General features: G+C 69.4%; 55 protein-coding genes (1 of these 55 cut by a window edge). 41 read left to right on the plus strand and 14 right to left on the minus strand.

Annotated features, from left to right (window positions below; genetic code table 11):
* A partial coding sequence (locus MKL20_RS06460; protein ID WP_244035985.1) for a hypothetical protein occupies nt 1-343 on the plus strand: 343 nt, incomplete at its 5' end.
* Between the two features lie 51 nt (nt 344-394).
* On the opposite strand, the gene MKL20_RS06465 is transcribed toward MKL20_RS06460, so the two are convergent.
* Nucleotides 395-565 (minus strand): hypothetical protein, encoded by a 171-nt coding sequence (locus MKL20_RS06465; RefSeq protein ID WP_244035986.1) that lies wholly within the window; start codon nt 563-565, stop codon nt 395-397.
* A gap of 195 nt (nt 566-760) precedes the next feature.
* Here MKL20_RS06465 and MKL20_RS06470 point away from each other — a divergent pair, with 195 nt between their 5' ends.
* The 6 genes from MKL20_RS06470 to MKL20_RS06495 are packed head-to-tail and all read left to right on the plus strand — an operon-like array spanning nt 761 to nt 5,887.
* Entirely contained in the window at nt 761-1,210 is a 450-nt protein-coding gene (locus MKL20_RS06470; RefSeq protein ID WP_244035987.1) for a hypothetical protein, read from the plus strand.
* Nucleotides 1,207-2,898 (plus strand): hypothetical protein, encoded by a 1,692-nt coding sequence (locus MKL20_RS06475; protein ID WP_244035988.1) that lies wholly within the window; start codon nt 1,207-1,209, stop codon nt 2,896-2,898. The genes MKL20_RS06470 and MKL20_RS06475 overlap by 4 nt, the downstream gene beginning before the upstream one ends.
* Nucleotides 2,899-2,900: 2 nt before the next feature.
* Nucleotides 2,901-4,571 carry a hypothetical protein gene (locus tag MKL20_RS06480; RefSeq protein WP_244035989.1) on the plus strand — a complete coding sequence of 557 codons (1,671 nt, stop codon included), beginning with the start codon at nt 2,901-2,903 and terminating at the stop codon, nt 4,569-4,571.
* Nucleotides 4,572-4,582: 11 nt separating this feature from the next.
* The gene (locus tag MKL20_RS06485; RefSeq protein WP_244035990.1) at nt 4,583-5,146 is read left to right on the plus strand and encodes a hypothetical protein; all 564 of its coding nucleotides are present in this window, start codon (nt 4,583-4,585) and stop codon (nt 5,144-5,146) included.
* A 55-nt stretch (nt 5,147-5,201) separates the two neighbouring features.
* Entirely contained in the window at nt 5,202-5,456 is a 255-nt protein-coding gene (locus MKL20_RS06490) for a hypothetical protein (RefSeq protein ID WP_244035991.1), read from the plus strand.
* Nucleotides 5,457-5,458: 2 nt separating this feature from the next.
* Nucleotides 5,459-5,887: a hypothetical protein gene (locus MKL20_RS06495; protein WP_244035992.1), complete on the plus strand. Its 429-nt coding sequence runs from the start codon at nt 5,459-5,461 to the stop codon at nt 5,885-5,887.
* Between the two features lie 11 nt (nt 5,888-5,898).
* Here MKL20_RS06495 and MKL20_RS06500 read toward each other — a convergent pair whose 3' ends face one another.
* Nucleotides 5,899-6,066 carry a hypothetical protein gene (locus tag MKL20_RS06500; protein WP_244035993.1) on the minus strand — a complete coding sequence of 56 codons (168 nt, stop codon included), beginning with the start codon at nt 6,064-6,066 and terminating at the stop codon, nt 5,899-5,901.
* Between the two features lie 107 nt (nt 6,067-6,173).
* Here MKL20_RS06500 and MKL20_RS06505 point away from each other — a divergent pair, with 107 nt between their 5' ends.
* The 9 genes from MKL20_RS06505 (at nt 6,174) to MKL20_RS06545 (ending at nt 12,913) form a co-directional block, all read left to right on the plus strand.
* Nucleotides 6,174-6,584: a septal ring lytic transglycosylase RlpA family protein gene (locus MKL20_RS06505; RefSeq protein WP_244035994.1), complete on the plus strand. Its 411-nt coding sequence runs from the start codon at nt 6,174-6,176 to the stop codon at nt 6,582-6,584.
* Entirely contained in the window at nt 6,584-6,805 is a 222-nt protein-coding gene (locus MKL20_RS06510) for a hypothetical protein (RefSeq protein WP_244035995.1), read from the plus strand. The genes MKL20_RS06505 and MKL20_RS06510 overlap by 1 nt, the downstream gene beginning before the upstream one ends.
* Nucleotides 6,806-6,815: 10 nt before the next feature.
* On the plus strand, nt 6,816-7,871 hold the full coding sequence (locus MKL20_RS06515; protein WP_244035996.1) for a peptidoglycan-binding protein: 1,056 nt from the start codon (nt 6,816-6,818) through the stop codon (nt 7,869-7,871).
* The gene (locus MKL20_RS06520) at nt 7,871-8,320 is read left to right on the plus strand and encodes a hypothetical protein (protein WP_244035997.1); all 450 of its coding nucleotides are present in this window, start codon (nt 7,871-7,873) and stop codon (nt 8,318-8,320) included. The genes MKL20_RS06515 and MKL20_RS06520 overlap by 1 nt, the downstream gene beginning before the upstream one ends.
* A 46-nt stretch (nt 8,321-8,366) precedes the next feature.
* Nucleotides 8,367-8,567, plus strand: a complete 201-nt coding sequence (locus tag MKL20_RS06525) for a hypothetical protein (RefSeq protein WP_244035998.1) — start codon at nt 8,367-8,369, stop codon at nt 8,565-8,567.
* A gap of 170 nt (nt 8,568-8,737) precedes the next feature.
* Nucleotides 8,738-9,373, plus strand: coding sequence for a hypothetical protein (locus MKL20_RS06530; RefSeq protein WP_244035999.1), 636 nt, complete (start codon nt 8,738-8,740; stop codon nt 9,371-9,373).
* Between the two features lie 735 nt (nt 9,374-10,108).
* On the plus strand, nt 10,109-11,011 hold the full coding sequence (locus tag MKL20_RS06535) for a hypothetical protein (RefSeq protein WP_244036000.1): 903 nt from the start codon (nt 10,109-10,111) through the stop codon (nt 11,009-11,011).
* A 34-nt stretch (nt 11,012-11,045) separates the two neighbouring features.
* Complete coding sequence (locus MKL20_RS06540; RefSeq protein ID WP_244036001.1) at nt 11,046-11,435, plus strand: EamA family transporter; 390 nt, start codon at nt 11,046-11,048, stop codon at nt 11,433-11,435.
* Nucleotides 11,432-12,913, plus strand: coding sequence for a UbiA family prenyltransferase (locus MKL20_RS06545; protein ID WP_244036002.1), 1,482 nt, complete (start codon nt 11,432-11,434; stop codon nt 12,911-12,913). The genes MKL20_RS06540 and MKL20_RS06545 overlap by 4 nt, the downstream gene beginning before the upstream one ends.
* 294 nt (nt 12,914-13,207) lie before the next feature.
* Here the strand turns inward: MKL20_RS06545 and MKL20_RS06550 are convergent, their stop codons facing one another.
* Nucleotides 13,208-13,687 (minus strand): atp-dependent helicase, encoded by a 480-nt coding sequence (locus MKL20_RS06550; protein ID WP_244036003.1) that lies wholly within the window; start codon nt 13,685-13,687, stop codon nt 13,208-13,210.
* Nucleotides 13,688-13,844: 157 nt separating this feature from the next.
* On the opposite strand from MKL20_RS06550, the gene MKL20_RS06555 reads away from it, so the two are divergent.
* The 13 genes from MKL20_RS06555 to MKL20_RS06615 all read left to right on the plus strand — a co-directional run bounded on the left by MKL20_RS06555 (nt 13,845) and on the right by MKL20_RS06615 (nt 29,075).
* Nucleotides 13,845-14,411: a NifU family protein gene (locus MKL20_RS06555; RefSeq protein WP_244036004.1), complete on the plus strand. Its 567-nt coding sequence runs from the start codon at nt 13,845-13,847 to the stop codon at nt 14,409-14,411.
* A 465-nt stretch (nt 14,412-14,876) separates the two neighbouring features.
* Nucleotides 14,877-16,568, plus strand: a complete 1,692-nt coding sequence (locus MKL20_RS06560; protein ID WP_244036005.1) for a methyl-accepting chemotaxis protein — start codon at nt 14,877-14,879, stop codon at nt 16,566-16,568.
* Between the two features lie 172 nt (nt 16,569-16,740).
* Nucleotides 16,741-17,415 (plus strand): tRNA (adenosine(37)-N6)-threonylcarbamoyltransferase complex dimerization subunit type 1 TsaB, encoded by a 675-nt coding sequence (gene tsaB / locus MKL20_RS06565; protein ID WP_244036006.1) that lies wholly within the window; start codon nt 16,741-16,743, stop codon nt 17,413-17,415.
* On the plus strand, nt 17,412-17,927 hold the full coding sequence (locus MKL20_RS06570) for a GNAT family N-acetyltransferase (protein WP_244036007.1): 516 nt from the start codon (nt 17,412-17,414) through the stop codon (nt 17,925-17,927). The genes tsaB and MKL20_RS06570 overlap by 4 nt, the downstream gene beginning before the upstream one ends.
* 4 nt (nt 17,928-17,931) lie before the next feature.
* Complete coding sequence (locus tag MKL20_RS06575) at nt 17,932-18,801, plus strand: lysophospholipid acyltransferase family protein (protein WP_244036008.1); 870 nt, start codon at nt 17,932-17,934, stop codon at nt 18,799-18,801.
* Between the two features lie 268 nt (nt 18,802-19,069).
* On the plus strand, nt 19,070-20,803 hold the full coding sequence (locus tag MKL20_RS06580; protein ID WP_244036009.1) for an L-lactate permease: 1,734 nt from the start codon (nt 19,070-19,072) through the stop codon (nt 20,801-20,803).
* A gap of 207 nt (nt 20,804-21,010) precedes the next feature.
* A complete protein-coding gene (gene miaB, locus MKL20_RS06585; RefSeq protein WP_244036010.1) occupies nt 21,011-22,348 on the plus strand; it encodes a tRNA (N6-isopentenyl adenosine(37)-C2)-methylthiotransferase MiaB in 1,338 nt (445 codons plus the stop codon).
* A 36-nt stretch (nt 22,349-22,384) separates the two neighbouring features.
* Complete coding sequence (locus MKL20_RS06590; protein WP_409568119.1) at nt 22,385-23,491, plus strand: PhoH family protein; 1,107 nt, start codon at nt 22,385-22,387, stop codon at nt 23,489-23,491.
* 301 nt (nt 23,492-23,792) lie between these two features.
* A complete protein-coding gene (gene ybeY, locus MKL20_RS06595) occupies nt 23,793-24,275 on the plus strand; it encodes an rRNA maturation RNase YbeY (protein WP_244036011.1) in 483 nt (160 codons plus the stop codon).
* Nucleotides 24,276-24,311: 36 nt separating this feature from the next.
* The gene (locus tag MKL20_RS06600) at nt 24,312-25,442 is read left to right on the plus strand and encodes a hemolysin family protein (protein ID WP_244036012.1); all 1,131 of its coding nucleotides are present in this window, start codon (nt 24,312-24,314) and stop codon (nt 25,440-25,442) included.
* A 78-nt stretch (nt 25,443-25,520) separates the two neighbouring features.
* The gene (gene lnt, locus MKL20_RS06605; RefSeq protein ID WP_244036013.1) at nt 25,521-27,137 is read left to right on the plus strand and encodes an apolipoprotein N-acyltransferase; all 1,617 of its coding nucleotides are present in this window, start codon (nt 25,521-25,523) and stop codon (nt 27,135-27,137) included.
* A complete protein-coding gene (locus MKL20_RS06610) occupies nt 27,134-28,360 on the plus strand; it encodes an MFS transporter (protein ID WP_244036014.1) in 1,227 nt (408 codons plus the stop codon). The genes lnt and MKL20_RS06610 overlap by 4 nt, the downstream gene beginning before the upstream one ends.
* A 187-nt stretch (nt 28,361-28,547) precedes the next feature.
* A complete protein-coding gene (locus MKL20_RS06615) occupies nt 28,548-29,075 on the plus strand; it encodes a BA14K family protein (RefSeq protein ID WP_244036015.1) in 528 nt (175 codons plus the stop codon).
* Between the two features lie 102 nt (nt 29,076-29,177).
* Here the strand turns inward: MKL20_RS06615 and MKL20_RS06620 are convergent, their stop codons facing one another.
* On the minus strand, nt 29,178-30,767 hold the full coding sequence (locus tag MKL20_RS06620) for a catalase (protein WP_243971502.1): 1,590 nt from the start codon (nt 30,765-30,767) through the stop codon (nt 29,178-29,180).
* 137 nt (nt 30,768-30,904) lie between these two features.
* On the opposite strand from MKL20_RS06620, the gene MKL20_RS06625 reads away from it, so the two are divergent.
* The 5 genes from MKL20_RS06625 to ilvA all read left to right on the plus strand — a co-directional run bounded on the left by MKL20_RS06625 (nt 30,905) and on the right by ilvA (nt 36,960).
* On the plus strand, nt 30,905-31,834 hold the full coding sequence (locus MKL20_RS06625) for a LysR substrate-binding domain-containing protein (RefSeq protein WP_244036016.1): 930 nt from the start codon (nt 30,905-30,907) through the stop codon (nt 31,832-31,834).
* A 333-nt stretch (nt 31,835-32,167) separates the two neighbouring features.
* Nucleotides 32,168-33,658: an argininosuccinate lyase gene (locus MKL20_RS06630; protein ID WP_244036017.1), complete on the plus strand. Its 1,491-nt coding sequence runs from the start codon at nt 32,168-32,170 to the stop codon at nt 33,656-33,658.
* Nucleotides 33,659-33,947: 289 nt separating this feature from the next.
* A complete protein-coding gene (locus MKL20_RS06635; protein WP_244036056.1) occupies nt 33,948-35,006 on the plus strand; it encodes an AbrB family transcriptional regulator in 1,059 nt (352 codons plus the stop codon).
* Nucleotides 35,003-35,350 (plus strand): diacylglycerol kinase, encoded by a 348-nt coding sequence (locus MKL20_RS06640; RefSeq protein WP_244036018.1) that lies wholly within the window; start codon nt 35,003-35,005, stop codon nt 35,348-35,350. Before MKL20_RS06635 ends, MKL20_RS06640 begins: the two co-directional genes overlap by 4 nt.
* Nucleotides 35,351-35,376: 26 nt before the next feature.
* Nucleotides 35,377-36,960 (plus strand): threonine ammonia-lyase, biosynthetic, encoded by a 1,584-nt coding sequence (gene ilvA, locus MKL20_RS06645; RefSeq protein ID WP_409568122.1) that lies wholly within the window; start codon nt 35,377-35,379, stop codon nt 36,958-36,960.
* A 3-nt stretch (nt 36,961-36,963) separates the two neighbouring features.
* Here ilvA and MKL20_RS06650 read toward each other — a convergent pair whose 3' ends face one another.
* The 3 genes from MKL20_RS06650 to MKL20_RS06660 all read right to left on the minus strand — a co-directional run bounded on the left by MKL20_RS06650 (nt 36,964) and on the right by MKL20_RS06660 (nt 40,196).
* A complete protein-coding gene (locus tag MKL20_RS06650) occupies nt 36,964-37,623 on the minus strand; it encodes an MgtC/SapB family protein (RefSeq protein WP_243971515.1) in 660 nt (219 codons plus the stop codon).
* Nucleotides 37,624-37,849: 226 nt separating this feature from the next.
* Entirely contained in the window at nt 37,850-38,788 is a 939-nt protein-coding gene (locus tag MKL20_RS06655) for an EcsC family protein (protein WP_243971517.1), read from the minus strand.
* Nucleotides 38,789-38,813: 25 nt separating this feature from the next.
* Nucleotides 38,814-40,196, minus strand: a complete 1,383-nt coding sequence (locus MKL20_RS06660) for an AmpG family muropeptide MFS transporter (RefSeq protein ID WP_244036019.1) — start codon at nt 40,194-40,196, stop codon at nt 38,814-38,816.
* A 240-nt stretch (nt 40,197-40,436) separates the two neighbouring features.
* Between MKL20_RS06660 and MKL20_RS06665 the strand changes: the two genes are divergently transcribed.
* Nucleotides 40,437-41,477, plus strand: coding sequence for a PAS domain-containing protein (locus MKL20_RS06665; RefSeq protein WP_244036057.1), 1,041 nt, complete (start codon nt 40,437-40,439; stop codon nt 41,475-41,477).
* A 66-nt stretch (nt 41,478-41,543) separates the two neighbouring features.
* Entirely contained in the window at nt 41,544-41,987 is a 444-nt protein-coding gene (locus MKL20_RS06670) for a response regulator (protein WP_244036020.1), read from the plus strand.
* Nucleotides 41,988-42,160: 173 nt separating this feature from the next.
* Here MKL20_RS06670 and mutS read toward each other — a convergent pair whose 3' ends face one another.
* The 5 genes from mutS to MKL20_RS06695 all read right to left on the minus strand — a co-directional run bounded on the left by mutS (nt 42,161) and on the right by MKL20_RS06695 (nt 48,530).
* On the minus strand, nt 42,161-44,878 hold the full coding sequence (mutS, locus tag MKL20_RS06675) for a DNA mismatch repair protein MutS (RefSeq protein ID WP_244036021.1): 2,718 nt from the start codon (nt 44,876-44,878) through the stop codon (nt 42,161-42,163).
* A 150-nt stretch (nt 44,879-45,028) separates the two neighbouring features.
* Nucleotides 45,029-45,355, minus strand: coding sequence for a hypothetical protein (locus MKL20_RS06680; RefSeq protein ID WP_244036022.1), 327 nt, complete (start codon nt 45,353-45,355; stop codon nt 45,029-45,031).
* Between the two features lie 221 nt (nt 45,356-45,576).
* Entirely contained in the window at nt 45,577-46,434 is an 858-nt protein-coding gene (locus MKL20_RS06685; RefSeq protein ID WP_244036058.1) for an alpha/beta fold hydrolase, read from the minus strand.
* A 24-nt stretch (nt 46,435-46,458) separates the two neighbouring features.
* Nucleotides 46,459-46,674 (minus strand): hypothetical protein, encoded by a 216-nt coding sequence (locus MKL20_RS06690; RefSeq protein ID WP_244036023.1) that lies wholly within the window; start codon nt 46,672-46,674, stop codon nt 46,459-46,461.
* 122 nt (nt 46,675-46,796) lie between these two features.
* A complete protein-coding gene (locus tag MKL20_RS06695) occupies nt 46,797-48,530 on the minus strand; it encodes a patatin-like phospholipase family protein (RefSeq protein ID WP_244036024.1) in 1,734 nt (577 codons plus the stop codon).
* Between the two features lie 196 nt (nt 48,531-48,726).
* Here MKL20_RS06695 and MKL20_RS06700 point away from each other — a divergent pair, with 196 nt between their 5' ends.
* From MKL20_RS06700 to mmsB, 4 genes are all read left to right on the plus strand, one after another.
* Nucleotides 48,727-49,479, plus strand: coding sequence for an SDR family oxidoreductase (locus tag MKL20_RS06700; protein ID WP_243971530.1), 753 nt, complete (start codon nt 48,727-48,729; stop codon nt 49,477-49,479).
* Between the two features lie 439 nt (nt 49,480-49,918).
* Nucleotides 49,919-50,992 (plus strand): multiple monosaccharide ABC transporter substrate-binding protein, encoded by a 1,074-nt coding sequence (gene chvE, locus MKL20_RS06705; protein WP_409568120.1) that lies wholly within the window; start codon nt 49,919-49,921, stop codon nt 50,990-50,992.
* 101 nt (nt 50,993-51,093) lie between these two features.
* Nucleotides 51,094-52,629 (plus strand): multiple monosaccharide ABC transporter ATP-binding protein, encoded by a 1,536-nt coding sequence (mmsA, locus tag MKL20_RS06710; RefSeq protein ID WP_244036025.1) that lies wholly within the window; start codon nt 51,094-51,096, stop codon nt 52,627-52,629.
* Entirely contained in the window at nt 52,626-53,855 is a 1,230-nt protein-coding gene (gene mmsB / locus MKL20_RS06715) for a multiple monosaccharide ABC transporter permease (protein ID WP_244036026.1), read from the plus strand. Before mmsA ends, mmsB begins: the two co-directional genes overlap by 4 nt.
* 27 nt (nt 53,856-53,882) lie before the next feature.
* Here the strand turns inward: mmsB and MKL20_RS06720 are convergent, their stop codons facing one another.
* A complete protein-coding gene (locus MKL20_RS06720) occupies nt 53,883-54,233 on the minus strand; it encodes a hypothetical protein (protein ID WP_244036027.1) in 351 nt (116 codons plus the stop codon).
* Nucleotides 54,234-54,337: 104 nt separating this feature from the next.
* Nucleotides 54,338-55,309, minus strand: a complete 972-nt coding sequence (locus MKL20_RS06725; RefSeq protein ID WP_244036028.1) for a polyprenyl synthetase family protein — start codon at nt 55,307-55,309, stop codon at nt 54,338-54,340.
* A 123-nt stretch (nt 55,310-55,432) separates the two neighbouring features.
* Here MKL20_RS06725 and mtgA point away from each other — a divergent pair, with 123 nt between their 5' ends.
* On the plus strand, nt 55,433-56,104 hold the 5' portion of the coding sequence (gene mtgA, locus MKL20_RS06730) for a monofunctional biosynthetic peptidoglycan transglycosylase (protein WP_409568121.1). 24 nt of this gene lie beyond the right edge of the window; only the first 672 of its 696 coding nucleotides appear in the window; its start codon is at nt 55,433-55,435; the stop codon falls past the right edge of the window.

Below are 56,104 nucleotides of genomic sequence, written 5' to 3' on the forward strand. Positions count from 1 at the left end.
GCCGACGGCGGCCGGTACACCATCGGGCTCGCCGACCGAGGTCAGCAGCGCGAACCGCGCCTACTTCCTCGCCTGGAACGATGCGACCGCCAAGGCGAACCTCGTCGGCCTGCACAACAGCAACGCGGCCGGCTCGACCAACACGACATCGCTGAGCTTGGACGGAGTGGGGATCGGAAATTCGATCTCGCACTACATGCCGGCCGCCAACGTCTCGCAGGCGGTGTCGGTGGCAGCGCAGGTTACGCCGTCCGAGGGCCTTCACTATTTTGGCTTCCTCGGCTCCGTGAACGGCAACACGGGCGTGTGGTCGGCCTCGGTCGGGGGTTCGATCTGGCAGTGAGCCTCGTCCCCCAGGTCGATCGCTTTCTCCGCCATTGCGCCGAGACGGCCTTCAGACCCCGGCATCTCTGATCGTCTCGACGTAGGCCTCCTCGGCGGCCGCCTCCTCTGCGCTGCCGACCGGGGCGTTCGGATCCGGCTTCACCAGTTCTTGAGCCTCCGGCGTCTCCGGCAGCGGCACATCTCGGCCGTCCAGTTCCTCGACCCGTTCCGTCCCGCCCACCGCCGCCTCCCGTGCACCGCCCCGCGTCGCTCGAGCGGTCAATGGCGGGGCGACCTGTCGCGTTCCACTCGCGGCTCCCAACCCTTCCGACCTCCACCCCGGAGAGCGCCAGCGCTCCCCGTCCGCATGCCCGTGCCGCGCCGATCAGACTTCACCTGACTGGCCTGGGCTTCTGTCCTGACCGCGGAGAGCGCCGTGGCGATGACGCCGGCTCAGTTCATGGCCCTGCTGACGCAGCAGGAGCAAGCCGCGATCAGCACGGCGTCGCTGCAAAACCCGCAGGTCCTCGCGTTCCTGATGATGCTGGGGTCTGGGCCGAGCGTCTCGATCAACGACGCGCGGACGGTCCAGGCCTTCACCGTCATGGTCAGCCTGAAGATCATGGTGCAGGTCCGGGCCGACGCTCTGATGGCCGCGATCAAGGCGGCCACCCCGACGGCCCCGGCGATCGTCGCGGCCGCGAAAGCCGTCGCTTCGCCCCCGCAGATCGACGGCAGCTTCTGGGTCACCGAGACCTACACCGTCTCCGACGGGACCGTCTGGACCTATCAGAGCCTGTATCCGCAGGGCGCTGACTACCAAGCCGTCGTCGCCAAGCGCGCCGCCTCCATGAACGCGAGCCTCATCGGAGCGGCGGTGCCATGAGTAACCTGTACTGCTCCAGCGTGGCCTACGCGGCCGTCGCGGCCTGGGCGCAGGGAACCTACACCGTCGGGCAGATCGTGCGCCCGAGCAACCCCGCGGTCGGCAACGAGCGCTGCTATCGCTGCACTGGCCCGGGCACGACCGGGGCGAGTGAGCCCACCTGGGCCACCGGCAAGGGCAGCGCCACCACTGACAGCGGCGTGACCTGGACGGAGGTGACGGGGCAAGAAGCCTATCAGGCGCCCGGTGCCTGGGCCGCGCCGCACGCGCGCATCGCCAACATGACCGCTTGGATGGCCGCCGGCGACGTCGGCTATTGCTCGAACGATCACGCCGAGACGCAGGCCTCGGCGATCTCGATCAACACACCGGGCGGTCTCTCGGCGCCGAACTACATCGAGAGCGTGCGACGGGACGGCTCCAGCCACATCCCGCCGCAGGGTTCGGACTATCAGGCGGGCGCCACGGTCTCGACCACCGGCGGCAACAACATCAGCATCGCGACCGGCGGCAGCGGTCTCATCAGCACGCGCGGCATCGCGTTCACCGCCGGCAGCGGCACGGGTTCAGCGTCGATCAACATCGGATCCGGCGGCGGCTCCCAGCAGACGCTGCGCAACTTCACGCTCACGCTCGGCGGTTCGGGCGGGGGGAGCATCACGACCCAGAACGCCAACTTAGCCCGCTTCCTGGACGGGGCGGTCGTATTCACCAGCGCTTCGCATTCGATCGGGTGTCTCGGGCGCACAAAGTGGAAGAACGTCGCCTTCGCGCTCACCGGCACGGTTCCGACCTGGCTGTTCGGTTCGTTCGGCTACAACACCGCCATCATGGATTTCGAGGCGTGTGACTTCTCGGCGTTCGTGTCCGGCAAGACCCTGTTCTTCCCGCAGGTGTCCGCCGCGGTCGCGACCTTCAAGGACTGCATCGTCGACGCCGGTGTGACGAAAGCCACCACCGGCACGTATCCGGTGGAGGCGATCTTCGTCCGCACGGCCGCGACCGGGGTCACCTACACCGAGGAGCGCTACGACCCGTTCGGCTCGCAGGTCGACGAGACCGTGATCGTCCACACCGGCGGCGCCAGCGACGGGACGACGGCCAAGAGCCGCAACATCACCGCTGGCGTCAACGCGACCTGGAACGCGCCGTTCGAGGCGCTCCCCGTCGCCACCTGGAACGCGGCCACCGGCGCGGCGAAGACGGCCACCCTGGAGGGCATCTACAATGGCGCCGCCCTGCCGACGAACGATCAGATCTGGATCGATGTCGAGTATCTGGGGTCGTCCGCGAGCCCGAGGGGCAGCTACGCGAGCGGCACGAAGGCGACCCGCATCGATGCCGGCGCGGCTCTCCCCGCCTCGACCGAGGCCTGGGACAGCCTGGCCGCGGCCCGGGCGAACTCGACCACGTACGCCCTCGGCGCGGTGATCAAGCTCGCCTCGAACCCCGGGCGGATCTTCTTCTGCACGGGGCAGGGCCAGTCGGCGGCGAGTGAGCCGGCCGGCTACGCCTCCGCGGTCGACGGCGGATCGGTCACGGACGGCGGCGCGACCTTCCGCGCCGGGGTGAGGTTCAAGCTCCAGGCGAGCTTCACCGCGGCGCTCGCGGGCCCGGTCACGATCTATCCGAAGGTCGGCAAGGCGTCCGCGACCTTCTACGTTGACCCGAAACCCACGGTGGCCTGACCATGGCGCGCCAATACGCGATCCTCGGACCGTTCGGCGCCCTCTACCTCGACGAGGAGGCCGCTCGGGAGGCGACCTACGGCGGCGTCCTGGTCAGCGAGACGTCCGGAGGCTCGACCGCCCCCGGCACTGGAGCGACCTACGCGGCCGGCATCGGCATCGCGGCCGCCCCGGGCCAGCTCGGGGCGGCCCTGCTCGCCGGCGTCAGCACCGCCGCCCTGGCGGTCGCGTCGGGCGCGACGGCCGCCGGCGCCACGCTCTACGGCGCGAACCTGGCGCTCTCCGTCCTTGCGCCGCTGGCCGCCACCGTGGCCGCGCAAGTGTCGGCCTCGGCCGCCCTCGCCGCCGCGCCCGGCCTGTCCGGGGCGGCGCAGGGGGCGATCGCCGCCGCGCTGTCGGTCGCCGCGCTGGCGGGGCAGGCGGGCGCGTCGGGCCTCTCGGCCGCCTCGGTCCTCGCGCTGGCGCAGGGCGCCGGGCTTGGCACCTCCAACGCGATCACCGCCGCACAGGCGGCCGCGCTGGCACTGGCGGTGGCGCAGGCGTCGAACGCCGGCGGCGCGACCTACGCGTCGGCCATGGCGCTCGCGGCGTCCGCGCTCCTCGCCGGCGCGGGACAGGGATCCGCGGCGGCGGCCGCCGCGCTCGCCGTCGCCCCCGGCACGGCCGGTGCCGGCGCGCTCGGTGCGGCCAGCGCGGTCGGGTTGGTCCAGGCCTCGGCCGGCGCCGCTGTCTCAGGCGCCGTCCTCTCCGCGGCGGGGACGCTCGCGCAGGCGCCGGGGGCCGCGACCGCCTCGGCCGTCGCCGGGTCCGGGGCCGCGAGCCTCGCTCAAGCGCTCGCCGCCTCGATGTCGACCGGCGGGGCGCAGAGCTACAGCGCGGCGATGGCCCTGGCCGCATCCGCGATCCAGGCCTCGGCAGGTCAAGCGGTCGGTGCCGCCGCCGCGCCGCTTGCGGCGAGCCTCGGGCTCTCCGGGTCGGCCGCCGCCCTGTACGCCGGGGCGGTGGCGCTGACCCAGGCCCGTGGCCAGGGCGGGCAGGCCGCGGCCATCGCGGTCGCGGCGGCCGCGCTCGTCCAGGCGATGGGCGTCGCCGCAGGCACGGGCGGCGGGCAGAGCTACGCCGCGGCGGTTACGCTCGCCGCGCGCGCCCTGCAGGCGGCCGACGCCGCCACCGGCCAGGCGGCGCTCGCGGGCCTCGCCGCGGCCGCAGGCGCCAGCGCCGGCGGCACGATCGCCACCGCGGACTCCGCCGCCCTGGCGAGCCGTGCAGCCGCGATTGCCACCGGGGCGGTCACGGTCGCTCTCGGCACGAGCTTCCGCGCCGCGACGCAGGTCGCGGCCGGCGGCGGCCTGTTCGTCTCCGGCAGCCTCACCCTGCCGGCGGCGGAAGGTCTCGCCGGACAGGCCGGCGTCGCCTCCGCCTCGACGATCGCGTTCACGGCCCGGCTCGACCAGGCCGCAGCCGCATCGATCGGGGCCGCGGCGGCGGCGCAGTTCGCCGCGCAAGCCGCGCTCGGCGCGCTGCTCTCCACCGGCGACCCGTACGCGGGCGCGCCGCAGATCCAGGGGACGCGCGTCGTCACCCTCACCCTCGACGGCCGCCGGCTGGGGACGCGCACCCTCGCCGGCACGATGCAGGTCAGCCTGACCCTGCAGGGCACCACGCGCCACTAGGATCGACCGACATGATGGGACGTTTGGGCGCCGGCCTCGCGGCCGCGGGCGGAGCTGTGGCGCGCGCGCTCTCGGGCGGTGCGGTGAAGCCGCGCACCTTCCACGCCGTGCAGTGCTTCGGCGCCGACGGCGCGCTGAAGTGGGAGGAGACGATCGAGAACCTGACCGTCAATGTCGGGCTCGCCTACATGCTCTCCACCTTCTGGAAGGGGGCGAACTACACGGCCGCGTTCTACGTCGGCCTCAAGGGCTCCGGCACGATCGCGGCCGCCGACACGATGGCCTCGCACGCGGGCTGGTCCGAGATCACGCAGGTCAGCCAGGCCGCACGCCAGACGCTCACGTTCGGCGCGGTGTCGGGCACGACCACGGCCTCGCTCGACAACTCGGCCGCGCAGGCGGTCTACAACCCGACCGCGAGCGTCTCCGTCGCAGGCGCCTTCGTCACCACGGACAGCACGCTCGGCGGCACCGCCGGCACGCTGATCGGCGCCTCCGACTTCGCGACGCCGCGCTCGCTGATCGCCGGGGACACCCTCAAGGTCACCACCACGATGACCACCGCGAGCGGCTAAGCGCATCCTCGCCGCCGCCGCCTCGTCTCGAAAATCCCGACCGGAGATCCACGTCATGAAAGACGTCCGCTTCGCCATGACCGTCGAACATCGCTTCGTCCACGACAAGGACGAGGGGATCGTCGCGCACAACGACGTCGCCGCCATCGGGGCCCGCGAGGTCGCCCGGGCCGAGATCCATGAGACCGACCTGGTCGGCGCCGTGTGGAAGGTGCCCGAAGGCGCCGAGATGCGCGTGCCGGACAAGTGCGCAGCCAAGCTGATCGCCCTGGGCTACGCCGAGCTCATTGACACCGCCGCGGCGGCCTGACCATGGCCGGCGAGCGCAACGGACCCGCGCTCGATCAGGGCGTGCTGGTCTTCCAGGCGGCGGGTGCGACCTACACCGTCCCGATCAAGGATCCGGATCCCACGGCGCCGCGTCCAGACATGACGGGCGCCACCGCTGCGTGGTGGGCGGGCCCGGCTCCGGTCGGTCGCCCGCAGGGGCCGCAGTTCGCTTCGGTCGCGAACCTGCCGGGCGCGTTCACCAAGGCGCTCACCATCGTGACCGACCCCACGGGCGGGTTCATGGTGGTCCTCGACATCGCGCCGGACGACGTCGCGGGCTTCGCGCCCACGGGCCTCTACCAGCACGAGATCTGGATCACGGAGGTCGGGCGCCGGCCCTACCCGATCACGATCGGAACCCTCGTGATCCGCGGCACCGTCAAGGGTGCCGCTGGGTCGGCCGGCGCGTAGCCGTCCGGCTCTCAGCGGAGACGATCGGCGACGAAGACGAGCATGTGGCCGAGCTCGACCGCGGCCATCCGACCGACGAGCACGATCAGCGCGACGTTGGCGATCAGGCCGGCGGCGATGATGGCCAACGCCAGTTCTTGGCGCAGGACCACCCATTGCCGCGCGCGCCAGATCGTCATCGTCACCCTCCCGCTGACCGGCCCTACGCGATCGCGTTCTGACCGTTCGATGTAGCGGCACAGCGGCCCCGCGCACCCTACCCCTTTCGACACGTCGGAGATCCACCATGCTCCTGCAGCGCCTCGCGCTGCGGGCCGCAGTCGTTTGCGCGCTGCTGTCCGCATCCCCGCCGGCCCATGCGTGGGAGGGCGTCGCCTCGACTTACGGGCACGAGATTTTCCGGATCAACCCGAAGGGCCTCACCGCCAATGGCGAGCGATTCCAGCCCCACGGGATGACGGCCGCGCACTGGACGCTGCCGTTCAACACCCGCGTGCGCGTGACCGATCTCGCCACGGGTCGCAGCGTCGTGGTCCGGATCAACGACCGCGGGCCGCATCCGCGCCTGCACCGGACGATCGACCTCGCCACCGGCGCGGCCCAGGCCCTCGGCATGACGCATCGCGGGCTCGCCCGGGTGCGCCTGGCGATCCTGCGTGCACCGGGCACGGGCCGGCTGCGCCTGGCGGCTCGGTGATGCGCGCCCGCCTCTTGGCGACGTTCGCCCTGGCTCTGATCGCCTCCCCGGCGGCGGCTAGAGGACGCCCGCACCTGCCGCCGCGTCCGAGCGCCGCGAGCCTCCTGGCCGCCGCGCCGATCGCGCCGGGCGGCACCCTCATCCGCGAGGGCGAACGCATGCGCACCCTCGAGCTCGACGAACTGGCGCCGCTGCGCCTGCGCCTCTCCATTCCGTTCTGAGGACCGACCCATGACCGACTGGAAGCGGATCCTCCGCGCCGTCGCGCCGTCGGCGCGCGCCGACGTCATCGCGGCGTTCATCACCGCCGACGATCGGATCGCGGCGGCTGAGATCTCAACGCCCCTGCGGCTCGCCCACTTCGTCGCCCAGATGGCCACCGAGTCCGGCGGCTTCACCCGCCTCGAGGAGGACCTGTTCTACTCGGCCGAGCGGCTGGTCGCGGTCTGGCCGAAGCGGTTCCCGACGCTCGCCGCCGCCAAGCCCTACGCCCGCAACCCGAAGGCGCTCGCCGAGAAGGTCTACGGCGGCCGGATGGGTAACGTGCAGCCCGGCGACGGCTGGCGCTACCGCGGCGGCGGCCTGATGCAGAACACCGGCCGGGCGAACTACCGCGCCGCCGGGTTCGAGGCGGACCCCGACCGGCTGCGCACGCCGGTGGGCGCGGTCGCCGCCGCGCTGACCTTCTGGGCCGACAACGGCTGCAACGCGCTCGCCGACGCCGACGACGTCGAGGCCCTGCGCCGCCGGATCAACGGCGGCGACAACGGACTGCCTGAGTGCCGCGCCTACCTCGCCAAGGCGAAGTCCGCGCTCCGGACGATCCCGGCGCAGGCGAAGCTGAAGGCGCTGCGCTACCCCGTGGGTGCCGTCGACGGCGAGCACGGCGACCGCACCACCGGCGCCGTGCAGCTGCTGCAGAAGAAGGCCGGCCTCCCCGTCACGGGCGAGCTCGACGACGACACGGTGGCGGCGCTCGACGGCGCCGAGCCGCTGGCCGTGCCGGCCAAGGATGCCAACCTCGCCCGCAGCCGCACGGCGACCGGATCGGTCGTCGCCGCCACCGGGGGCGCCGGCGTCACCGTCGCCGACATCGTCGGGCTGAAGGACCAGATCGACGAGGCCAACGGCCACATCCAGGCCGGGACCGTCGTCGGGATGATCGTGGGCGGCCTGATCATCGCCGGCGCCCTCTACGCCCTCTACGCGCGCTGGGACGATGCCGGCCGGCCCGTGCCGGGCATCCTCGCGCGCCGCTTCCCTCGCCTCACCGGAGCGCGCGCCTGATGTTCGACTTCTCTACGACCGGCATCCTGCTCGCGGTCGCACCCCTCCTGTGGGCCGCGATCTCCCCGGTGACGCTGAAGATCCTCAGCGCCGCTTTCTTCATCCTGGTCATCGGGCGGATCGTCCTGCCCGCGCGCCTGCGCATCCTCACCGTGACAACGGCCGCCGGCGTCGCCGCCTTCGCCTTCTGCTGGCAGGTCGCGGTGACCGACGGAGCGCGGTGCATGCAGGCCCACGACCACGCCCTCGCGATCCGGGCGGAGCGCGAGCGGGCCGACCTCGCCGAGGCCCTCACCCGCGATCTCGCCGAGCAGGCCACCCGCGACCTCGCCGCCGAACAGGCCGACCGCGCCAAGCTGAAGGATCTCAACGATGTGCTCGCCAAGAACTCGCGCCGCGATGATGTCTGTGTGCCTCAGCCTCTCAGCCGGCGGTTGCGCCAGCTCTAGGATCGAGCCGCCCGCGATCGATCCGGCCGCGCCCGCCGATATCCGGGTGACGCTGCCGGCCCCGCCGGCGGGCATCGAGGCCTGCCTGCGCGGAAGCTTCCCGGATATCCCGGATCGATCCCTGACGCAGGGCGATGTCGTCCGGATCATCGCCCGGGCCAAGCTGCTGGACCGCGAGAAGGCCCGGTGCAGCGACCGGGCGCTGTCCTGGATCGCGGCCGTCCGGCGCGACTTCGCCAGGCCCTGACCGACACTAAGGCCCGCGAAAGTTTCGCGGGCCTTAGTGTCGATCGCGCGAACCTTTGCCTCTCATTCACCCGCCACAACACGTCTTGCCTCTCACCGGGGCGGGCTCGTGCAAATCAACGCGTGACCGGAACACCGGCGCGCGGCTCTCCGGCCTTGGGGGCCAGGACGATGACCCAGAATCTTCAGCAGACCCAGCAGATGCAGTCGCCACCGATAATCGGCAACCTGGAGGCTCGGCTGGAACGGCAGGAGACCCGGCTCGACGGGTTCGGTTCGATCCTCGACAACGTCGTGAAGAGCCTCGGCGCCCTGAGCGACAAGCTCGACCGCCGCAGCGCCACGCCGTGGGCGGTGATCTGGGGCGCCATGGGTACGTGCGTGACCGTCGCCGCGTTGATCGGTGGCCTCGCGTTCTATCCTCTGAAAGATGGACAGGCCGACCTCAAGAGCTCGCTGCTGCTCATCCAGGACAAGGCCGACAAGCGCATTGAGGGGTTGGCGGCGAACCAAGTCACCCGCGCCGAGCACGAGGTGCACTGGCGCTCCCAGGACCGGGATTACGACTTCATGCGGGACCGCATCGGCCGGGTCGAGGCCCGGGCGGTGAAGGGCCTCGACGAGATGAAGGCCGCGATTGAGCGTCTAGAAGACCGTGTTGTGGCACGGAGCGAGCTACAGGGCCGCTTCGACGCGCAGGACCGGGTGGTCGGCATGCTGCGCGGCGAGGTCGACGAGCATGTCCGGGCGTTCAACGAGCGGCAGCAGCGCCGGATCGATGCGCTGGAAGCGGCGCCGCGCAAGTAGGCCCGACCCTGTGTGAAATTCACATAGAGTCCGAGCGTATCGCTTCACACCCCACTTCACACCCCACTTCACACCCAAGGCGCCCGAGCTTCGGCTCGGGCGCCTTTTGTCGTTTCGGCAACCATTGGCCCGTACCGCGGTCGGCAAGTCAGACTTCCCGCCCGACGTAGCCACCTGGCGCGACCAGATCGAACGCTTGTCCAAGCGCGCCTCGCCCTGCCGCCCTCGATCGTAAGGCCGAGCGGCTTGTCGCTAACGAGATCGGTGACTTCCGAGTGCCGGGGTTCAGCTTAGGCGTGACCGGCTGGACGCTCGCCTCCGCACTTGCACTGCACAAACCGCCTGTGCACTAATGAGTTGTCTATGCTGATTTATAGATGGCGTCTCAATATGGTAATCCGAAAATCGATCGCAGCATTAAAGGAACGGCTTAGAAGCTGGCGTGAAATATAGGCTGCCCAAGGACAAGCAATGAATAGAACTGATCTAAGGCATGAGTTGGAACATGCGCGATCTTCGGACGTCGAAGGAGCGCCGATCGCTCAAATTCGCGAGAGGCGGCTGCTGAACATTGCTCCACGCATATTGCTAATTGGGCTCGCAATACTGTTCGCTGCTGCATCTTTTTCCGGATACTACACAAAGTGGCAGTTCCGCGACGTCGCCCCGGAGTCAGGGCTCAATAAGATGCTTGATGGGACTGCAATGCGACCCTACGCCTATCGGAGGCTGGTCGTGGATACGGTCAATGCGATCGATCAGGTTGCGCCCCATGCCGTCAAGCTTTTCGCCTCGCGTGTTTTGCATCGGCAGGACGGCGGGCCCCGGCTTGCCTTTCCCTCCTTTGTCGAGGGCGATAGTAGCAAGATACTGCGCTACGAATTGGTGTATTTCATCACTTATTCCAGCGCAATCGCACTTATCTTGCTCGGATACAAGCTTGCTCGAAGTGAAGGTTTTGAGCCGATTGCTGCTGGTGCGGGCGCCGCATCGTTCATGTTAATATTTCCGGTAATGCAATCCTTCGGAGGTTATTTTTATGATTACATCGAGTTGGCATTTTTCTGCTTGTTCCTGCTATTGGCTCGCAGGGCGTGGTGGCCCGCCATGCTCGTAGTCACGGTGCTCGCCACGTGGTCAAAGGAAAGCTTTTTTTTCTTCGCGGTAACTGCCTATCCCTTGCTGCGCGAGCGCAAATCGCCGCCCATGTCTGCGGCAATCACCGCAGGCTGCGTAATCCTCGCCGGGCTTACCTATGAGGTTGCACGCATCCGCTTCGGAGCCAATGCAGGCGACACTGCCGAATACCACCTCGTCGATCAACTCTACTATTTTCTATCCGGCATTTTCCTGGTGAAGTGGGAAATAACATACGGGGTCCCGTTGCCGCACCCGTTCAGTATACCCTGGATCATCGCGATCACCGCGTTGGTGGCTCTCGGTTGGCGATGGGTAACTCCGGCGATGCGTCAGCAGATAGCGATTGCGGCCGCACTCAACGTGCCTCTTTTCCTGCTGTTCTGCGCTCCGGGCGAGGCGCGAAACCTGAGTATGCTGTTTCCGGGTCTGCTTGTCCTCATGGCGGCTGCATTCCAAGCTGCCGCACTCCGCAGCAGCGCCTATCAGCCGCAGAGGTGACGCCATGTTAGTTTGGATACTCCTCGGGATCACGGTGGTGCTCACCGGGTGCGCGCAAATCTGCTTGAAGCTCGGCGTGCAATCGCTGCTCCTCCATGCCGATCCCGCACGTGGCGCACTGGGGCTGGTGATCGCTTTCTGGCTGGAATGGCGGCTCCTCGGCGGACTCGCGCTCTACGCTGTCGCGACGCTCACGTGGCTCTTCGTGCTGTCACGCCTGCCCTTGTCGCTGGCTTACCCGTTTGTGGGGCTGAGCTTCGTAACGGTTGCCGCACTTTCGGTCGTGCTCCTGGGTGAGCGCATCGTGCCTTTGCAAGCGGCAGGGACGGTGCTGATCGCGCTCGGCGTGATGCTGGTCGCGATGTCGGGCGACGCGAATCCGAAATCACCGCCGATGGTTCTAGACCGCGGAGGGGAACAATGAGCGTCGAGCATTTGACCACAGCACAAGCGAGGTCAGACAAGACACCGCTTTGCGTCGACCTTGATGGGACTCTTATCCACGGCGATCTGCTGTACGAGGCGGTGTTCGCCGCGCTTAAGAGGTCGCCGGGCGCCACCTTCGAGCTGCTCGGCGCCATGCTACAGGGACGATTGGCGGTCAAACACGTCCTTGCGCGCGTGGCGCCGTTCGATCCGGCACTACTTCCCTATCGCATTGATCTAGTTGAATACCTGCGCCAGGAGCGAGCGATGGGTCGCCCGATCCATCTTGTCACAGCTTCGCCGACAGCCTGGGCGGAGCAGGTGGCCGCGCACCTTGGTATCTTCGATGCCGTGTATGGATCGGAAAGCGTCAACCTGAAGGGTGCGGCCAAGGCGCGCTTCCTCGCCGAGTCGCATCCGGACGGCTACGACTATATCGGCGACGCGAAGGCTGACTTGCACGTCTGGAACGGTTCGCGCCGCGTGTTGCGCGCCGGTCGCGGGACGCGCTTGCAACTTGCGGACGCAAAAACTTCGCACCGCGACTTCCCGACAAACGTTTTCCCGCCCTTACCGCTGCTGCGAGCGATGCGACCGCACCAGTGGCTCAAGAACCTGTTGATCTTCCTGCCGCTGTGTGCGGCGCACCAGATCGACAACCTCGGGCTGGTCATTGACTCAGCATTCGCATTCATCGCCTTCTCGTTGGCGGCATCGGCCACCTACCTGTTCAACGACCTGCTCGATATCCCGTCGGATCGCGCCCATCCGCGTAAACGCACGCGGCCCTTCGCGTCGGGGGCACTGTCGATCCCGAAGGGTGTAGCGGGGGGCGCCATACTGTTCGGCGCGGCGCTGGTGATTGCGGCGCTGATCGGGGTCGGCTTCTTTGTCGTACTGATCTGTTATATTTTACTAACTGTTGCGTATTCAGTTCGTCTGAAGGCATCAATGTTGATCGACGTGTTCACGCTGGCGACACTCTACTCAGTGCGCGTCATCGCTGGCGGGGCCGCAACCGGCGTGCCGCTGTCGGTTTGGCTGCTCGCCTTCTCAATGTTCCTGTTCTTGGCGCTGGCGATTGTGAAGCGATGCGCCGAGCTAGTTGACCGTACGAAGGCTGTTAACGAGCGGATTTCGGGACGCGGATATTTTGGTGGCGATCTGTCGGTCCTGCAATCACTGGGCAGCGGGAGCAGTTTCTCTGCCGTCCTCGTCCTGTCACTCTACGCTGCCCAGCCGGAGGTCACTCGCCTCTACGCCAATCCGGCACTCCTGTGGTTTATCGGTCCCATACTACTTTACTGGTTAAGTCGCATGATGCTGCTCGCGCAGCGGGGTCACATGCATGATGATCCGATTGTCTTCGCTCTCCGGGAGCGGAAGAGCCAGATCCTGATCTTGGTCTGTGGCCTGGTGGCGCTCGCGGCGGTTAAGCTCGACATGCCTATGGGACTGATCCTCCCGGGCCAGTGATGGGACGCGAGAGCTGGCCTTTACACCCATCGGCAGTGAGGGAGAGCCACAGGGATTTTCCCGGCACGACCGCTGCGATTCGACGAGGCTGACCTGAACGGTATTAGCACCGCATCGGTCGCTGCAGTGATCTCGTCACCCGTGACGTCGGACGTTTTCCGGAGCTCGGAAACGGTGGGGTAGGAGGCCATTATCGTTCGAGCGCTCTAGGAACGAGCAACAACGCGATCAATACGTTACGCTTGAAGGCTGGTTAACCCTGACGGCCTGCGCGGTCTTGGTCGGTCGATCGCCCTATCCGGGGATGCCGAGAACTCGCCGCGCCTCGGTCAGCAGAACCGCGTGCCGGGCCGCTCCGGGGCCGTCGGTCGGCGCCTCGCGCCCGGCCCGGGCGATGATCTCCTGGAACCGGCGCCGGTCGAGGGCACGGCCACCAATGCTGTCGAGCACGGCACCGAGCACGGCCCGGACGGCTTCGGTGCGCTCGTCGGCCTCGGCGACGGCGTCCGCGGAAGCCGCGCTGGTCCGCGCCTCGGCCAGATCCGCCTCCAGGGCGCTCGTTCTGGCCCGGGTTGCCGCCAGCTCGGCCGTCAAACGCTGCACGTCCTGCCAGGCCAGGTCGTGCTGGTGCGTGCGCAGGGCGAGCAGCACCTTGAGCGACGCCGCATCCTCGCGCGCGGCCTCCAGCTTGGCCTGCGCGGCCCGCAGGTCGTTCAGCAACTCCTGCGCGAGCATCCCATCCCCGGTTACATCCACCGCCGGCTCCGTCAGCATGTCGTTTGGCCCGTCCTGACGGCGCATGGCGCGAATGTCCACTCCGCAGGTGCTTGGGCCCGGTTGAGAAAATCCACCCGCCGGTCCACATGGAAGGCGGTGCCCTATGGTGCCTGTCCCGGCCGGCCTTGAACCGGCGCAGCGGAGTTCGCCGACCATGTTCATCCAGACCGAAGCCACGCCGAACCCGGCGACCCTCAAGTTCCTCCCCGGCCGCGTCGTCCTGCCCGAATCCACCTTCGAGGCGCGGGATGCCGAGACGGCCGTACGCTCCCCCCTTGCCTCCGCGCTGTTTTCCGTCCCGGGCGTCGCCGGCGTGTATTTCGGCCACGACTTCGTCTCCGTCACCAAGGCGGAGGACGGCTCGGAATGGGCGCAGGTGAAGCCCGCCATCCTCGGCGCGATCATGGAGCATTTCCAGTCCGGCGCCCCGGTGATGGCCGAAGGCGGCCTCGATGATCAGGGCGGCGAGGACGAGTTCTACGACGCGGCCGACCACGATACGGTCGTGACCATCAAGGACCTGCTCGAGACCCGGGTGCGCCCGGCGGTGGCCGGTGACGGCGGCGACATCACCTTCCGCGGCTATAAGGAAGGCGTGGTCTACCTGGAGATGAAGGGCGCCTGTTCGGGCTGTCCCTCCTCCACCGCCACCCTGCGGCACGGCGTGCAGAACCTGTTCCGGCACTTCCTGCCGGAGATCCGCGAGGTCCAGGCGATCTGAGGCCCGACGCAGTCGTCGAGACGCGCCTATGACCGACGCCGGCGGCCAAGAACCGCCGGCGTTTTTGCGTTGAGATTGCCTGCCTGAAGGACTGGACGAAGGTGCCGTCGCCGGCCGTAGCACTCAGATTTCCGGCTGAGACCCGCTCCCGGTCGCAGCGAAGGCCGCCTGCGGCGCTCAAACCGCTTGGCCTGGATCCGCTCCGCGTCGCGTACGGCGATCGTCAGAATGTAACTGGCTGGTTGTCATTACGGTAAATCGCCCAATATCAATATTATATGCGCAAGTACTTTATATTTTACCATTTTTAATACTAATATTGTTTCCTTAATGGTGTTCAAAAGTATTGCAAATATGGAGTGCGAAGTATTATTACAACGTCAAGTCCATGCAAACTGTCGCAGTCCTGCCTTGACGTAAGGTTTCGTCATGCGGTTCGTATCTCATGGTCTTCCGGGGATTCGCATGAACCTGCTCATCCGCACGAACATTGTCACGAAGCTGCTGGCGATCAACCTGATCATCGCGGTGATCGTGGGCGGTTGCATCTGGTTCGCGCAGTCCCGGATGACGGTGATCGACCAGATCTACACGAGCCTGATCGCCCGGGAGGCCAAGGCGGTGTCGAACGTGCGGCGGACCAACCGGCTGCACAACACGTTGAACTACCTGATGTATCGGACGATCGCGGAGACCGACCCGGAGCAGATCCGCCAGGCGGGCGCGCAATTCGACGTCATCACCGGGCAGACCGACAAGACCCTGTCCGATCTCGCACAACAGGTCCCGGCTTTCTCCGATCTCATCCAGGCCCAGCGCGAGCGCACCGCGCGCTTCGTGGCGGAGGCGTCGGAGGTGCGGCGTTTGGCGGTCGCCGGTGAGGAGAGCGCCGCCCTCAAACAGGCGCGCGAGAAGAGCGAGCCGATCTTCGCCACCCTCGGCGTTGAGGGGACGAAGCTCGGGGACGCGATCGAAGATTACATGCGCAAGCGCTCGCGGGATCTCACGGACGAGACCGACGCGACCCGCTACAGCCTGATCGGCTTCGGAGCCCTCGGCCTGTTCATCGGCATCCTCTGCTCCCTGCTGGTTTCCACCGTCGGCATCACCCGGCCGCTCGACCGCTTGGTCGCGGTGCTCCAGCGCATGGCCAAGGGCGAGATCGAGGCCGAGATCGCGGAGGCACGCCGGGGCGACGAGATCGGCGCGGTCGGACGGGCCGTGGAAGGCATCAAGGCCATGGTCGTGCAGAAGGCCGCCGAGGAGGCCGAACTCAAGCGGAAGGCCGACGAAGCCGCGGCCGAGGCGCGGCGGCGCACCATGGTCGAGCTGGCCGATCATTTCGAGGAGGCGGTGGGCGGCATCGTCGGCCGGGTCTCGACCTCGGCCACCGAGCTTCAGGATACGGCGCAGTCCATGACCGCCACCGCGACTCAGACCGCCGGCCAGACCACGACGGTCGCCTCCGCGGCCGAGGAGGCGGCCGCCAACGTCAACACCGTGGCGGCAGCCGCCGAGGAACTCGGGGTCTCGATCGGCGAGATCGGCCGGCAGGTCGAGGGGGCCTCCGACCTGGCCCAGCGGACGGTGGGCGAGGCCGACCAGACCGGTGCCCTGATGCAGGAGCTGAGCAGTTCCGTGGCGCGGATCGGTGACGTGGTCGGGCTGATCGCCTCGATCGCCAGCCAGACCAACCTGCTGGCGCTGAACGCGACCATCGAGGCGGCCCGCGCCGGCGAGGCCGGGCGCGGCTTCGCGGTGGTCGCCGCCGAAGTGAAGGAACTGGCCGAGCAGACCGCCAAGGCCACCGACGAGATCGCCGCCCAGATCGGCCGGGTCCAGGGCGCCACCGGCCAGGCGGCGTCGGCGATCGGCTCGATCGTGGGCCTGATCCGCGAGATCAGCGGCGTGGCGACCAGCATCGCCGCCGCGGTCGAGGAGCAGAGCGCCGCGACCCAGGAGATCGTCCGCAACGTCGCGCAGGCGGCGAGCGGCACCGGCGAGGTGACGCACAACATCGTCGGGGTGGCGAAGGCCTCCGAGGCGACCGGCTCGGCGGCCAACCTGGTCCTGACCTCGGCCTCCGAATTGTCCCGGCAATCCGAGCAGCTGAACGTCGAGGTCCGCGAATTCCTCACGGTCGTCCGGGCGGCCTGAGGCTCGGCGCGTCGGCCGACCGGCGCAAGCCGGCAACACTTCACCGCCAACGCGGTTCTCACCGCCGCCCCGCGCTGACGGGCCGGCGGTTTTGTTCTATCGCTAGGGTCTTCGCGCTCTTCGGGGCGGAATGGGAGCGGTCGCCGGTCCGGACCGGCATGCGGGAGTGGGCGTGCGTATCCTTGCCATCGACACAGCGCTGGACCTGTGCGCCGCCTGCGTCGCCACGGACGATGCCGACGCGCCGATCTCGGCCGAGTCACTGCCCATGGTGCGCGGGCACGCCGAAGCGCTGCTGCCGCTGATCGAGCGGGTGATCGCCCGGGTTGAGGGCGGCTTCGAGGCGATCGATCGCATCGCCGTCACGGTCGGGCCCGGCAGCTATACCGGCTTGCGGGTCGGCCTCTCGGCGGCTCGGGCCATCGGGCTCGCCACCGGCAAGCCGGTCGTCGGCGTCGGCACGCTCTCGGCCCTGCTGGCGCCGCTGCTGGCGGAATCCGTCGAGGGCGTGATCGCGGCTGTGATCGATGCCCGGCACGGCGCCGTCTACGTCCAGGCCCTCGGTCCAAGCGACGGCCTTGCCCCGGCCCACCTGCCGGTAGAGATTGCCGCGGAACGGCTCGGAGCCGGCCCCGTCGTTCTCACCGGCTCGGGTGCGCCCCTGGTGGCGGCCGCCCTGGCGGCGCGTGGGGTGAGCGCCCGGGTCGCCGGCCTCGGCGCGGCCGAGATCACCGCCGTGGCGTCGCTCGGTCTCGTCGCCGATCCGGCCCAGGCCCTGCCGCGGCCGCTCTACCTCCGCGGGCCCGATGCCCGGCCCCAGGACCATGCCAGGATCGCGCGGCAATGACGCGGCCCCTCCCGTTCTGGCCTCTCGACTGGTGGGCCGCCTGGTGGGACGCCCTCACCCCGGAGCCCTACGTCGCGCCGCTCGCGGACGCCGGGCAGGCGCCGGCTTTGGCCCGGCTTCACGCCACCGCCTTCGCCCGACCCTGGGAGGCCCACGAATTCGAGCGCCTGCTGTGCGAGCGTTCGACCCAAGCCCATGCCCTGTGGCGGGCCGGGACGCTCCAGGGCTTCGTCCTGTCGCGCCGCGCCGCCGACGAGGCCGAGATCTTGACCATCGTGCTGTCGCCGACGCTGCGCGGCGGCGGCCATAGCCGCCGGCTCCTGCGCGAGCACCTGTCCAGCCTGGCGCATTCCAAGATCGCCCGGGTCCACCTAGAGGTCGACGAGGGCAACGCCCCCGCGCTCAAGCTCTACGCCCGGCACGGCTTCCGGAAGGTCGGCGCGCGCACCGGCTACTACCTCAAGGCCGACGGCAGCCGGGCGACCGCGCTGACCATGAGCGCCGACCTGTAACGGCGTGAGCCGGTTCGGCGTCATCGCGCGGGTCGCGGCCCTCGCCCTCGCCTTTCTGGTGCTGGCGCCGCCGCACTGGATCGCCCTGCGGCTGCTCGGCCGCCGCCCGACCCTGGCGCCGATCCTGTTCCATCGTTTCTTCCTGTGGCTGTTCTCGGTCCGGGTGACGCAGAGCGGCACGCCGCCGGAAGCCGGCGAGGCGGCGCTGGTTCTGGCCAACCACGTGTCGTGGCTCGACATCGTCGCGATCGGGTCGTTGCGGCCGCTTTCCTTCGTGGCGAAGTCCGAGATCGCCGGCTGGCCGGTGATCAGCGCGCTCGCGGCCCTCCAGCGCACGATCTACATCGACCGGCAGCGAAGGGGCGCCACCGCCACGGTCAGCGCCGCCATGGGCCATCGCCTGGCCGAGGGCGAGCTGGTGGTGCTATTCGCGGAAGGGACCACCGGCGACGGCAACCGGCTCCTGCCGTTCCGCTCCGCCCTGGTCGGCGCGGCGCGCGCCGCCCTCCAGGCCGAGGCCGGACGGGGCCGCGTGCGCCTCCAGCCCCTGGCGATCGCCTATCCGAGGCGCAACGGCCTGCCGGTGGTGCGCGCCGAGCGATCCGAGATCGCTTGGTACGGCGACATGGAGCTGGCGCCCCACCTCGCCGCCTTCGTGAACGGCGGCCCGATCGACATCCACGTGGTCTGGGGCAAGCCGATCGTCTTCGAGGCCTCGACCGACCGGAAGGCCGCCACCGCCGCTGCCGAGGTCGAGGTGCGCGCCGCCCTCCAGGGCATCCTGACCGGCCGCGGCGAGGCCCAGCCCACCGCCGGCGCCCGCCCGGCCGCACCCGGGCTCGACCTGGGCGGTTCGGAGATCGCGACGGTCTGAGGCTTTTCCCGGCAGCCGGATTGTGCCTGCGCGATCCAGCTTTTCGCGTCATTGCGAGCGCAGCGAAGCAACCCAGTGCCGCGCTACGTCTGGCGATCGCGCGCTTCCCTAGGTTGCTTCGCTGCGCTCGCAATGACAGGCGAGCCCGCGACCGTGATGTCCCGGTAAAACCACCCCTTGAATACAGGATGCATCTCTGTTGAGCGGGCCGTGTCCCTCTGCTAGCTAGGCCGAAACCCGTGAAGTCGGGATACTGGGAGGACGACCGTTGCAAACCTGGAATCAGGTCTATGATCCGTTCGGGAGCCCCTGGCTCTCGACCCTGGCCGCTTCGGTGCCGGTCATCGCCCTCCTCGCCATGATCGCGAGCGGTCGCGTCAAGGCGCACCTCGCCGCCGTCATCGCCCTCGGCCTCGCCATGCTGGTGGCCATCGTCGGCTTCGGCATGCCGACCGATCTCGCCACCCGGGCCGCGATCCTCGGGATGGTCACGGGCTTCTTCCCGATCGGCTGGATCATCCTCAACGTCATCTTCCTCTACCGGCTCACGGTAGAGAAGGGCTGGTTCTCGGTACTGCAGCAATCGGTCGCCGGCATCACCGCCGACCGTCGCCTGCAGCTCCTGCTGGTGGCCTTCGCGTTCGGCGCCTTCTTCGAGGGCGCAGGCGGCTTCGGCACGCCGGTCGCCGTCACCGGCGCGATCCTAATCGGGCTGGGCTTCTCGCCGCTGGCCGCCTCCGGCCTCTCGCTCATCGCCAATACCGCCCCGGTGGCGTTCGGGGCGCTCGGTGCGCCGATCCAGGGCCTGGCCTCTGTTACCGGCTATCCGCCCGAGATCCTCGGCGCGATGATCGGCCGGCAGCTGCCGCTGTTCTCGCTGATCGTGCCGTTCTGGCTGATCTGGGTGTTCGCGGGCTTCCGCGGCATGATCCGGGTGTGGCCGCCGATCCTGGTCTGCGGCGCGTCCTTCGCGGTGGCGCAGTTCCTGATCTCGAACTACGTCAATCCCTGGATCGTCGATATCGGCGCCTCGCTCGCCTCGATGCTCTGCCTCGTGCTGTTCCTCAAGGTCTGGCAGCCCCGGGAGGTCTGGACCTCGCCGGCGCTGCGCGGTCACGATCCGTCCCTGGCGCTCGTCAACCCGCGCCCGGTGGCGCTCGGCGCCGGCGTCCCGGGCACGCCCCCGGTCCATATCGGCGCGCGCACCGCCTCGCAGGGCGAGATCCTGCTGGCCTGGATGCCGTGGATCATCCTCTCGGTGATCGTGGCGATCTGGGGCACCGGCTGGTTCAAGGGTATCGTGAACCCGCTCTTCACCTGGAAATACGAGGTGCCGGGCCTGCACAACGTGATCCTGAAGGTGCCGCCGGTGGTGGCCAAGCCCGTCCCCGAGGGCGCGGTCTTCCTGTTCACCTACATGTCCTACACCGGCACGGGCGTGCTGATCGCCGCGATCATCTCGGGCCTGATCATGCGCTTCTCGCCGGTGCGGCTCGTGACCGCCTATGTCGAGACGATCTGGGCGCTGCGCTACTCGCTGATCACCATCGCGGCGATGCTGGCGCTGGGCGTGCTCACCCGCTACGCGGGCGTCGACGCCACCCTCGGCCTCGCCTTCGCGGGAACCGGCATCCTGTACCCGTTCTTCGGGACGCTGCTCGGCTGGCTCGGCGTGGCGCTCACCGGCTCGGACACGGCCTCGAACGTCCTGTTCGGCGGCCTCCAGCGCATCACCTCCGAGCAACTCGGGCTCCCGGGTGTGCTGATGGCGGCGGCGAACTCGTCGGGCGGCGTGATGGGAAAGATGGTCGACGCCCAATCGATCGTCGTCGCCTCCACGGCCACCGGCTATTTCGGCCAGGAGGGCAAGATCCTGCGCTTCGTGTTCTGGCACTCGATCGCGCTGGCCTGTCTGGTCGGCCTGTTCGTGATGCTCCAGGCCTACGTGCCGTTCTTCCAGCAGATGGTCATCGACGTCCCGGCCACCGCGGCGGCCCACTGACGACGGGGCGGCGGGCAAGCCCCGCCGCCTCCCAAGGTTATCGGGGCTCCGCCCCAAACCCGCCAAAGGGCTGAGCCCTTTGGAAACCCCGCCTTGCCGTGGGGTGTCGCGACGGCCCGCGCGATCCGTGCTACAGGCTCCCGCCCGCCGGTCTGCATAGGGTCGGGGCGGGCCTATGGGGAAGCGGACGGTTCAGGGCGGCACGCGTTGAAGAAGGCCTTCGTCAAATCCTACGGTTGCCAGATGAACGCCTACGACGCGGCCCGCATGGCCGACGTACTGGGCGCTGAGGGGTTCACCGCGACCGATTCGGTGGAGGAGGCCGACGTCGTTGTCCTCAACACCTGCCACATCCGCGAGAAGGCTGCCGAGAAGGTCTATTCCGAGCTCGGCCGCCTGCGCGTCCTCAAGGGCGAGCGGCAGGCCCGGGGCCTCGACACCCGCATCGTCGTGGCCGGCTGCGTCGCCCAGGCCGAGGGCGCCGAGATCCAGGCCCGCCAACCCGCGGTGGACGTGGTGGTCGGCCCGCAGAGCTACCACCGCCTGCCGGACCTGCTGGCCCGCTCCCGCGAGCGCCGGGTGGTCGACACCGAATTCCCGATCGAGGACAAGTTCACGCACCTGCCCCGGCGTCGGACCTCCGGGCCGAGCGCCTTCCTCACCGTGCAGGAGGGCTGCGACAAATTCTGCGCCTTCTGCGTGGTGCCCTATACCCGCGGCGCCGAAGTCTCGCGTCCCGTGGCGGCTGTGCTGGCCGAGGCGGAAAAACTCGCGCAGGGCGGCGCCCGCGAGGTCACGCTGATCGGCCAGAACGTCAACGGCTATCACGGGCTGGGCCCCGACGGCGCCCCGGTCGGGCTCGCGGACCTGATCCGGGCGGTGGCAAAGATCCCCGGTCTCGCCCGGATCCGCTACACCACGAACCATCCCAACGATTTCGACGACGCGCTGGTGCGCGCCCATGCCGAGGTGCCGGCCTTGATGCCCTACCTGCACCTGCCGGTGCAGTCCGGCTCGGACCGGATCCTCGCCGCCATGAACCGGAAGCACAACGGCGACAAGTATCGCCGCCTGATCGACCGCGTGCGCGCCGCCCGGCCTGATACCGCCCTGTCGTCCGACTTCATCGTCGGCTTCCCGGGCGAGACCGATGCCGATTTTGCCGACACCCTCAAGCTGGTGCGCGACATAGGCTTCGAGAGCGCATTCTCGTTCAAGTACAGCCCCCGCCCCGGCACGCCCGCGGCCGACCGGAGCGACATGGTGCCCGAATCGGTGATGGCGGAGCGGCTCGCTGAGCTGCAGGCGCTGCTGGACGCGCAGCGCTATGCCTACCAGCGGGCCGCCGTCGGCCAGGTCTTCGACGTGCTGGTCGAGAAGGCGGGCCGGCATCCGGGCCAAGTCGCGGGCAAGACGCCGCACCTGCTGGCCGTGCAGTTCGACGCCGCGCCCCACCATATCGGTACGATCGTGCCGGTCCGGATCGAGCGGGCCGGGACGAACAGCCTGTTCGGGCAGTTGGCCTTCGAGGCCGCGGCGGCGTGAGGATTAAGCGATGGGGATGGCGGTGAGGATCACAGGTTGAGCGCGTCGGACGGGTCTGGCGTACGCGGCGCCCTTCGGGGCCGCGGGCCGGCGGCGAAGCCGGCCGAATCGGACGAGACGGTCGAGGTGCCGCTGACTTTCGACGACAACCGCCTCGCGAGCCTCGTCTTCGGTCAATACGACCAGAACGTCGCCCATATCGAGCGCCGGCTCGACGTCACCGCGACGGCGCTCGGCAACCACCTCGTGATCAAGGGCTCCCCCGACGCCGCCGAGAAGGCAAGGCGGGTGTTCCAGAAGCTCTACGCGCGGGTGCGGACCGGCGGCAGCGCCCTGACGCTCGGCGATGTCGACGGCGCGATCCGCGAATCCACCGCCCAGGCCAGCCTGTTCCCGGCCGAGGCGATCGCCGCCGAGGCCGACAAGCCGCATTTCGAGCAGATCGCCACCCGCAAGCGCGGCGCCGTGCGGGCGCGCAACCCGGCGCAGGACCAGTACATCAAGCTGCTGCGCACCAACGAGCTGGTCTTCGCGGAAGGCCCGGCCGGCACCGGCAAGACCTGGCTGGCCGTCGGCCACGCCGTGTCACTGCTGGAGCAGGGCCATGCCGAACGGCTGATCCTGTCGCGCCCGGCGGTGGAGGCCGGCGAGCGTCTGGGCTTCCTGCCCGGCGACATGCGCGACAAGGTCGATCCGTATCTGCGCCCGATCTACGACGCCCTCTACGACTTCATGGAGGCGCGCCACGTCGACCGCGGCCTGCAGACCGGGATCATCGAGATTGCGCCGCTCGCTTTCATGCGCGGGCGCACGCTTACCAACGCCGTGGTGCTCCTCGACGAGGCGCAGAACACCACCTCCATGCAGATGAAGATGTTCCTGACCCGCCTCGGCGAAGGCTCGCGCATGATCATCACCGGAGATCCGAGTCAGATCGACCTGCCGCCGGGCCAGAAATCCGGCCTCGTGGAGGCGGTGAACGTGCTCGACGGCGTCGAGGGAATCGGCCGGGTGACCTTCAAGGACGTGGACGTGGTCCGACACGATCTCGTGCGCCGGATCGTCACCGCCTACGAGCGTGCCTCTCACGGCGACCATGAGGCCGACCGCAATCCCAACCCCCGGCGCCGGCCCTTGGCGTGAGTGTGATGTCGGTTCACGCGCCCGCGGGCGCCGAGCTCTACCTGCCTAGCGCCTGTCGGGATGCGCAGTCACGAGGCATGTTCAGCGTGATGCAACCGGCCCCCTCTCCCGTGCGGGAGAGGGTTGGGGTGAGGGACCAGGTCTTTCCGGAAAGCGCGCATCCCTCACCCTGTCCCTCTCCCGTACGGGAGAGGGGACCCTCGTTTTCTGCGGACGCTGATGCTGCGGCTGGCCCCATACAGAACCGTGTTGTTCGCTCTTTCCCGAGCGGGAAACTGAATAGCCGCGTGGGTCTCGCGCAATGAGCGGCCACGACATCGACATGTCCGTCGAGGACGCGCGCTGGGAAACCGCGATCCCGGAGCTCGAATCGCTGGTCATCCGCGCCGTCGAGGCCGGGCTCGCCGCCGCCCCCGTGCCGCCGGACGGGCCCGTGGAGGTCAGCGTCGTGCTGACCGATGACGCCGCGATCCAAGAACTCAACCGCACCTGGCGCGGCAAGGACAAGCCCACCAACGTGCTGTCCTTCCCGGCCGCCCCGCAGCCCCGCCATGCGGGCGCCGCGCTGCCCTTGGGCGACGTGGTCCTTGCCTACGAGACCCTTGTGCGCGAGAGTGCTGAGCAGTCAAAGCCGCTCCAGAACCACCTCGCGCACCTCCTCGTCCATGGCACCCTGCATTGTCTCGGTCAGGACCACGAGATCGGCGAGGCCGAGGCCGATGCCATGGAAGCGCTCGAAGTCGCGGCCCTCGCGACCTTGGGCATTCCCGATCCCTATGCCTGAGCGGCCGATTCCCCACCGCCCCCAGATCCGAGAGACATGAGCAACGATCGAAGTCGCGGCGCGGCCCTGGCCGCGCCCAGTTCCACCGAGGGTGAATCCCAGTCCCGGGAGCCCTGGTACGACCGCCTCCTGCAGGCGCTCCACCTCAAGCCGCGCGATTCGCTGCGTGAGGGTCTCGAGGAGGCACTCGCCGAGCCCGATGCCGGCGAGAGCGGTCTCACCCCCCTCGAGCGGGTGATGCTCAAGAACGTGCTCGGCCTGCACAAGGTGCGGGTCGACGACGTCATGGTCCCTCGGGCCGACATCGTCGCGGTCTCGAACGACACCAATCTCGGCGACCTGCTCAAGCTGTTCCGCACTGCTGGCCATTCCCGGCTGCCGGTCTACGGCGAGACGCTGGATGACCCCCGCGGCATGGTCCACATCCGCGACCTCGTCGATCACATCGCCGCCAAGGCCGAGCCGACCCGGCGCACTGCGACCGCGGTCCGGCCCGCCGTTCCCGCCGAGGGCGAGGCCGACGCCACCGTGGCGCCGCGGCCTGCTCGTCGGGCGCCCGTGCGGCTGCCCCGGGCGCTGGATCTTGGCAAGGTCGACCTCACCACAACGCTCGCCGCAGCCCGCATCCAGCGGCCGGTGCTGTTCGTCCCACCGTCCATGCCGGCCATCGACCTGCTGGTGCGGATGCAGGCGACGCGCACCCACATGGCCCTGGTCATCGACGAGTATGGCGGCACCGACGGGCTGATCTCGATCGAGGACCTGATCGAGGTGGTGGTCGGCGATATCGAGGACGAGCACGACGTCGCCGAGGCCAAGCAGGTGCAGCGGGTCGACGGTGAGGACGAGGTGTTCGTGGCCGATGCCCGCACGCCCCTGGCCGAAGTGTCCGAGGCCACCGGCGTCGATCTCGTGGCCGCTGTCGGCGACATGGCCGAGGAGATCGATACCCTGGGCGGTATGATCGTCACCCTGGCCGGGCGCGTCCCGTCCCGGGGCGAGCTGATCGTCGGGCCGGGCAACCTCGAATTCGAGGTGCTGGATGCCGATCCCCGCCGCCTGAAGCGGCTGCGGTTCCACAAGGGCGCGGCGCGGATCGGCAACGTCGTGCCCTTGGCCCTGCCCCCGCCCTCACCCCCGCCGGTCCCCGAGACGCCGCACCCATGATGGTCTTCGCGTGACGGGTGCTGCGTGGCGGTCCTGACCGTGGGTCATGCCCGGGACGTTGCCGCCCCGAGCGGTCCCATGGGCCGCCCCTCCCCGGGCTTCGTGCGTGCCATCGCCCGGCTGACCGGCTGGCGGCGGCTCGGCCTCGCCTGGCTCGCTGGGGCGCTCGGCGCCCTGGCGATGCCGCCCTTCGGTGTCCTGCCGGCGCTGGCCGTGTCCCTGTCGGTGGCGGTCTGGCTCATGGACGGGGCTGCCGCGGACCGGACCGCCCTGCGCCGGGTCCGGCCCTGCTTCCTGCTCGGCTGGGCCTGGGGCTTCGGCTATCTCACCGCCGGCCTGTGGTGGCTCGGCCAGGCCTTCCTGGTGGAGGCCGACGAGTTCCTGTGGGCTCTGCCCCTCGGCGTCGTCGGCCTGCCCTTCGCCCTCGGCTTCTTCTACGGCGCGGGGTTCGGCGCGGCCGGCCTGCTCTGGGCGCGCGGCCCCGCGCGGATCGCCGCCCTGGCTTTCGGGATCGGCGCCGCCGAGTGGCTGCGCGGCCACCTGTTCACGGGTTTCCCCTGGAACACCCTCGGGATGGCGCTCGCCCAGAACCTCTGGCTGATGCAAGGGGCCGCCGCGATCGGCCTCTACGGCCTCACCATCCTGGCCGTGCTGATCTGCGCCGCGCCAGCGACCCTGGCGACCGGCTCGCATCCGCGCAGCCGGTTCGGGCCGAGCGCCGCCGCCGCGATCGTGCTGATCGGCCTGACGCTCTACGGCGCCGCACGCGTCGGACCCCCCGATCCGGTGGTGACTGGCGTGCGCCTGCGCCTCGTCCAGCCGAATCTGCCGCAGGACGCCAAGTTCAGGCCCGAGAACCGGGCCGACATCGTCGACCGCTACATCGAGCTGAGCCAGCGCCCGACCGAGGCCGGCGCGCCCGAGCCGACCCATATCGTCTGGCCGGAATCGGCCTTCCCGTTCCTGATCCAGCGCGATCCCGATGCGCTGGCCAAGGTGGCGGCCGGCCTCAAGCCCGGCCAGCAGCTGATGACCGGCGCGGCCCGGGCCGAAGAGCCCCTGCCCGGCGAGCGCCTGCGCTACTTCAACGCCGTCATGGTGATCGGGCCGGACGGCGTGATCTCCGACGCCTACGACAAGGTCCACCTCGTCCCGTTCGGCGAGTACCTGCCGGCGCCCATCGACGCCGCGCTTCGGGCCCTGGGCCTGCGCCAGTTCGTGGCGATCCCCGGCGGCTTCTCCGCCGGGACCCTGGCGGCGCAGCGGATCCTGACCGTGCCGGGCCTGCCGCCCGTGGCGGCGACGATCTGCTACGAGGCGATTTTTACGCACGCGATCCTGCCGGCGACGGCCGCTTCGGTGCCGCGGCCGCCCGGGCTGATCCTGAACGTCACCAACGATGCCTGGTTCGGCGACACGCCGGGCCCCCGCCAGCACCTCGCCCAGGCACGGCTGCGCGCCGTCGAGGAGGGCCTGCCCCTGATCCGCGACGCCAATACCGGGATCTCCGCGGTGATCGACGCGCACGGTCGCATCGTCGCGCAGACCGAGCTCGACACGGAAACCTGGCTTGATGCCGACCTGCCCGCCCGCATCGTCGGCGGCACCCTGTACGGCCAGTTCGGCGATGCCGCCTTCGCGCTGATGCTTGCGGCCTGCCTGGGCGGCGCCCTCACCGCCCGGCGACGGTCATGAGCCCGGAGCGGACGGCCCCGGGCCGGATCCTCCTCGGCCTCGCGCTGATGCTGGTCGCGTTCAACCTGCGCCCGGCGCTCAGTACCATCGGGCCGCTCCTGGCGACGATCCGGGAGAGCACCGGGCTCAGCGCCGGCGGCGCCGCGATCCTCACCACCCTGCCGGTCCTGTGCCTCGGCATCGCTTGCGCGTTGGCGGCGCCGCTGATCCGGCGGATCGGGCCCGATCTCGCCGTGCTGGTCGGCGCCACGATCCTGGCCGCCGGCTTGGCCCTGCGCGGTCTCGGCGGCCTCGGGCCGCTTTTCACCGGAACAGCGCTGGCCGCCATCGGGATCGGGCTCGACAACGTGCTCCTGCCCGCCCTGGTGAAGCGCGACTTTTCCGGCAGCAGCGGCCTGATGACCGGCCTCTACACGATGACCCTGTGCCTCGGCGCGGCGGCCGGCGCGGGCGCGGCGGTGCCGGTGGAGCACGCCCTCGGCGGCGGCTGGCCCTCGGCGCTCGCGATCTGGGCGCTGCCCGCACTCGTGGCGGGGTTCCTATGGATCCCATTCGCCCGTCGCACCGCCTCGAACGCCGCGCCTTCTGCCGGGCGTTTGTTGCGCGATCCCCTGGCCTGGTGGGTCACGGGCTTCATGGGCCTGCAATCCTCCCTGGCCTACACCCTGTTCGGCTGGCTGCCCCTGCTGCTCCAGGCGCGCGGCCTTTCGGCGCTCGATGCCGGCCTCTACGCCTCGCTGATGACCCTGGTCCAGGCGCCGGGTGCGCTGATCACCGCCATGCTGGCCGCCCGGGTGCGGGACCAGCGGGCCTGGATCGTCGCGATTCCGGGGCTCACGGCGGCCGCGTTCCTGGTGCTCGCCTTCGGGCCGGAGGCTTTGCGCATCCCGGCGGCCTGTGCCCTCGGCTTCGGCATCGGCGGCTGCTTCGGCCTCGGGCTGACCTTGATCGTCCTGCGCGCCGCGGATGCCGCCAGCGCCGCCGGCCTCTCGGCCATGGCGCAGGGCATCGGCTATACCGGCGCCTGCCTCGGCCCCCTGGCCTTCGGCTTCGCCCATGAGGCGACGGGCGGCTGGGGCCTCGCCGGCGGCCTGTTCGTCACCATCGCGATCACCGCCATCCTGGTCGGGCAGGCCGCCGGCCGCGACCGCAAGGTCAGCGCCGCCGCGCCGGACTTGGGCAGCGCGCCGCTTCAGCCGTCGCTGCCGGCCAGCGGCCGCTGACCGGGGCGGACGCCGCCCGTCCGCAAGATGCCCGCAGGTCGCCCCTCGCCCGCGACAGTCGAGCCAGCGATGCCGGAGGTGCGGGCCAAGCACTCTTGACGCTGAACGCCGCCGGGCCAGGATGACGTGGAGTATTCCGCCGAGTCCGCAAGCTGGCGTGACCGGCGTCCTGCTTCGGGTGGACACTATGGCACGCATCGACAGGTCGACGCTTCTTCTGGTTGCAACTGCCGTCATCGCGCTCCCGCTGACGATGACCGGTGCCGAGGCACGCGGATTTGGGGGCGGGTTCCACGGTGGCGTCGGGACCCGGATCGGCGCCTGGGGACGGCCGCTCGGACCGGTCCGGCCGGGCCCCGCGATCATCGGTGGGCGGCCGTACCGGCCCGGCTTCGCGTTCCGGCACCCGTACACCTACCGGCCGTGGTATGGCGGCTACTACGGTTACGGGCTCGCCGGCCTCGGTCTCGGCTTCGGCCTGGGCAGCCTGTGGGGCGATTTCGGCGATCCGTTCTACGACGATGCCTATATCTACGCGCCGCGGGTCTACAGGCCCCCGGTCTACGTGGCGCCGGCCGACGTGCCGCCGGTGGTGGAGGCGGACCCGGCCGATCTCCCGGCGGCCGTCGCGGCCTGCGCCCGCCGCTTCAGGACCTACGATCCGGCCACGCAGACCTTTATCGGCAAAGGTTACGTCCGCCGCCACTGCCCCTGAGCGGTGATCGCGCCTTGGGATGAGGCTAAAAAGAAGGCCCCGCGGGTTTTCACCCGCAGGGCCTCCGTTCAGTCAGGGCCGGTTCGGCGCCGCGTAAAAAACTTACTCGGCGGCGACCCTGTGGGCCTGGGAGCCGTCTGTGTAGGTCTCGGCCTGCAGGCGCTTGTGCGGGGCGGCGCGGCCCGGCAGCGGCGGCAGGGCCTTGGCCTTCTCCAGGTCGATGCCCGCACCCTCTGCGACGCGGCGGCCGTAATCCTCGTCCGCGTGCCAGAAGTGCCAGACCATCCGCAGTTGGATCGGCTCCGGGCACTGCTTCATGTCGCCGACCAGGTTGGCGATCAGGTCGTCCCGCTCCCAATCCTGGAACGAGCGGTACCGGACGCCGGCCTGGGTGTAGTCGTCCTCGGTGCGCGAGGTCTGGTATCGGCCGAGCTGGCCCTGCACCGGCTGGCGGTACTCCTTGGCCGGCTTCGGGGCTTCGCGCAGACCCTCGGCCAGGGTCGAGGGCTCGTAGTTGATGTGCTTGTTCGGCCCGGTGCCGTCGACCGAGTAGGTCATCTGGCCGTCCCGCTGGTTGGAATAGACCTTCACGCCCGGCTGCGGCGCGTTGATCGGCAGCTGCAGGTAGTTCGGGCCGACGCGGTAGCGCTGGGTGTCCGAGTAGGACAGGGTCCGGCCCTGCAGCATCTTGTCGTCCGAGAAGTCGATGCCGTCGACCAGCACGCCGGTGCCGAAGGCCGACTGCTCGACCTCAGCGAAGAAGTTGTCCGGCACCCGGTCCAGCACCATGCGGCCCACCGGCAGCAGCGGGAACTGGTCCACCGGCCACAGCTTCGTGTCGTCCAGCGGATCGAACGACAGGTGGTCGTTCGGGCCGTCCGGCATGATCTGCACGCAGAACTCCCACTCGGGGAAGTTGCCGGCCTTGATGTTGTCGTACAGGTCGCGGGTCGCGTGGCCGACATCCTTGCCCTGGATTTCGGCGGCCTGCTGCGAGGTCAGGTTGCGGACGCCCTGCTTCGGCTCCCAGTGGAACTTGCAGAGCACGGCCTCGCCCTGGTCGTTGACCAGCTTGTAGGTGTTGACGCCGGAGCCTTCCATTTCGCGGTAATTGGCCGGGATGCCCCAGGGCGACTTGAGATGTGTCACCATGTGGATCGACTCGGGGTGCTGGGCCACGAAGTCGAAGAAGCGCCACGCCTCCTGGCGGTTGGTCACCGGGTCCGGCTTGAAGGCGTGGATCATGTCGGGGAACTTGATCGCGTCCCGGATGAAGAACACCTTGAGGTTGTTGCCAACCAGGTCCCAATTGCCATCGACGGTCTTGAACTTCACCGCGAAGCCGCGCGGGTCGCGCTCGGTCTCCGGGCTCTCCTTGGCGCCGGCCACCGTCGAGAAGCGCACGAACATCGGCGTCTTCACGCCGGTCTCGTTGAGCACGCGGGCGCGGGTGTACTTGGAGGCCGGCTCGTTGCCGATCTTACCGTAGGCCTCGAAGTAGCCGTGGGCGCCGGCGCCGCGGGCATGGACCACGCGCTCCGGGATCCGCTCACGGTCGAAGTGGGTGATCTTCTCGATGAACTGGTAGTTCTCGAGCGTCGCGGGGCCGCGCTCGCCGACCGTGCGGGTGCTCTGGTTGTCGCGGACCGGATGGCCCTGGCGGGTCGTGAGAATCGGGCGTTGATCGCTCATGCGTCTCGTCTCTCCGTGAAGCCTGTGAGCGGGATATGGGGCCGACTCGGCAGACTGGAACCGTTCCGACGAGGTTATGGACCCTGGCGAGCCTAATGGCTAATGCATCGTCGCAAACGCCATGATAGACGCAGCCTATGAACCTCTCGGGTTTGTCGCTCCGCGACCTGGAATATGTCGTGGCGGTGGCCGACGAGGGCCATTTCGGCCGGGCGGCCGAGCGCTGCAATGTCAGCCAACCGACCCTGAGCGTGCAGGTGCGTAAGCTGGAGGGCACCCTGGGGCTGACCCTGTTCGAGCGCTCGAACCGCCGGGTGCTTCTCACCGAAGCGGGCCAGGGCATCGTCCGGCAGTCGCGGATCGTCCTGGCCGAGGCCCAGCGTCTGCTGGCGCTCGCCACCGAGGGCCGCGGCTCGCCGCTCACCGGCCGGCTGGTGCTGGCCGCGATCCAGACGTTGGGCCCCTACTTCTTTCCGCTGGTGCTGCGGCCCCTGCGCCAGCAATACCCGCTGCTGACGTTGTCGTTGTCCGAGTCGCGCACCGCCGAGATCGTCGAGGGCCTGCGCGATGGGCGCATCGATGCCGCCCTGGTCTCCCTGCCCCTGCCCCCCGTCGGGCTCGCGGTGGCGCCGCTGTTCGTCGAGCCGTTCTGGCTCGCCTGTCCGGCCGAGCACGCGCTGGCCCGCGGCGGTGCCCTCTCGGCTACCGAGATCGCCGGGCCGGACCTGCTGCTCCTCGACGAGGGCAATTGCCTGCGCGACCAGGCGATCGCCGCCTGCGGCGCGGGTTCTTCCGTGGGCCGCCACGCCACCAGCCTGGAGACCCTCCGCTCGATGGTGGCGGCCGGGACCGGTTACACCCTGCTGCCGGCGCTGGCCGTGCCCCCCGGCCCCGACCCGACCGGCCTGACCGTCACCCGGTCCTTCGACGTCGACGGTCCGGGCCGCACCATCGCGCTCGCCTGGCGGGCGAGCGACCCGCGCGCGCCCGGGCTGGCGAACTTGGCTGCGTTCTTCCGCGCGCATGCACCGCCCGGCACGGCGGCCTGCCGGGATGAGACGGCTTAGCTTTTTCAGGGTTTGGGTTCTGGGGCGCGGACGTTCGTTGGCCCGCCCTGTCATCCCGGGGCGCCGCAGGCGAGCCCGGGATCCAGATCCGCTGACAGCGCAAGTTCCTGATACAACGAAGTTTCTGGATTCCGGGCTCCGCTGCGCGGCCCCAGAATGACGGGGTGATTCACAAAGCAGCTCGCTGGTTCGACGAACCGTGCTGCCGGTGTGCCGCGGACCTCTCAATAATTACCACTCCCGAACACGATCTGGATTGTGATGTGTGATCACTCGCCGGATCGCAGAGAATTCCCCGGCCGGCGCGAAACGGCGGCGCATAGGAGCAAGCTCATGCGGCGCAGACTGATCGCGACCCTGGTCGCCTTTCTCACCCCCGCGACAACCCTCGCCGCCTCCCAAGATAGCTTTGCCCGCATCGACGCCATCGACCGCGCCTCTCTGGTGATGACCGTGGAAACCGGCATCGTCCCGCGGGACCTCGGGGTGCGGATCGCCCAAGCCCTCGATCAGGTCGCCTCGGAGGCCGCCAAGCCGGGCGTCGAGCGGCCGGACGATTACCTGCGGATCGAGCCGCTGATCACCGCCATCGCCGGCCCGGATGCCACGCGGATGCATTCCGGCCGCAGCCGGCAGGACATCATCCCGACCGTGCTGAAGCTCGACCAGCGCGACCGGCTGCTCGACCTCGCCCAGGCCCTGGATGGGACCCGCGCCGCCCTCCTGACCGTCGCCGAGCGGGAGGCCGACACGATCGTCCCGGCCTACACCAACGGAGTGCAGGCGCAGCCGACCACGCTCGGCCACTATCTGCTCGGCTATGCCGGGGCGCTGGCCCGCGACGCGGACCGCCTGCGCGAGAGCTGGGCGCGGGTGAACCTGTCGCCGCTCGGCGCCGCTGCTCTCGGCACGTCGAGCTTTCCGGTCGATCGCGGCCGGCTCGCCGGGCTGCTCGGCTTCGATGCGCCGGTGGAGAACAGCTACGATGCCGGCCAGCTCGCCCCGATGGATCTCGGCCTGGAGCTGACCGGCCTGTCGGCCAACCTCGCCACCACGGCCGGCAGCTTCGCGCAGGACCTCTACGCGCAGTACCATCAGACCCGGCCGTGGATCCTGCTGCGCGAGGGCGCCCTGACCGGCCCGAGCAGCATCATGCCGCAGAAGCGTAATCCGGTGGCGCTCTACAGCCTGCGCATGAAGGCGAGCGACGTGGTCGCCGCCGCCCAGGCCTTCGTCATCATGGCCCACAACGTCGAGTCCGGCATGCCGGACTACAAGCGCAACCAGTCCGAGCCCCCGGGCCGGACCATCTCCGAGGCGGCCGAGACCTGCCGGCGCTGGACCCGGGTCCTCGACGGGCTGGTGATCGACCGGGCCCGGGCCGCCGACGAGGTCGCGGCCGATTACTCCACCACCACGGAGCTCGCCGACACCCTCCAGCGCGAGGCCGACGTGCCGTTCCGGCTCGGGCACCATTTCGCCTCCGAGCTGGTCAGCTATGGCCGCAGCCACGACCTGCGCCCGGCCGATCTGCCCTTCGCCGAGGTGAAGCGGATCTACGCGGAGGCCGCCGCCGGCTCGGGCCTCAAGCCGGACCTGCCCCTCGACGAGGCCCGGTTCCGGGCGGCCCTGTCGGCGCGGGGCATGATCGACGCCGCCAAGGGCCTGGGCGGCCCGCAACCCGCGGAGGTCCGGCGCATGCTCGCCGCCGCCCGGACGCGCCTCGACGCCGACCGGACCTGGCTGGCCGATCGCCGCACCGCGCTCGCGGCGGCACGCGGCCGATTGGATGCGGCTTTTGCGAATATCAAAAAAGGGCCGTAGGGCCGTTCCTGCTCGGCACCCCTTTAACCCACTTCCCTCATCCTGAGGCGCGAGCGCAGCGAGCCGCGAAGGATGAGGGAAGTGGGTGGGATTGGCCTGGTGGCGGGCGTCAAGCGGGCGAAATGCTTCATCTTGAGAGAAACGGGCTCACCTAACCCCGCGCGAACACCGGACCTTGCCAACCCTGACATCGGCATTCCCAAAAATCTTTGCCGTGACAGGGCCCATATTGCGGTGTAGCGGCCCTCACGCCCGACAATTAGTGCGGGTGCATCCCCCGCTGGTCGCCTTGCCCCCCTTCCGCACCCTCGGCCTCTGGGCCGCCCTCGTCGCCGTGTCCGCGGCCGTCTCGTACGGGCTGCTGCTCGCGCAGTTCCCAGCGGCGTTGCTGCTCGGCCCGATGATCGCGGCCATCGCCTTCGGGGTCGGCGGCTCCCGGCTGCACGTGCCGCGCGTCGCCTTCAACGCCTCTCAGGCGATGATCGGATGCCTGGTCGCCCACGCCGTCACCGGGCAGATCGCCCAGACCCTGTTCGAGGACGGGCCGCTGATCGTGGCCGTCGTGCTCGTGACCGTGGCGGCGAGCGGCTTCGTCGGCTGGGTTCTGACCCGGTTGCGGGTGCTGCCCGGCACCACGGCGGCCTGGGGTTCCTCGCCCGGGGGCGCCTCGGCCATGGTGGCGATGGCCGAGGATTTCGGCGCGGATCCGCGGCTCGTGGCCTTCATGCAGTATGTCCGCGTGGCCGCGGTGGTGTTCTCGGCCTCGCTCGCCGCCCGGTTCCTGATGGAGGCGCCAATCCCGGGGGCGGCCCCCGGCGCGGCCGAGGTGACCGGGCCGGTCGCGCTGCTGGCGACCCTCGCTGTGGCGGTGGTCGGTGCCGGCGCGGCCCTGGCCCTGAGGGTCCCGGCCGGCGCCCAGGTCGGCCCGATGGTGCTCGGCAGTCTGCTCCATGCCAGCGGCCTGGTGCGGATGTCCCTGCCGGCGCCGATCCTCGAACTCGCCTATGCCTGCATCGGAATCTATGTCGGCCTGCGCTTCACCCGGGAGACCCTGCGGCTGACCTTCTCGGCGCTGCCCGGCATCCTGGCGGCGACGTTTTCCGTGATCGCCCTGTGCGCTGCCTGGGGCTGGGGCCTGACCTTCCTGCTGCCGATCGACCTGCTCACCGCGGTGCTGGCCACCAGCCCGGGCGGCCTCGATTCCGTGGCGATCATCGCGGTCGGCTCGAAGGCGGACGTCTCCTTCGTGCTCGCCGTGCAGACCCTGCGGCTGTTCGTGGTGCTGCTCACCGGGCCGCTGCTCGCCAAGTGGATCAGCCGGTCCGTGCCGGAGGGCGCGGCTCGATGAACGCCCTGGTCCTCGCCTTCCTCAATTCCTGGCGCGGCCTGCGCCACGGCGCCCGCACCGAGCGGGCGGTGCGGCAGGAGCTGATGCTGCTGGCGCTCGGCGTGCCCGTCGCCTTCTTCCTCGGCGCGACCCTGTGGGTCCGGGTGGCCCTGATGGCGAGCCTGCTGCTGATGCTGGCCGCCGAGTTCCTCAACACCGCCGTGGAGAAGCTCTGCGACCACGTCCACCCCGGCCACCACCCGATGATCGGCACCGTGAAAGACTTGGCCTCCGCCGGGACCTTCATGGCGCAGGTGGCGGCGCTGCTGGTGTGGGTGGCGGCTTTGGTGGAACGGGTGGGGTAGCAGACCCGATCGGGAGCGTCGCTCGCATCTCGCGGCGCGAGGGTCTATCTCCGGCCATCCGCGTCACGCGTCCCAAGTCCCAAAACATGACCGACTACATCCGAAAGATCCTGACCGCCCGCGTCTACGACGTGGCGATCGAGAGCCCCCTCGATCCGATGCCGCGGATGACCCAGCGGCTCGGTCGGCCCGTGCTCCTGAAGCGCGAGGACCTGCAGCCGGTCTTCTCGTTCAAGCTGCGGGGCGCCTACAACAAGATGTCGGGACTGAGCCCGGACCAGATTGCCCGGGGCGTCGTCTGCGCCTCGGCGGGCAATCACGCGCAGGGCGTGGCGCTGGCGGCGGCCAAGCTCGGGGCCCGGGCGGTGATCGTGATGCCGCGCACCACCCCGTCGATCAAGGTCGATGCCTGCCGGGCGCGCGGCGCCGAAGTGGTGCTGCACGGCGACGCCTTCGACGAGGCCCTGGCCCAGGCGAAGATCCTGGAGGCCGAGCAGGGCCTGACCTTCTTGCACCCGTTCGACGATCCCGAGGTGATCGCCGGCCAGGGGACGATCGGCAAGGAGATCCTGGAGCAGCATACCGGGCCGATCGAGGCGATCTTCGTGCCGGTGGGCGGCGGCGGGCTGGCGGCCGGGATCGCGACCTTCGTGAAGTACCTGCGCCCGGGCACCAAGGTGATCGGCGTCGAGCCGGAGGATGCCGCCTGCATGGCCGCGGCGCTGGCCGCCGACACACGGGTCAGCCTGCCTTCGGTCGGGCTGTTCGCCGACGGCGTCGCCGTGCGCCAGGCCGGCGAGGAGACCTTTCGGCTTTGCCGCGAGCATCTCGACGAAGTCATCACCGTTGACACCGATGCCATGTGCGCGGCGGTGAAGGACATCTTCGACGACACGCGGGCGGTGTCCGAGCCGTCCGGGGCGCTGAGCCTCGCCGGGGCCAAGCTCTATGCCGAGCGCGAGGGTGGCGACGGCACCCTGATCGCGATCTCCTCGGGGGCCAATCTCAACTTCGACCGGCTGCGCCACATCGCCGAGCGGGCGGAGATCGGCGAGCAGCGCGAGGTCCTGCTCGGCGTCACCATCCCGGAGCAGCCCGGCGCCTACCGGGCCTTCATCCGGGCGCTCGGGCCCCGGGCGATCACCGAGTTCAACTATCGCCACGCGCCGGGGGCGGAGGCGCAGATCTTCGTCGGCATCAACGTCGCCGGGGGCAAGCGCGAGAAGCAGGCGCTGATCGGCGACCTACGCGAGGCCGGCTATCGCGTCCTCGACATGAGCGACAACGAGATGGCCAAGGTCCATGTCCGCTACATGGTCGGCGGCCGGGCCGTGGGCGTGGCGCATGAGCGGCTGTTCCGCTTCCAGTTCCCGGAGCGGCCGGGGGCGCTGATGAAGTTCCTGGACGCCCTGGGGCCGAACTTCGACATCACCCTGTTCCACTACCGCAACCACGGCGCCGATTACGGCCGGGTACTGGCCGGGATCGCGGTGCCTCCGGCCGAGCGCGTCCGGTTCGACGAAGCGATCGAGGCCCTGGGCTATCCGGCCACCGACGAGACCGAGAACCCTGCCTACCGGCTGTTCCTGGATGGCGAGGCGGCTGCCTGACTCTCAGCTGTCGACGGTATCGACCGAGATTACGTCGTCTGTCGCGCGCAGCTTGGCGGCGATCGCCTCGAAGCTGGTGCGCGACAGCCGGACGAAGGTGACGGTCACCTCGTCGAGATCCGGGTCGGAGGCCGGCCGGGTGGTGAACTGGCGGACCCGCGAGGCGCGCTCGCCCGTGACGTCGTGGAGCGTGTCGATCGACATCGTGCCCTTGCGGACGGTCATCCGCAGGGTCTGCGACCGCATCCGTTCGCGCCAGCGCTCCTCGAATGGCTTGATCCCGGCGAGGATCCCGACCACCAGGGCCGTGGTCGCCAGAGCCGGCACGTAGAGCCCGCTGCCCACCGCCAGGCCGATCGCCGCCACGCCCCAGAGGCTCGCCGCGGTGGTCAGGCCCTTCACCACCTCGCCGCGCAGCAGGATCGTACCCGCCCCGAGGAAGCCGATGCCCGACACCACCTGCGCGGCCATGCGCGAGGGATCGAGCACGATGTTCTTGGTGCCGAGCACGTCGCTGAAGCCGAAGGCCGAGACGATCATGATCAGGCAGGAGCCGACGCAGACGAGCATGTGCGTCCGCAAGCCCGCCGCCCAGAGCAGCCGCTCGCGCTCCAGCCCGATCACGCTGCCGGCCAAAGCCGCCAGGGCGAGCCGGGTCACCATCTCGGCATTGCTGATCAGAATCGCCTCCGTCTCTCGGCATTACGCGGAGTATTTTTGGGGGTACCGGGAGGGCGGATCAAGGCGGGTTCGGGATTCGACCGTACTCGTCATTGCGAGCGCAGCGAAGCAACCCAGGGACGCGCCACGTCCTGGGATCGCGCCCTGCCCTAGGTTGCTTCGCTGCGCTCGCAATGACGGCGAGGCGGCGTCGTCGAGAGACTCCTGCTCAGGCCACCCCGAGTGCCGCCTTCTCCACCTCGTAGGCCGCCCGCACGGCCGCAGCGCCATAGGACCGCTCCAGCCGTCGCACGGTGAAATGCGCGCGGGCGGTCGATTGGAAGTGGCTCATGAAGGCGGTGTTCACCGCGGCGCCGCCGAAGGCGCCCAGAACCGGCACCGCCTGGGCGGCGACCTTCTGGGAGACCACGAGGCCGAACCGGGCCGCGATCTGCGCGGTGAACCGGATCAGCGCCGGGGCCGACTGGTCGAGCAGGGTCTTGCTGCCCGCGTAGCGAGCCGCCTCTGACAGGGTCTTGGCCAGGGCCGCGCGCACGGCGAAGTAGCCGCTCTCGGTGAGCGCCGAGCCGGCCTCGGTCTCGGGCGGCGTGCGACCGCCCAGCGCAAAGACCTGGACGCAGGCCAGCGCGCCCTCCGGCGTTTCTAGATCCTCGCCCTCCTCCCGGGCGATCTCGGCGATCGAGCGCAGCATCAGTGTGGTCGAAACCGGAAGCTCCACCGCCAGGGTCGCGAGCCCGAACGCGCCCCCGATGGCGCCGGAGAGCGCGGCGAAGGCCTTGTGCTTGGTGTCGCCCGAGCCCAGCAGCCGGGTCAGCCGGCTCTCCGTCTTGGCGACGCCAGCCTCGATCGCGGTGCCGTCCGCGGGGACCACGTTCGTGCGCGGCAGCGTCGCCAGGGCGACCCGCAGGGCGCCGCGCATCGCCGCCTCGGTGGACCGGCCGACCGCTTCAGTGACCGGGGCGGGCAGCGAGCGGCCGATGATGTCGAGGGGGGCACCGGCGGCCGAGGACAGACGCGCCGCAAGACTCGGCCGCTCCAGCACCTGCACGGCCCGGCGCAGCGCGGCGAGATCGGCGTCGCTCAGGGCCGTCTCGGGGATCGTCGCCGGCACGGTCGCGTCGGCGCGGGTGAGGTCGGTCGTGCTCATCCGTGAATCCCTGGATCTGTTCGCGTCACGCGGTGCCGGAGGCCCGCGCCGTGGAAGGAAGCTCGGGCGCCGGGATGCGGTTCCCCGCCTCCTCGGCCGCCCGCGCCGCGGCCTCGTCCTGCCGCTGCCCGCGTCGCCCGACCGCGAGGCACAGGATCAGCACCGGGATCCCGACCAGCGAGGTCATCACGAAGAAGGCCGGATAGCCGATCGCCGCGACCACGAAGCCCGAGGAGCCGGCGATCAGCTTGCCCGGGAGGGCGTAGAGCGAGGAGAACAGCGCGTACTGCGTCGCCGCATAGGCCGTGCTGGTGAGGCTGGACATGTAGGCGATGAGGACGATGCCCGCGAAGGATCCGCAGAAGTTCTCGATCGAGATCGCCACCGTCAAGCGCCAGATCTCGGGGGCGCCGGCCGAGAGCCATGCGAAGGCGAGATGCGAGGATGCGGCCAGGAAGGCGCCGAGCAGCAGCGTCGGGAACAAGCCCAGCCGGGCGAGCGCCCAGCCGCCGGCGAAGCCTCCGGCGATGCCGACCCAGATGCCGTAGAGCTTGGTGACGGTGGCGATCTCCTTCAGGTCGAAGCCGAGCGCCCGGTAGAGCGGGCTCGCCATCACGCCGGAGAGGAAGTCCGGCAGGCGGTAGAGCGCCACCAGCAGCAGGATGCCCCAGAGCGCGCCGCCGAAGCGGCCGTGCAGCTCGGTCAGCGGCTCCAGAATGGCCCGGTGCATCGACCAGAACCGGGAATGGCCGGTGGCATCGGCCTGAACCCGCGGCGGCGCGTCGAAGGCCGGCGCCAGCAGGGCGGCAATCATGCCCACCAGCATCAGGGCGGCCATGGTCAGGTAGGCGAGGGTCCAGCCGCCGGACGCGGCGATGAACAGGGCGCCGGCCCCGGCCGCGATCAGCCCGAGCCGATAGCCGAGGTTCGAGGTCGCCGCCAGGATGCCCTGGAAGTCGCTGCCGGCGGCGTCGATGCGCCAGCCATCCACCACCACGTCCTGGCTGGCGGCGCAGAACGCCACCAGGAAGGCGCCGAGCCCTAAGAGCGCCAGGTCGGTCTTCGGGTCCGAGAAGGCCATGAGGACCAGGCACAGGGCGACCGCGGCCTGCGTCGTCACCATCCAGGCCCGGCGCCGGCCGAGCCGCGCGCTCAGGACAGGCACGTTCAGCCGGTCGATCGCCGGAGCCCAGAGGAATTTCAGCGAATACGGGAGCGCGACGTAGCTGAACAGGCCGATCGCCCGCACGTCGATATCCGAGAAGGCGAGCCGGAGCGTGAAGGTCCCGAGCACCAGCAGCAGCGGCAGGCCGGAGGAGAATCCGAGCGCCAGCATCAGCACGATCCGCCGGTCCTCGACGATGTCGCGCAGGTGGAAGCGACGCAAAGCCTGTGGCGGGTTGCCCATCGCATGGAACTCCTGAGCTCTATTGGCCTTGATCCCGCGAAATCGTGGCAGCCTTGGGCCGTTCGGGTCTTGGCTGAATCGGGAGGCCGAGCGCCTTTATCATGGTCGAAGCATGCTTAACGCGGTGTCCACGTTCCGCAGCCGCGGAGCGTGCAGACGGTCGCCCCGCGTCCAAGTTATGTCGACCAAGTGTGGAATGATGTGTTGAGTGCTCGTCCCGAACCCAGCCCGCCGCACGCGATGCTGGTCGATGCCTTCGCGCGCAGTCCATCCCCGATGGTCATCACCGACGCGCGCGCGCCCGACAACCCGATCTCCTGGGTCAACGACGCGTTCCTGGAGCTGACCGGCTTCGACGCCGACGAGCTCCTGGGGCGCAACTGCCGCATGTTCCAGGGGGCGCGAACCGATCTGGCCGAGGTCGCCCGCATCCGGGCCGCCGTCGAGACAGGCAATCCGGTGACCGCCGAGCTGCTGAACTACCGCAAGGACGGCTCCACCTACTGGAGCGCGATGACGATCACGCCGGTCCACGATGCGGCCGGGCTCGCGTATTTCTACGCGGCGCAAGCCGACATGACCCATACCCGCGAGCGCGAGGTGACGATGCGCGTCACCAACGACGAGCTGGAACGTCTGGTCGCCGCCCGGACCCACGACCTGAGCGCCGCCCTGGAGCAGAAGACCGCCCTGCTCCATGAGGTCGATCACCGGGTGAAGAACAATCTTCAGGTGATCTCGTCCCTGATGCTCCTGAAGGCCCGCCGAACCCCGGAGGGCGATGCCCGGGACGCGCTTCAGGGCATGGCCGAGCGGATCGGCGCGCTCTCTACAGCGCATCGGATGCTCTACTCGGAGGGTGACTGCACCCATTTCAACCTCGGCGACTTCGCTGCCGAGTTCCTGTCCGACGTAAATGCAGGCCTCGATCACGACAAGCAGCGAGTCGAGGCCGAGGTCGAGCCGATCGCGGTGGCGGCCGCCATGGCCGCGCCGCTCGCGCTGCTGATTCACGAGCTGACCGCCAACGCCCTGCGCCACGCCTTTCCGAACGCCCGGGAGGGGCGCGTCTCGATCACGGCCCGCCGCACAGCGGCCGGCATGCAGCTCACGATCCGGGACGACGGTGTCGGCTTGGCGGCGGCGCCGCCCAACCCCGCGGGCTTCGGCCGGAATCTGGTGGAGATGGTGGTCCGCCAGCTGCGCGGGACCATCGCCTGGGCTGATGCCGGGCCCGGCACCCATGTCGAGATCGATATCCCGCTCCAGCTGCCGACTTGAGAATTCGGCCCGAACGCTTCAAGCTCGTGAAACGCTCAGCGGTCGAGACACCAAAAGGGAGATCGCATGAGGGGTGGGAACGCCGGCGCGGATGCTGCGCTCCGCATCCTCGTGGTCGAGGATGAGGTGCTGATCGCGCTCGAACTCGAATGCCTGCTCGACGATCTCGGGCATGTCACGGTCGGCATCGCCGGGAGTTCGGCCGAAGCGATCGCCCTCGGCCGCTCGGCCGAGCCCGACGTCGCCTTCGTCGACATCCACTTGGTTGACGGCCCCACCGGCGTCGAGGTTGCCCGGGCGCTCGCGGCCGATCCGCGGATCACCGTGGTGTTCATGACCGCCAACGCCAAGCGCATCCCGGCCGACTTCGCCGGCGCCATCGGGGTGATCGCGAAACCTTATTCCGAGCGCGTGGTCGCCAGCATTTTAGACTGGGTCGCCGACCGTCGGGCCGGCCGGGCGCCGGAGCACGGGGCGCCGGACGGATTTCATTTCGCGCCGGCGTCGTAGGTTTTTTGCAACGGGCGCTCCCCGACCACCCCCCTCATCCTGAGGCGACGGAGCGAAGCGAAGGCCTCGAAGGAGGCCTCCAGCCAGCCGCGCGGTCCCTGGAGGCCACCTTCGAGGCTGTTGCGCAGCACCTCAGGATGCGGGCGGTTGGTGGGAGACCCCGCCCCCCACAATCACCGCTTCTCCACCCGCTCCCGCTTCAGCCGGTAGAGCGCATCCAGCGCCTCCCGGGGTGTCAGCGCGTCCGGGTCGATGGCGTCGAGGAGCGCACCCAGCGGATCCTCCGCCGGGGGCTCGGGCGGCGGTGGGGGGGCGAGCGCCGCGAACAGCGGCAGATCGTCGATTTTGGCCCGGGCCGGGCGGCCGCGCTCGGCCTTCTCCAGGCTCTTCAGGATCGCCCCGGCCCGCGTCACGACGCTTCCGGGCAGGCCTGCCAAGCGGGCCACCTGCAAGCCGTAGCTGCGCTCGGCGATGCCCGGCACCACCTCGTGCAGGAACACCACGCCGTCGCGATGCTCGGCCACCTTCAGGGTGGCGTTGTCGAGCCGGGCCAATCGGTCGCCGAGCGCCGTCAGCTCGTGGAAATGCGTGGCGAACAGGGCCCGGCAGGCATTGGCCTCGTGGAGATGCTCCAGGCAGGCCCAGGCGATCGACAGCCCGTCGAAGGTCGCGGTGCCCCGGCCGATCTCGTCGAGGATCACCAGGGAGCGCCGGGTCGCCTGATTGAGGATCGCGGCGGTCTCGACCATCTCGACCATGAAGGTCGATTGCCCGCGCGCCAAGTCGTCGGCCGCGCCGACCCGGGAGAACAGCCGATCGACCCGGCCGATCCGGGCCGAGGCCGCCGGCACGAAAGCGCCCATCTGGGCCAGCACCGCGATCAGGGCGTTCTGGCGCAGGAAGGTCGACTTGCCGCCCATGTTCGGGCCGGTGATCAGCCGGATCCGGCCCCGCGTCTCGCCCGACAGGTCGCAATCGTTGGCGATGAACGGCGCGCCGGCCCGGCGCAGGGCCGCCTCGACCACAGGATGGCGACCGCCGGTGATGGCAAACGCCAGCGAATCGTCGACCTCGGGCCGGCGCCAGTCCAGCTCGACCGCGAGCTCGGCGTTGCTTGCGGCGACGTCCAGCGACGCCAGGGCTTCGGCCGTCCGGGCGATCGTTTCGGCCTGCCCGAGGATCCGGCCGGCCAAGTCATCGAAGACCGCGGCTTCGAGGGCCTCGGCCCGATCGGTCGCGCCGGCGATCTTCCGTTCCAGGTCGCCGAGCTCGACGCTGGTGAAGCGCATCGCGTCGACCATAGTCTGGCGGTGGACGAAGTCGCGCTGCAGACCCTTGAGGCAGGCCTCGCCCACCGATTGCGGAACCTCGATGAAATAACCGAGCAGGTTGTTGTGCTTGATCCGCAGGGTCCGGCAGCCGGTCTCCTCCGCGTAGCGGGCCTGGAGCGCCGCCACGACCTTGCGCGAATCCTGACCGAGCAGCCGCGCCTCGTCGATCTCGGCGGCGTAGCCCGCGCGCACGAAGTTGCCGTCCCGGCGGGACAGCGGCAGGTCGTCGGCCAGCGCCGCGCGCAGGGTCTCGGTCAAAGCCGGGTCGGCCGCCCCGCAGGTCCGTGCGATCCGTGTCAGCTCCGCCGTGGTCGCGTCAGATTGCGTCAGGACGGTCCCGAGCCCGGCGGCCGCCGCAAGCCCGTCCCGGATCGCCGCAAGGTCGCGCGGTCCGCCGCGGCCGAGCCCGACGCGCGAGAGGGCCCGGGCGAGGTCGGGCGCCCGCGCCAGCGTATCGCGGATCGTGCGGCGCAGGGCGTGGTCCTCGACCAGCAGCGCGACCGTTTCATGCCGCTTGGCGATCCGGGCCAGATCGGTGAGCGGACCGGCGAGGCGCTCGGCTAGCAGCCGGGCGCCGTTGGCCGTCACCGTCCGGTCGATCGTGTCGAGAAGGCTGCCCGCCCGCGCGCCCGAGAGGGTTCGGGTCAGTTCCAGATTGGCGCGGGTGGCGGCATCGATGGCGAGCGTCGCCCCGGCCTCCTCCCGGCTGGGCACCGACAGCGGCGCCCGGGCGGCGATCTGAGTCCGGGCAATGTACAGCAGGGCCGTCCCGGCGGCCTGGATCTCGGCCCGGGTGAAGCTGCCGAAGCCGTCGAGGGTCGAGACGCCGTATTGCTCGCGCACCCGCCGCTCGGCCGCCGCGGGCTCCAGTTCCGCTTGTGCCAGGGGGACGATCGCGGCGCGGCTCTCCTGCCAGATCCGCGCAAGCTCCGGATCGGCGTGGATCGCCTCGGACAGGACGATCTCGCGGGGATCGTGCCGGGCGATGGCGCCCGCGAGATCGCCCGCAGGCACCTCGCTCAGGGAGAAGCGGCCGGTGGAGATGTCGATGGCGGCCAAGCCGTAGGCAGTAGCGCCCTCCCCGGTCTTGCGCCGCCCGATCGCCAGCAGGAGGTTGGCGCTGGCCGGATCGAGCAGGCGGTCCTCGGTGATCGTACCCGGCGTGACCAGACGCACCACCTCCCGCCGGACCACCGATTTCGGACCGCGGCGCTTGGCCTCGGCGGGGTCCTCGGTCTGCTCGCAGACGGCGACCCGGTTGCCGAGCGCGATCAGGCGGCTGAGGTAATCGTCGGCCCGGTCCACCGGGACGCCGCACATCGGGATCTCGGCGCCGCCGTGCCGGCCGCGCTTGGTCAGCACGATGCCGAGCGCCCGGGAGGCGATCTCGGCGTCGCCGAAGAACAGCTCGTAGAAATCCCCCATCCGGTAGAACAGGAGGCAATCGGGGTTGGCCGCCTTGATCTCGATGTACTGCGCCATCATCGGCGTGGCGCCGGCCGGATCCAGGCTGGCGGCGGGCGGCGTTTCGGGGGCGGTGCGGACGGCGGTTCGAGCCATGGCGCCTCTTAGCAGAGTGAGCCCGCCGAATCAGGCCGTGCCGCGCAACGCGCCTGGGGAGAAACCATCGCCACCCTAAGGTGAAGCTTCTCTGAGACAAAAAACCCGGCGCTGTGGGCGCCGGGCTGTCGTTCAAATCGGGTCGATGGTTCAGTAGCGCGGACCGTTGGTAGTGCCGCCGAGGTTCTGCTGGTAGCCGCGCAGGGCTGGGTTCTTCGCGTTCGGATTGCCGTGCCGCATCGTGTTCAGGCGGCGCGCCCGACGCTCGTGGCGTGTGGAATGGTGCCGATGCATCCGATGATGATGCATCACGACGGACTCAACCATGTCGTGCCCGGCCAGGCCCGGTTGCAGCATCGCAGGAGCCGCCTGAACCGACGCCGTGCCGGCGACAAGACCGCCGAAGAATACGCCGGCGGTCAGCAGTGAACGAAATGACATTGTTGAAATGCTCCAGTCCAGTCCGAGAAGTGCCATCACAATGGTTCGCGGACGTGGATGTTCCGGAAAGACATCGGAAAAAGCATCTGTGCAATCTGACAAAAGGGCTGGATTAAGTCGGGCTCTGAACCGTGGCGCAGTCATTAGACGGCCATTAAAGCGGGCTGGACTTCGCTGATACAACTTCTGCGATGATAAACTCCGCCCGATTACACGGTCCGCATTCGGATTCCGTCGCAACGCGATCGGGAACGACGCTAGGCCAGGAAGTCGCTCAGTGCCGCGTTCACGGCTACGGGCTCTTCGTGGGCGAGCCAGTGGGTCGCTTGCGGATACCAGGCGATCCGCCCGTCATCGCAGAGGTCCAGGCTCGCCTCCGCCAAGCCCGCTTGCAGGGCGGTGTCCTGCCTGCCCCAAAGGATCAGGGTCGGCACGCGGACCCGCGGCGGCTCCGCCCGCGGCAAGCGGGCCAGGGCGCGATACCAGTTCAGCATGGCCGTCATCGCGCCAGGCTGCAGCCAGGCCTCAACGTAACGGTCGATGTCGGCGGGTGCGAAGGCGCCCGGCCGGCTGCTGCTTGTCAGCGCATGCCGCAGGGCGCGGCAGCGATCCAGCGTGAGCAGCCGCTCCGGCAGGACGGGCAGCTGGAACAGGCCGACATAGGAACTGCGCAGCCACTGCCCCGGGTGGCGGCGGATGTAGGAGCCGACGACGCCCGGATGCGGCGCGTTGAGGATCGCGAGCCGCGCGATCCGGTCGGGATAATGGCTGGCGGTCCACCACGCGACGAGCCCGCCCCAATCGTGGCCGACGAGGCGGATCGTGGCGAAGCCGTAGGCGTCTGCCAGGGCGATCACGTCGGCGGCCAGCTTGTCGAGGTGATAGGCGTCCACGACCGGCGGCTTGTCGCTGAGGCCGTAGCCGCGCTGGTCGGGCACGACGAGCCGCAGGCCAGCTTCGGAGAGCGGGCCGATCTGGTGGCGCCAGCCGTACCAGAATTCCGGGAAACCGTGCAGCAGGATGGTCGCCGGCCCCGAATCCGGGCCGGCCTCGGCCACGTGCAGGCTTACCTCCGGCAGGCCGACCCGGCGAAACGCAACGCCCGCCACATCCATCATCAGGTCCCGCGCTCCGTCCCGTCAGAAGCCGAGGGCGGAACAGGCGCCCGCCTCGGCGTCGAGTTGGTCCCTGAGGCGGTCCGGGGTGGTCCGCGTCCAGAGGCAGAGCAGGACGAAGGCCGCACCGTGCAGCAGGGCACCGGTCGCCGGGACATAGGGCGATCCGTCGCCGTCCCGAAGGTTTTGCGTGGCGTTCGTGTTGGCTGCGGTGTGCGGTCTGACAGAATGGGTCATCATGATCTTCAGGCTCGACGTATCGTCTCCTCAGGAAGATCGTCGCCCGGGGCATTCGGTTACCGGCCGCCGTTTGCCGCAGTGCGCTGGCGCACACCCGCCGGACTTCCGGTTTCGTCACCGATTCAGCGCATCGGATTGAGCCACTGCGCCAGATGCCCGGCCGCGATGTTCGCGCACGTGTCCCGGTAGCCGAGTTCGGCGGATTCGCGGAAACTCGACCAGGCGCGCAGGTCGATGCCGGCGAGCGGCGGCTTGAGCAGGGCCGTGGCGTGGGCCGCCGCCACCATGGTCTGCGCGTCGCTCGAGACTGTGGCGGCGCGCAGAAGCAGCGGCGCGAGGCCCGGCATCGCCAACGGCGAACCGATCAGCCGGCGCAGGAGCCGGCCCCGCCAGCCCCGCATCGGCATGTCCTGGAACGCGCGGTCGCTGCCGACATCGACGGCCAGGACCGGGCCGCGCTCGAGTCCTGCGGCCACGTCCGCCGGCACGTTGTTCATCATGCCGCCATCGACCAGCACGCCTTCGTCGCACAGGACCGGGGGCAGCAGGCCCGGGATGGCGATGCTGGCCCGCAGCGCCTTGGGCAGGTCGCCGTCGCGATGGATCATCGCCCGCCCGGTCGTCAGGTTCGACGAGACGCAGAAGAACGGCAGCCACAGATCTTCGATGCGCGCGCCGCCGTAGCGCTCGGCGAGGCTGGCATCGACCTTGGCGCCCCGGGTCAGGGCGTGGATCGGCAGCGTGTAATCGTTGATCAGGTTGCGGCCGGTGAAGGCGGCTTCGGTGTGCTCCCGGATCTCGCCGAGGCTCCAGCCCATGGCGAGGCTGGCGGCGATCACCGCGCCCATGCTGGTGCCGCCGACGAAGTCCGCCGCGCAGCCGGCCTCGTCCAGGGCTTGGAGCACGCCAAGATGGGCCAGCGCCCGCGCGCCGCCGCCGCCGAGCACGAGGCCCCGCCCCGCGCCGCAGGCGAGCCGGGCGAGCCGAGCCATGTCGTCCGGCCGGCCGGGGCGAACCTGGATCCGCATGGCCGTGGGCAGGCCGGCGACGTCGGGGTGCAGGGCCTTGGGCCGCTGCGCCTGGGGATCCTGGCGCACCACCAGATCCATGCGGATCCAGTCGGAGCGCACCCGCTCCAGATAGGCGGTCGCGCCCGGGCGCGGCGGCGCACCGGGTTCGGCCAGCAGCAGGATGTGGTCGCCGAGGCGCTGGCTCAACCGGGACCACGGGCCGTCGATCTCCCGGGCCAGGAACACGGTCCGCGCATGCCGGGCCTCGAAGGCGTGGACCCAGTCCTCGTCTGCTCCCTCCGGCCATCGGGTCAGGCAACCGGTCTCGCCCGGCAGGATCGCGTCCATGGCGGCGGCGAAGGCCCGGGCGAACGGCTCCGGATCGGGGCCGTCGGTCACCGCGAGCACCACGAAGGTGCGCGGTGCATGGTGCACCGAATGGCCCTCATAGAGGGCGCGCAGCCGCTCGGCGAGCATGCGGGCGAAGTACAAAAGCGTGTGCGGATGCTCCGTGATCACGGCCTCGAAGGCTGCGCGGGTCAGGCACAGGAGCTGCGAATCGCGCAGCGCCATAACAGTCGCGGCCCGCGGCGCGTCGGACAGGAGCGCCATTTCGCCAAAAATCTCGGGCGGCCTCAGGCGGGCGATCCGGGTCTGCAGCCCGTGGTGGTCGCGGGTCGAGACGCCGACCGCGCCGGAGACCAGGGTGTAGAGCGCGTCACCGGCATCGCCCTGCTCGAACAGGGTCCGGCCGCCCGGCACCGCCATCGCGACCATGCGCGCCCGCACCGCCTCGGCGGCGGTGGCGTCGAGGCCGGCCAGGAACGGAATCTCGGGCGCCCTCACCCCTGCCCTGCCGTGATCGCGGTCTCGCCCGGCCCCCGATACGCTCGCATCCCGCCGCTCCTGGTCCGCGTCCCCCGTGTCCCATCATAGCGTGCCGGCAGCCGCTACGGTCTGCTCGTATCTGAAACGGATCGCCCTTCGCGCCGCCGCAGCCGTCCGGTACAGGCAAGACAACGGTATAAACAGGGAGGCAGCGATGTCGGTGGCTGGTCGGATCGCGATCGTGACCGGGGCGGGGACGGGGGTTGGCAGGGCTTCGGCCCTGGCGCTTGCCGGGGCCGGGTGGAGTGTGGTGCTGTCCGGGCGGCGACAGGCACCGCTCGACGAGGTCGCGGCGCGGATCGAGGCCGGGCGCGCCCTCGTGGTGCCCACCGACGTGACCGACCCGGATTCCATCGCCAACCTGTTCGCGCAGACGACGTCCCGGTTCGGCCGCCTCGACCTGCTGTTCAACAATGCCGGGATCGGCGCGCCGCCGGTGCCCCTCGAGGATCTGCCGCTCGACACGTGGCGCCAGGTGGTCGACACCAACCTCACGGCCCTGTTCCTGTGCACCCAGCACGCCTTCCGGATCATGCGCGATCAGGACCCCCGGGGCGGCCGGATCATCAACAACGGCTCGATCTCGGCGCATGCCCCGCGGCCGAACTCGATCGCCTACACGGCGACCAAGCACGCCGTGACCGGCATCACCAAGGCGACGTCGCTCGATGGGCGCGCCTACGACATCGCCTGCGGCCAGATCGATATCGGCAATGCCGACACCCCGATGGGCGGCAAGATGAAGGCCGGTGTAGCCCAGCCTGACGGCTCGACGCGGGCCGAGGCGGTGATGGATCCGGACCATGTCGGCGACGCCGTGCTGATGATGGCGAACCTGCCGCTGGAGGCCAATGTCCAGTTCATGACCGTCATGGCGACCAAGATGCCGTTCATCGGCCGCGGCTGACCTTTTTTATTCGAGCTCGGCGCCCTCAAGCGCCGTCCGGCCGGGCGGCGCACCCGCGCTTACCAGCAGCCACGCTTTTTCCGTGTGCTCCGCGCAGCGCCGATTGACGCCCGGTTTTATAACTCATACAAATCGCTCAACAAAAACGGCCGGGTTGCAATCCCGGTCGCGCATGGAGCGAGGGCCCTCGCGACCTGTGCGCCGCCTTCGCCGATCCTGTCGCCGAGCGTCTGCACGTCGTTCGAAGATCAGGCTGCGCCGGTGCTGAAGACTTTCGGTCGGCCTGAACAGCCGTAATCGAATTGGCCAAATCAGTTTCCGTGCCGAAGCAGGTCTCGTCGAGCCGGTCGGCCGGTGACGTCTGACAATCAAAAAAACATTCGCACAACGCGAGGCGCGTGGATCACGCGCAGGACGACGAGACGACCGGGGGGACTTGATGATCACCAGGCAGACATTTCTCAAGCTTGCGCTCACCGCCGCGATGCTGGCGGGCGTCGCCGTGCCCGAGGCACTTGCCGCCAACGGCGACCTGATCGGCGTCGCCATGCCGACCAAGTCGTCCCAGCGCTGGATCGACGACGGCAACAACATCGTGAAGCTGCTGGCCGCCAAGGGCTACAAGCCGGACCTGCAATACGCCGACGACGACATCCCCAACCAGCTCGCCCAGATCGAGAACATGCTCACCAAGGGCGCGAAGGTCCTGGTGATCGCGTCGATCGACGGGACGACGCTCAGCGACGTGCTGTCGAAGGCGAAGGACAGCGGCGTCAAGGTCATCGCCTACGACCGCCTGATCAAGGGCACCCCCAACGTCGACTTCTACGCGACGTTCGACAATTTCCAGGTGGGCGTGCAGCAGGCGAGCTCGATCGTCGACGCGCTCGGGCTGAAGGACGGCAAGGGCCCGTTCAACATCGAGCTGTTCGGCGGCTCGCCGGACGACAACAACGCCTACTTCTTCTACGACGGCGCCCTGTCGGTGCTGCAACCCTACATCGACGCGAAGAAGCTCGTGGTCCGGTCCGGCCAGGCCGGCATGGACAAGGTCTCGACCCTGCGCTGGGACCCGGCCACCGCCCAGGCCCGCATGGATAACCTGCTCTCGGCCTATTACGGCAGCGCGAAGCTCGACGCGGTCCTGTCGCCCTACGACGGCATCTCGATCGGCATCATCTCGTCGCTCAAGGGCGTCGGCTACGGCTCCGGCAGCCTGAAGATGCCGGTGGTCAGCGGCCAGGATGCCGAGCTGCAATCGGTCAAGTCGATCGTGGCCGGCGAGCAGTATTCGACGATCTTCAAGGATACGCGCGAGCTGGCCAAGGTGACGGTCGCGATGATCGACGCCATCGAATCCGGTCAGCAGCCGGAGGTCAACGACACCAAGACCTACAACAACGGTAAGAAGGTCGTCCCGTCCTACCTGCTGAAGCCTGTTGTGGTCACCAAGGCCAACTGGAAGCCGGTCCTGGTGGATACGGGCTACTACACCCTCGACCAGCTCAAGTGAGCCGAGCGGGCCCGGATATGCCGGCCCCGACAGATCCTAGCCGATGCCGGCACGTTCGGCATCGGCGTTCGATCCATGAATGACGAGCCGAAAGTGGTCGCATGCAGCCCGTCCTCGAAATGCGGGGGATTACGAAGACATTCCCCGGGGTCAAGGCGCTCTCAGACGTCAACCTGACGGTCCGGCCAGCCGAGATCCACGCCCTGGTCGGCGAGAACGGTGCTGGGAAATCGACGCTGATGAAGGTCCTCAGCGGAGTCTATCCGCAGGGTACCTACGAGGGCGAGATCCACTACGAGGGCCGGCTCAGCCAGTTCCGGGACATCTCCGACAGCGAGCGCGTCGGGATCGTGATCATCCACCAAGAGCTGGCGCTGGTGCCGTTCCTGTCGATCGCCGAGAACATCTTCCTCGGCAATGAGCCGTCCCGGTTCGGCATCATCGACCGGGACCGGATGTTCACCCGGGCGGTCGAACTCCTCAGGACCGTGGGGCTCGAGGAGAATCCCGATACGCTCGTCACCCATCTCGGGGTCGGCAAGCAGCAGCTTGTCGAGATCGCCAAGGCGCTCTCCAAGAAGGTCAAGCTGCTCATCCTAGATGAGCCAACCGCGAGCCTGAGCGAGAAGGACAGCGACGCGCTCCTGCGCCTGCTCATCAGCTTCCGGGAGCAGGGCATCGCGTCGATCCTGATCTCGCACAAGCTCAACGAGATCTCGAAGGTCGCCGACCGGATCACCGTCCTGCGCGACGGCACCACCGTCGAGACCCTCGACTGCCAGGACGGGTCGATCGACGAGGACCGCATCATCCGCGGCATGGTCGGCCGCGCCATGGCGAACCGGTATCCGGCCCGCGAGCCGCGGATCGGCGATGTGATGCTGGAGGTGCGCGACTGGACGGTCCACCACGCCGTCCACGCCGACCGCCCGGTGGTGCGCAACGTCAACCTAACCCTCCGCAAGGGCGAGATCGTGGGAATTGCCGGCCTGATGGGCTCGGGCCGGACCGAGCTCGCCATGAGCCTGTTCGGCAGCGCCTACGGCCAGGGCATCTCGGGCCGCGTCCGGATCGAGGGCCGGGATGTCGATGTCTCGACCATCGGCAAGGCGATCGCGGCGGGCATCGCCTACGTCACCGAGGACCGCAAGCAGCTCGGCCTCGTGCTCGACGAGACCATCACCAAGAACACCACCCTGGCGAACCTCCCGGGCGTGTCCACGGCCTCGGTGATCGACGAGGACAAGGAACGCGGCGTCGCCACCGACTACCGGACCAAGATGCGCATCCGGTCCTTCGGGGTCGCGCAGCAGACCGTGAACCTCTCGGGCGGCAACCAGCAGAAGGTCGTGCTCAGCAAGTGGCTGTTCACGCACCCCAAGGTGCTGATCCTGGACGAGCCGACCCGGGGCATCGACGTCGGCGCCAAGTACGAAATCTACGCGATCATCAACGAGTTGGCCGATGGCGGCCGGGGCGTGCTGATGATCTCGTCGGAGATGCCGGAGCTGCTCGGCATGTGCGACCGCATCTACGTGATGAACGAGGGGCGCTTCGTGGGCGAGTTCCAGCGCTCGGAGGCGAGCCAGGAGGCGATCATGCGCGCGATCATGCGCTCGAAGGAACTGAACGGATGACCGAGATTTCCGCGGCCAAGACGATGCCCTCCGGCCCTGATTCGATCCCGGAGGCCAAGCCCGCCGCCGATGCGCGTGCGAAGCGCGGCTTCCTCGGGACCTCGCAGGTCCGGGATTACGGGCTGCTGATCGCCCTGCTGCTGATCACGCTGTTCTTCGAGTACACGACGAACGGCGTGCTGTTCCAGCCGCTCAACCTCACCAACCTGATCCTACAGAACAGCTACGTCGTGGTGATGGCGCTGGGCATGCTGCTAGTCATCGTGGCCGGCCATATCGACCTGTCGATTGGCTCGATCGTCGGCTTCGTCGGCGCGCTGGCGGCCCTGCTGATGGTCCGCTTCGGCCTCGATCCCCTCTCCGCGACGATCATCTGCCTCGCGGTCGGCGCGGCGATCGGCGGTCTGCAGGGGTCGTTCGTCGCCTATCTCGGGATCCCGAGCTTCATCGTCACCCTGGCCGGCATGCTGGTGTTCCGCGGCCTGACCCTCGCCCTGCTCCAGGGTGCCTCGATCGGGCCGTTCCCGGAGGTGTTCCAGCTTCTCGCCAAGGGCTTTCTGGTCAATTTCGCCGGCCCCTGGACCTCGGTGCTGATCGGGGCGGTGCTCGCGCTCATCCTGTTCGGCATGAACTGGCAGCGCCGCGCCGTGCAGGTCCGCCATGGCAGCCAGCCCGACAGCCTGGCCGCGTTCGTGGCCCGCAACGGCATCACGACCATCGTGATCCTCGCCTTCGCGTATCAGATGAGCGCGTATCGCGGCCTGCCGAACGTGCTGATCGTGATGTTCGTGCTGGTGATGCTCTACCGCTTCATCACCACGCGGACGACGATCGGGCGGCGGATCTATGCGCTCGGTGGCAACATCAAGGCCGCGCGCCTGTCGGGCATCAAGACCGAGCGGCTGACTTTCCTGACCTTCGCCAATATGGGCGCCCTGGCGGGACTCGCCGGCATGATCTTCGCCGCGCGGCTCAACACGGCGACCCCGAAGGCCGGCGTCGGCTTCGAGCTCGACGTGATCGCGGCCTGCTTCATCGGCGGCGCGTCGGCGGCCGGCGGCATCGGCAAGGTCTCGGGCGTCGTCATCGGGGCGTTCATCATCGGCGTGATGAACAACGGCATGTCGATCCTCGGCATCGGCATCGACTACCAGCAGGTGATCAAGGGCATCGTGCTGCTCGCCGCAGTCTGCCTCGACGTCTACAACAAGAAGAACCGCGCCTAACCGGGAGCGGCGGCCGGCCCAGCAAATCTACGAGGTCTGTTGGGGCTGCCGGTCGCCGTTGCGTTCCTGTTGGCTCCGTACCCCAGGTAGGTCGGGGGCCGGCTGCATGATCTTGGTCATCAGCAGCCGATGGGGCGCCGGGCCGGCCAGGAGCTGAATCGCCTGCGGCTCGGGCGGCGGCGGCGGAGTCGGCGCGGGAGCCTGACGCTTCGGCTTCTTGGGCGCTGGCATCGCCGAGAAGCCGACGCACAGCACCAGGCACGACAGCCCGGTCACGACGCCCTCCACGGTCGGGTCCGGATGGGTCATCAGGTAACCGAGCCCGCCGAGCCCCGAGCCGGCGGCCAGGATGCGGGATAGGGACGGATACGAGGGCATGCCCGACACTCGGGCCTGCGTTCTTGCGGGTCGGTCAAACCGACCCGTTCAATTGTCGCGATCCGGGCCAGCTCTGTCCTGGGCGCATAGGGGCGCCGGACGGCTCAGGTCTTGCGCGCCACCGTGAAGCGGGCGGCGTCCCGCAGGGTCCGCGCCTTCTCGCCCCAGAGCGCCACCGCGTCCTCGCAGACGCCGACCAGGCGGTCGCACTCGGCCCGGGCGCCGTCGAGGCCGAGGCGGTCGACCAGCGTGGCCTTGCCGGCGTCCTTGTCCTTGCCGGTGGCCTTGCCCATCGCCTCCGGGGAGGCCTCCCGGTCGAGGATGTCGTCGGCGATCTGGAAGGCCTGGCCGAGCGCCAGCCCGTAGCGCAGCAGCGCCGCGCGCTGCTCTTCATCCGCGCCGCCGACGATCGCGCCCGCTTCGACCGAGAAGGCCAGGATCGCCCCGGTCTTCATCGCCTGCATCCGCAGGGTGTCGTCCACGTCCATGGTGGCGGCACCAAACCGCCCCTCGGCGGTGAGGTCGAGGAGCTGGCCGCCGACCATCCCGCCGAGCCCGGAGGCGCGGGCGAGCCCGAGCACCAGGTCGGCGCGGATCCGCGCGTCGGGCTGCCAGGTCGGGTAGGCGACGATCTCGAAGGCCAGCGTCTGCAGGGCGTCGCCCACCAGGATCGCCGTTGCCTCGTCGTAGGCCTTGTGCACCGTCGGCTTGCCGCGGCGCATATCGTCGTCGTCCATGGCCGGCAGGTCGTCGTGGACGAGGCTGTAGCAATGCACGAGCTCGACCCCGGCGCCGGCCGCGAGCGCCGCGGCCTCAGAACCGCCGAGCATCCGGGCGGTCTCGATGGCGAGGAACGGGCGCAGGCGCTTGCCGCCGCCGAGCACGGCGTGCCGCATCGCCTCCATCAGGCGCGGCGGCCGGGCAATCTCGCCGGGGCCGACCTCGGGTCCGAGGCGGTCGACCAAAAAGGTCTCGACCGCCTCGGCGACCTGCGCGAGCCTGTGGGAAAACTCGTAGGCGGGGGTGCCAGCCTTGACCGAACCGGTCTGAGCCTGCGTTGAGGAAGTCGAGGTCATCGGGCGCTGCGTCCGGTCTTGGCCTGGCGAAATCAATCGGGCGTCGCTTTGCGCGGAGATGAAATCACGTTCGACCGAACCGGACCCAGGCGGAACGCGGCAGCGCGCGGCGTCCCACGAGACTTGCCACGCGCTCGCCCAAGGCGCTCTCGCCGTGTGCGCCGGATCGTGGGAGCGCTTCTGCTGCTCCCCGCCGCCGGATTCATCTTCACGCTCACGCTGGCGCTCGTCTATAGCGCGGTGACGCCGCCGTCGACCCTGATGCTCGGACGGTGGTTGACGCTTCAGCCCGTGAGCCGCGATCCGGTGCCGCTCGCCGCGATCGCGCCGGTGCTGCCGCAGGCGGTGATCGCCTCGGAGGACCAGCGCTTCTGCCTGGATTACGGCGTCGATTTCGGGGCGATCCGCGAAGTCGTGGAGGACGAGGATTCGCCGAGCCGGGGCGCCTCGACCATCGCCATGCAGACGGTGAAGAACGTCTTCCTGTGGCCGGGCCGCTCCTACATCCGCAAGGTTCTGGAGATTCCCCTCGCGCTGGCGCTCGACGCCCTCTGGGGCAAGCGGCGGATGATGGAGATCTACCTCAACGTCGCCGAGTGGGGCGACGGCATCTACGGCGCGCAGGCGGCGAGCCGTCATTGGTTCGGCAAGGATGCGAGCCGGCTGACCCGGAGTGAGGCGGCCCTCCTGGTCGCCGTGCTGCCGAACCCAATCACCCGCAGCGCCGGCCGCCCCTCCCCCGGGGTCCGCCGCCGCGCCGCGCAGATCCAGGCCATGATGGGCCAGATCGAGGGG

This window comes from Methylobacterium sp. E-066 (assembly GCF_022829635.1).
In the GTDB taxonomy this organism is placed as follows: Bacteria; Pseudomonadota; Alphaproteobacteria; order Rhizobiales; family Beijerinckiaceae; genus Methylobacterium.

Bases quoted from the DNA above. Each gene is read 5' to 3' on its own strand.
- MKL20_RS06665 (WP_244036057.1), top strand. From the start codon at position 40,437: ATGCTGGTCGATGCCTTCGCGCGCAGTCCATCCCCGATGGTCATCACC.
- mmsA (WP_244036025.1), top strand. From the start codon at position 51,094: ATGCAGCCCGTCCTCGAAATGCGGGGGATTACGAAGACATTCCCCGGG.
- MKL20_RS06480 (WP_244035989.1), top strand. From the start codon at position 2,901: ATGGCGCGCCAATACGCGATCCTCGGACCGTTCGGCGCCCTCTACCTC.
- MKL20_RS06495 (WP_244035992.1), top strand. From the start codon at position 5,459: ATGGCCGGCGAGCGCAACGGACCCGCGCTCGATCAGGGCGTGCTGGTC.
- MKL20_RS06490 (WP_244035991.1), top strand. From the start codon at position 5,202: ATGAAAGACGTCCGCTTCGCCATGACCGTCGAACATCGCTTCGTCCAC.
- lnt (WP_244036013.1), top strand. From the start codon at position 25,521: ATGGGCCGCCCCTCCCCGGGCTTCGTGCGTGCCATCGCCCGGCTGACC.
- ybeY (WP_244036011.1), top strand. From the start codon at position 23,793: ATGAGCGGCCACGACATCGACATGTCCGTCGAGGACGCGCGCTGGGAA.
- MKL20_RS06685 (WP_244036058.1), bottom strand. From the start codon at position 46,434: ATGGATGTGGCGGGCGTTGCGTTTCGCCGGGTCGGCCTGCCGGAGGTA.
- mmsB (WP_244036026.1), top strand. From the start codon at position 52,626: ATGACCGAGATTTCCGCGGCCAAGACGATGCCCTCCGGCCCTGATTCG.
- MKL20_RS06700 (WP_243971530.1), top strand. From the start codon at position 48,727: ATGTCGGTGGCTGGTCGGATCGCGATCGTGACCGGGGCGGGGACGGGG.
- MKL20_RS06485 (WP_244035990.1), top strand. From the start codon at position 4,583: ATGATGGGACGTTTGGGCGCCGGCCTCGCGGCCGCGGGCGGAGCTGTG.
- MKL20_RS06515 (WP_244035996.1), top strand. From the start codon at position 6,816: ATGACCGACTGGAAGCGGATCCTCCGCGCCGTCGCGCCGTCGGCGCGC.
- MKL20_RS06520 (WP_244035997.1), top strand. From the start codon at position 7,871: ATGTTCGACTTCTCTACGACCGGCATCCTGCTCGCGGTCGCACCCCTC.
- MKL20_RS06545 (WP_244036002.1), top strand. From the start codon at position 11,432: ATGAGCGTCGAGCATTTGACCACAGCACAAGCGAGGTCAGACAAGACA.
- MKL20_RS06670 (WP_244036020.1), top strand. From the start codon at position 41,544: ATGAGGGGTGGGAACGCCGGCGCGGATGCTGCGCTCCGCATCCTCGTG.
- MKL20_RS06570 (WP_244036007.1), top strand. From the start codon at position 17,412: ATGACGCGGCCCCTCCCGTTCTGGCCTCTCGACTGGTGGGCCGCCTGG.
- MKL20_RS06475 (WP_244035988.1), top strand. From the start codon at position 1,207: ATGAGTAACCTGTACTGCTCCAGCGTGGCCTACGCGGCCGTCGCGGCC.
- MKL20_RS06560 (WP_244036005.1), top strand. From the start codon at position 14,877: ATGAACCTGCTCATCCGCACGAACATTGTCACGAAGCTGCTGGCGATC.
- MKL20_RS06615 (WP_244036015.1), top strand. From the start codon at position 28,548: ATGGCACGCATCGACAGGTCGACGCTTCTTCTGGTTGCAACTGCCGTC.
- MKL20_RS06655 (WP_243971517.1), bottom strand. From the start codon at position 38,788: ATGAGCACGACCGACCTCACCCGCGCCGACGCGACCGTGCCGGCGACG.
- MKL20_RS06550 (WP_244036003.1), bottom strand. From the start codon at position 13,687: ATGCTGACGGAGCCGGCGGTGGATGTAACCGGGGATGGGATGCTCGCG.
- MKL20_RS06640 (WP_244036018.1), top strand. From the start codon at position 35,003: ATGAACGCCCTGGTCCTCGCCTTCCTCAATTCCTGGCGCGGCCTGCGC.
- MKL20_RS06610 (WP_244036014.1), top strand. From the start codon at position 27,134: ATGAGCCCGGAGCGGACGGCCCCGGGCCGGATCCTCCTCGGCCTCGCG.
- MKL20_RS06630 (WP_244036017.1), top strand. From the start codon at position 32,168: ATGCGGCGCAGACTGATCGCGACCCTGGTCGCCTTTCTCACCCCCGCG.
- MKL20_RS06690 (WP_244036023.1), bottom strand. From the start codon at position 46,674: ATGATGACCCATTCTGTCAGACCGCACACCGCAGCCAACACGAACGCC.
- MKL20_RS06660 (WP_244036019.1), bottom strand. From the start codon at position 40,196: ATGGGCAACCCGCCACAGGCTTTGCGTCGCTTCCACCTGCGCGACATC.
- MKL20_RS06725 (WP_244036028.1), bottom strand. From the start codon at position 55,309: ATGACCTCGACTTCCTCAACGCAGGCTCAGACCGGTTCGGTCAAGGCT.
- MKL20_RS06680 (WP_244036022.1), bottom strand. From the start codon at position 45,355: ATGGCACTTCTCGGACTGGACTGGAGCATTTCAACAATGTCATTTCGT.
- MKL20_RS06720 (WP_244036027.1), bottom strand. From the start codon at position 54,233: ATGCCCTCGTATCCGTCCCTATCCCGCATCCTGGCCGCCGGCTCGGGG.
- MKL20_RS06625 (WP_244036016.1), top strand. From the start codon at position 30,905: ATGAACCTCTCGGGTTTGTCGCTCCGCGACCTGGAATATGTCGTGGCG.
- chvE (WP_409568120.1), top strand. From the start codon at position 49,919: ATGATCACCAGGCAGACATTTCTCAAGCTTGCGCTCACCGCCGCGATG.
- MKL20_RS06620 (WP_243971502.1), bottom strand. From the start codon at position 30,767: ATGAGCGATCAACGCCCGATTCTCACGACCCGCCAGGGCCATCCGGTC.
- MKL20_RS06600 (WP_244036012.1), top strand. From the start codon at position 24,312: ATGAGCAACGATCGAAGTCGCGGCGCGGCCCTGGCCGCGCCCAGTTCC.
- MKL20_RS06555 (WP_244036004.1), top strand. From the start codon at position 13,845: ATGTTCATCCAGACCGAAGCCACGCCGAACCCGGCGACCCTCAAGTTC.
- MKL20_RS06505 (WP_244035994.1), top strand. From the start codon at position 6,174: ATGCTCCTGCAGCGCCTCGCGCTGCGGGCCGCAGTCGTTTGCGCGCTG.
- MKL20_RS06500 (WP_244035993.1), bottom strand. From the start codon at position 6,066: ATGACGATCTGGCGCGCGCGGCAATGGGTGGTCCTGCGCCAAGAACTG.
- MKL20_RS06510 (WP_244035995.1), top strand. From the start codon at position 6,584: ATGCGCGCCCGCCTCTTGGCGACGTTCGCCCTGGCTCTGATCGCCTCC.
- MKL20_RS06650 (WP_243971515.1), bottom strand. From the start codon at position 37,623: ATGGTGACCCGGCTCGCCCTGGCGGCTTTGGCCGGCAGCGTGATCGGG.
- MKL20_RS06530 (WP_244035999.1), top strand. From the start codon at position 8,738: ATGACCCAGAATCTTCAGCAGACCCAGCAGATGCAGTCGCCACCGATA.
- mutS (WP_244036021.1), bottom strand. From the start codon at position 44,878: ATGGCTCGAACCGCCGTCCGCACCGCCCCCGAAACGCCGCCCGCCGCC.